Genomic DNA, 47,642 nt, shown 5'->3' with positions numbered 1-47,642 from the left:
TGATCGGCTCTGCGAAGCGGGCTTGGACCTTCGGTTCCGCCTTCACCGGCCGGTAATACACGGTGCGGCGCGGTACGTCGAACCACCGGCACAGCTTCGAGATCGAGATGGTAATGCCGTCAGCTTTCAGTCCCTGGCGGATCGTCTCGATCATTTGTCGTCCTCGCCCAGCATGGACTGCAATTTTTTTCTGGCGCGCAGCTCCAGCATGGCTTCGCCGTACGCTTCCTGCAGATCCTTGATCTGCCGCTCGTACTGCTCCCTCAGGTCCAGCGGGTTGGCTCGCAGTGCGTTCTCCATGCCGCGTTTGCCATCGTCCACCCAGCCCTCAACCTCGGAGGGCGACAGATCGTAGGCTAGGCTGGCCTCCGCTACCGTCGTCTTGCCCTGAATGATGTCCAGCACCAGCGCGCTCTTGCGCTTGGCCGTCCATCGCTTGATGTCTTCTTCCATCTTCGTGCTCATCGTCTTTTCTCCTATTGTGACGTGAGCAGGTTTTCACTGGGTCATTACATCAATGCGATGATTGAGGAGTCGCCGTCGTTCAGCTACCGGACGGTGGTGCATCTGCTGGGGTTCAACAAGAACACCGTGCAGCGCATCTTCCAACTGATGGGCTGGCAGGTTCGCAAACGCCCGGTCGGCTTCTGGCGGCGCGTTCAGGCCATGCCATCGGTGGCCACCGCACCGAACGAGCGCTGGTCAACCGATATGTGCCGCGTCTGGGCAGGACGAGACGGTTGGGCGACGCTGGCGCTGGTGATCGACTGCCACACGCGGGAGTTGCTCGGCTGGCATCTGTCGCGCAGCGGGAAGGCCACCACGGCGTCGAGCGCGTTGGAACATGCGTTGATCGCCCGGTTCGGTACGCTGGGCAACCGGTGCCGCCTCAGCAAGGTTCAGGTGCAGAACAAACAGAAGCAAAGGCACCGTGAGGATGGCGCCGCGTGCGCCGATCATCGCCAGGATGACGCTGACCACAGCGCCTAGTTCCGTTGACTCGCCCGTGGCGAACCTAGGCGCGCTGCATATCGGCTTTCGCCCGTTCGATAAGCTCAAACACGACCATGCCTGCGAGCATGGCGGCCACGAAGCCGGCAGCTTTAGGGTAGCCCGCGCCCAAGGCCACGAGCGCTGGGCCAGGGCAAAAGCCTGCCAAGCCCCAGCCAACGCCAAACGCGGCACTACCCAGCACCAGCCGCCATGTCACGACCGTGCTGGCGGGCAACTGCACAGGCAGGCCCAGGAACGAGCGCTTGCGACGTTTGGCAATGAGGAAAGCGAGCGAACCGACGGCAATCGCACCCGTCATCACGAAGGCCAGAGACGGATCCCAACGCCCAGCCAGGTCGAGAAAGCCCTGTACCTTGGCTGGATTGGCCATGCCGGAAATCATCAGGCCGATGCCAAAGAGTAAGCCAGCGAGCAATGCGGCAATCGCAGTCATTTCAGCCTCCAATCAGGTGGCGTTGCACGAAGACGGTCAAGAAGCCAGCCGCCATGAAGGTCAAGGTGGCAACCAGCGAGCGGATCGAGCCGCGCGAGATACCGCAGACCCCGTGGCCGCTCGTGCAGCCGCTGGCGTAGCGAGTGCCAAGGCCCACCAGGAAACCGGCGACCAGTATCTCGCCCCAGCCTGCCTGGATATCCGCGATCGCTGGTCTGCCGAGTAGGCTCGCAATGACAGGGGCGCCGACCAGACCGATTAGGAAGGTCACGCGCCAAGCCATGTCGTTGCGTGGCAGGCTCAGCAGCCCACCCAGGATGCCGCTGATGCCGGCAATGCGGCCATTGAACAGCACAAGAACGGCAGCTGCCGCACCGATAATGAGTCCACCTACTAGCGACAGGGCGGGCGTGAAGTGGGCGAGGTCGATCAGCATGTCGGCTCCTGGTCAGTGTTGGCACAAAACTGCTCGTACAGAACAGTCATGACGGCAAGCGCCTGCGTGCTCGCCACCGAATAGAAGATGCTTTTTCCTTCGCGGCGAGGCGTTACCAGGCCGTTGTCACGCAGAACGCCAAGCTGCTGCGACAGCGTAGGCTGCCGGATACCAAGCTGGTCCTCCAGTTCGCCGACGGGCAACTCGCCCTGGGAAAGGCGGCACATCAGCAGGAGGCGGTCCGGATTGGCAAGCACCTTGAGCAGGGCGCAGGCATTCGTCGCTGCGGCCTGCATGGTGGTGAGGTCGATGATGGCGTGCGGCTGGTCCATGGGCACCTACAATTTACATAAAGATAGTATATTGAAAAATATACTATTGTGAATAGAGTGAATCGCATACAAGGAGATGTGCATGCAACCGATCATCCAGCCGTTCTTCGACCCTGCAACCTGGACGGTGACCTACGTGGTGTACCAGCAGGGGCGTTCCGAGTGCGCAATCGTCGACTCCGTGCTCGACTACGACCCCAAGTCGGGGAGGACTTCGACCACAAGTGCGGACAAAGTCGTTGCGTTCGTGCGCGAGCATGAGCTGAGCGTTGAATGGATTCTCGAGACGCATGCGCACGCCGACCATCTTTCCGCCGCCGCCTATCTCAAGCGTCATCTGGGTGGCCGTATCGCCATCGGTCAGGACATCCGCCGCGTGCAGGGGGTGTTCAAGAAGCTGTTCAATCTCGAACCTGGGTTCCGGCTGGACGGGTCGCAGTTCGACTACCTGTTTGAAGACGGTGAGACGTTCGCCATCGGCGGCTTGACCGGCAAGGCGATTCACGTGCCAGGACACACGCCTGCCGACATGGCCTATCAGATTGGGGATGCCGTGTTCGTTGGAGACACGCTCTTCATGCCGGACGTCGGCACCGCGCGCTGCGATTTTCCGGGTGGCGATGCGCACGAGTTGTATCGCTCCATCCGCAAGCTGCTGGACTTGCCGAGCCAAACCCGGCTTTTCATGTGTCACGACTATCCGCCAGAAGGGCGCGGTCCGGCTTGGGAGGCGACCGTGGATGACCAGCGAACTCGGAACATCCACATACATGACGGTGTGACGGAGGAACAGTTTGTCGCCATGCGGCAGGCACGTGACGCGACCCTGGCGATGCCAACGCTGATTCTGCCATCGGTTCAGATCAACATCCGAGCTGGCGAGCTGCCGCCGCCCGAAGACAACGGTTTGCGCTATCTGAAAATCCCGCTCAACGCCGTCTAGGGCGACCGTCGCGCCATTTTCCGAATCGTCTGGAGGCGAGGAAGCGGTTGCGTCGCGAGTCACAGAGGGCAAAGATAAGCATGCAATTCGGCATCAGAGCGAATCTTGGTCAGTTCCTGCAGCAGTTGCTGCAGGTGCTGCTTGTCGGCCTGACCATTGGCATGATGCGCAACGTCGTGCCCGCCCTGGCGGAGTCCGAGTTCGGCGTGCCGCGTGGGTCGTTCATGCTGCTGGTGGCATTCGTCGTGGCATTCGGCTTTGTGAAGGGCGCGATGAACTTCATCGCAGGGCGCTTGGCCGAGCGGATGGGCCGTAAGCGCGTCCTGCTATTCGGATGGCTCATTGCCGCGCCCATTTCCCCTCTGGTCTACTTCGCGCACAACTGGTCGTGGGTTGTGTTCGCAACCATCCTGCTGGGTATCAACCAAGGGTTGACCTGGTCTATGACACAGACCGCGAAGCTCGACATCACGCGTGCGGACCAGCGCGGACTGGTCATTGGCCTGAATGAGTTCTCCGGCTACGTCGGTGTTGCCCTGGCGGGTGTGCTTACCGGGTATCTCGCTTCCATGCTGGGGCCGCGCCAAGGCTTGCTGTGGTTCGGTAGCGTGGTGATTGGGTTGGCTACGGTTCTCGCCTGGCTGTCCATCGCTGAAACCCTCCCTTGGGCTCACGATGAAGCGAGGCGTCACGCGACTCCAGGCGCGCCCGCGCTGCGCCCGAAATATCCCACGGCGGTGGGCCCCCAGCCGACCACCGCAGAGATGTTTGCGCTGATGACCTGGCGGGACCGGCGAATGGCGGCGCTTTGCCAAGCGGGAATGGTCGAGAAATTCGTCGATGCCTTGGTCTGGGCTTTTTGGCCTGTCTATCTGCATCAGCACGGGGTGAGCTTGCCAGGCATCGGCTGGATTGCGGGCGTCTACGGCTTCACGTGGGGCGCTGCGCAGTTCTTCACCGGCAGGTTGTCGGACCGACTGGGCCGTCACCGGCTCAACACACTTGGCATGTGGATTTGCGGTGGTGGTGTCGCGCTCATGCCGCTTGCCGCAGGCTCAACGTCTTGGAGTATCGCTGCGGCAATCGCTGGGCTCGGGATGGCGATGCTGTATCCGAACCTGAGCGCAGCCGTTGCGGACATTGCACATCCGAACTGGAGAGCCTCGGCCATTGGCATCTATCGCTTCTGGCGTGACCTGGGCTATGGCATTGGCGGACTTGGGCTAGGCATTGCTGCCGCGCTGGGCGGTAGTATTCAAAGCGCGTTCTGGTTCGTTGCCGGCGCCATGTTCTTGTCGGGGCTCTTGCTCTACGTGTGGGGCGAAGAGACGCATCCGCGTTTGAACCCGGCGGGCTGATGAAGCGTCGTTACCGGCCCTTTTGTTACCCATGACATCTACAGTCTGAGGACCAGAATGAAGAGTCTCAACCAGGTTTTCGTGGTGATCCTCCTCGCCACCTTCGCTTTAACAAGCGGAACGCATGCAGCGGATGCCCAGCGTCGGGCCGAAGTGGTCAATCGCAGCGCTGACGTCATGCCGTTCAACTTGAAGGACACCACGCACGTTTTCATCAAGACGCAAAGTGGTGGCATTCAGCGCGTTATTGCCAAGAATCCTGCCGACGCACGGCAGACTGCATTGGTGCGCGAGCATCTGCGTGCCATCCAAGCGCAGTTCGTCAAAGGCGATTTCTCAGGCCCCACGCATATCCATGGCTCAGCCATGCCCGGCTTGACCGAGCTAGAGGCTGCCAAGCCTGGGCAAATCGAAATTCAGTACAGGGAAGTCGATGCCGGAGCGGAATTGACCTACCGTACCGAACACAAGTCGCTCGTAGCTGCGCTGCACAGTTGGTTCGATGCTCAGATTTCAGACCACGGGGACGACGCCATGGCTGGCGAGGAGCATCGCCATCATCATGGCGCGCTCATGACGCAATAGGTCGGCGAGATGGACAAGTTGGGGCGAAGGCGAGGCTGACTGACGGCTCTCGTACCCGAGATTGATGGACATCAACATCGACGCTCCCACCTCGCCTAGAGTTTTTGCATAGGCGCTTGCGCCCCGTGTTCGTTTGTTCATGAAGCGGCGAGGCCGGTCATGCACGAAAGAGTCCTCATTTCCCATACTGACTTGGCGGCTTTGATGGAAACGAAGCCGGTGGTACTCATCGAGACAAATCTCGGTTCGTGGAACGAGTGGTCGCGGGATCCTTCCCTGCCTATCAAAGAGGGGTTGCCCTACTGACGCGCTGATGCCAGGGAAGTAAGCAAATCGTGCCCATGTTTCGCTTCAGGAGAGATGCGACGAGATAGGGATTGCTGCTGACCACAGTTGTCGGCTGTGGCTTCTTCCAGCGCGCCCACCATTGCTCAATGCGTCGCTCCGACATGCGCTTGCATTCTCTATGCGGATCGGTGTGTTGTGGAAACGGTCTTTACCATTCAAGCAGTCAGCAAGGTCTACCCAATGGGGAGCGTGAGCGTCTGCGCTCTGGATCGGGTCGACTTGGAACTCGCTTCCGGTGAGATCGTCGTGCTGCTGGGAGCCTCGGGCAGCGGCAAATCCACATTGCTCAACCTGATGGGCGGGCTCGACACACCAACGAGTGGTTCCATCGTGTATCGCGACCACGATCTTTCGGCGGCGGGGGAGCGAGGTCTCACCCGTTTCCGGCGCGAACACGTCGGATTCGTCTTTCAGTTCTACAACCTGATTCCCAGCCTGACCGCCCGCGAAAATATCGCGCTGGTGACAGACATAGCAGAGCGCCCGCTTGATCCCGACACCGCGCTGAGCATGGTCGGCATCGGGGCGTTGGGCGACCACTTTCCCTCGCAGATGTCCGGCGGGGAACAGCAGCGTGTTGCAATCGCCCGAGCCGTCGCCAAGCGGCCGGACGTCCTGCTGTGCGACGAGCCGACTGGTGCGCTGGATTTCCGGACCGGGCGACTAGTGCTCGAGGTATTGGAGCAGGTGAACCGCGAGTTTGGCACCCTGATTGTCGTCGTCACACACAACGCTGTGATCGCCGACATGGCGGATCGTGTCTTACGCATGAGCAGCGGAGCCATTGTCGAGCACCGCCACAATGCACAACGTGCCCGTGCGCAGGACCTGGCATGGTGAGCACGCTTGTCCGGCTGCTCTGGCGAGACCTCTGGCGCATGCGCGCGCAGGTCGTGGCAGCCGTATTGGTGGTCGGATGCGGTGTCGCCACGTTTGTCGCGATGCGCAGCACATACCTGGCGCTGCTCAATGCGCAGCAGGAATACTACGCGTCGTACCGGTTTGCCGACCTCTTCGTGCATTTGAAGCGCGCCCCATTGGAGGCCGCCTCGCGTATCGCCGCGCTACCGGGCGTGTCTCGTGTGGAGGCGCGAGTGGTGTCGGACGTCACGGTCGATATACCCGGCCTCGTTGAACCCGCCACGGGGCATATCGTTTCGATCCCCGAGCTCGGCTGGCCGACGCTCAATCTGCTTCATCTGCAAAGCGGCCGCTATGTTGCGCCGGGTCGAGACGACGAGGTTCTGGTCAGCGCGGCGTTTGCGGATGCCAACGGTCTGCTGCCGGGCAAACACTTCAGCGCCATTCTTAACGGGCGATGGAAGCGCCTGCACATTGTTGGCATCGCCATCTCGCCAGAATATGTGTATGAGGCAGGTGCAGGTTCCATCTTCCCGGACAATCGCCATTACGGCGTCCTTTGGATGGGAACCAACGCCGTGTCGGCGGCGTTCCGCATGGATGGCGCGTTCAATGATCTTGCGCTGTCTCTCGATGGCAGCGTGCCGGCGCCGCACGTGATCGCGCAGGTCGATCACGCGTTGCTGCCGTACGGCGGGCTCGGCGCAATCGGCCGGGAGAATCAGGTGTCAAACCGATTCATCTCCGACGAGATCGCACAGAACCGTGTGACGGCCACCTACGTGCCCGCCATCTTCTTTCTCGTTGCCATGTTTCTGCTACAGAACGTGCTGAGCCGGCTGATTGACATGCAACGCACACAGATCGGCTTGATGAAGGCATTCGGATATGGGGATATCTCGGTCGGCCTGCATTACCTGCAGCTTGCGTGCGTGGTTGCGGCGGCGGGCGCAGCCGTTGGCATTGGCGGCGGGATGGTGTTGGGGACGTACCTGACTGACCTCTATGCCAAATACTATCGTTTGGCTCACCTTGAGTTTCGAGCCGACGCTTCAATCATGGTCTGGGCGCTTCTGGTGAGCTTCGCGACTGCGGTTGTGGGTGCGCTGGCAAGCATGACAAAGGCAATCAGGCTGATGCCGGTTGACGCGCTTCGCGCCGCTGCGCCGCCGGCCTTTACGGTCGGCTGGGCAGAACGGATCGGGCTATATCGACGGTTGAGCGTGGTCTGGCGAATGATAGTGCGCAATATTGCCCGCCAGCCCGTCAAGTCACTCCTGGGCGCTCTGGCCATCGCATGCGCGAGCGCGATTCTTGTGGTCGGCGGCTTCTTCTTTGACGCAATCGACTACCTGTTCGACATTCAATTTCAGCAAATCGAACGCCAGGATGTGACGGTTGCGTTCTCTCAACCGCTATCGCATCGCGCCATCTACGCAATCGAGCGCTTGCCCGGCGTGTTGAAGGTCGAGGCATTTCGCGATGTTCCGGTCAGGCTTTCCGCGGGGTATCGGTCTCGCCAAGTCTCGCTGAGCGGAGTCGCTCAAGCGGCGAGTCTGCACCGGCTGGTCGATGACCAGGGAAGACCGTTGCGAGTGCCGCCAGATGGCCTGCTGGTTTCGGACCGACTTGCGGATGTTCTTGGCGTGCATCCAGGCGACAAGATCACGGTCGAGGTGTTGGAGGGAAAGCGTCAAATCAGACAGGTTACGTTGGTAGGGCGCTCCGGCGATCTGGTCGGCATCGCCGCCTACATGGACCAGAAAGCGCTGGCGAACCTCCTTGGAGAAAGTGGAAACTGGTCGGGAGCGAGGCTGTCTGTCGATGGGCATGCCCTTACACGCCTATATGCAACGCTCAAACGCCTGCCCGCTGTGAATGCGGTGGCAGTCCGCCAGTCTGTCATCGACAGTTTTCGCAAGATCATGGACGAGAGCGTTCGCCTCTCCACATCCATTAACTTCGCCTTTGCCTGTGTGATTGCGTTTGGCGTCGCGTTCAATGGCATGCGTATCGCTTACTCGGAACGCGTTCAGCAACTGGCATCCCTGCGCGTACTCGGCTTCACGCAAGGCGAGGTTGCCTGGATTCTGCTTGGAGAGCAGTTTGTACTCGCCGCCATTGCGTCTCCAGCAGGTCTCTTGCTGGGATACGGTGTGTGCGGCCTTCTCGCCACGCGGCTTGCAACCGACCTGTACCGTCTTCCGCTCGTGGTTCACGCATCGACGTTCGCATACGCCTTTGTCGTAGCAGCGGGCGCAGTCGCGTGTTCAGGGTTGCTCGTGGCGTTGAAGATTAGACGGCTGGATATCGTTGCCGTGCTCAAGGCAAGGGAATCATGAAGCGAGGCGCTCTCAGCAAGTCGCTTGCCGTTACCACCACCGTGCTTGCGCTGGCGGCGGTGCTCACGTACGCGTTCTGGCCAACGCCTGTGGACGTCGATACCGGGCTCGTCACGCGGGGGCCACTGCAGGTCACGATTGATGAAGACGGCGAAATCCGTGCGCACGACCGTTATGTGATCACCGCGCCAATCACTGGGCGACTTCTGCGCGTGGACCTGCATGAAGGCGATCGCATTCAGGCCGGACAGGTGATCGCCATTTTTGTGCCGGTGCCAATGACACCCGGAGAGAGTGCGGGGCAACGGGCGCGTGTTGACGCGGCAGAGGCAGTCTTTCGCGAGGCACAGGCACGCGCCGCTCACGCCCGGGCCGATTACGAGCAGGCACGACGAGACTTGGATCGGGGTGAGAAGCTGTTGAACAGTGGCGCCTTGTCAAGGCAGGAAGTGGAGCAGATGCGCACCACCGTGGCCTCTGGCGCCAGCGACTTTGCTGCCGCGCGCGCAAGAGAGACATCCGCGGCAGCGGACGTGCGCGTTGCGATGGCCAATCTAAAGGCGTTGGAAGCTGGGCAACCGGTCGAAGTTCGTGCTCCGACTGATACCGTGCTACTGCGCATCGAACAGCAGAGTGAGCGCGTGGTGCTTGCCGGCACCCCCGTCATGCTGCTGGCAGATCCGTCGCGCTATGAACTGGTCGTCGACGTATTGTCGACCGATGCCGTCAAGATCAGCCCCGGCATGCGTGTGTCGATGGTGGAATGGGGCGGGCCACTGGCGATGAATGCCACCGTGCGAACTGTTGGCCCAGGAGCGTTCACCAAGGTGTCCGCCCTCGGGGTCGAAGAGCAGCGGGTCCATGTTGTGGCAGACCTTGTCGACCCACCCGGAAAACTGAACGACGGATATCGCGTGCAAGGCAGAGTTGTCATCTGGGACCGGCCGGATGTGCTGCGATTGCCGATTGGCGCGTTGTTCCGGTGTGGTGAGCGTTGGTGCGCATTCGTTGTCGAAAATGGACGGGTTGTGCGCCGGAGCATTCAGATTGGGCAACGAAATTCCGAAGAGGCGCAGGTCTTGGACGGACTCCGCGATCACGAAACCGTGGTCCTGTATCCGCCAACGACACTGGGCGACAACATGAAAGTGCGTCCACGGAAGTAGCCGGGCAGCAGATGGAGACGTCGCTGCCACCACGGCATTCTTGCCGGAGCAGCAGTGGAACCACAGGGTCCTTGTCACGTCAGCCATCGACATTGGTGCCAGCTATAAGCCTGACCTGACGTAGATCAATACGCGGGAGGGCCAGACAACAAAGATAGAACTGTTCAACTGTTCTTCAGAGAATTCTCTGAGTGAGCAAATCCTTCTCTTTTTCGAGTCCATGCCATGAAAAAGCTCCTCCTCACCGTCGCGATTGGCCTGACTGCGGGAATGCAACTGTTGCCATTGGGTGTGTCTGCGCAGGCCGCACAGCCGACGAAGGCCGCCACGGCGCCGGCGCAAAACACTGCCGAGTTCGATAAGCAGCTTGCGCTGATCCAGGAACGGATGAAAACGATGCAGAGCCAGATGGACCAGATTCGCCAGACCCAGGATCCTCAGCAGCGACAGCAGCTTCTGCAGCAGCATTGGGTAACCATGCGCGACACCATGGCCGCAATGCATGCGCTCTGGGGGCCCGGCATGATGGGGTATGGCCGGATGGGACCCGGCATGATGGGGCCGGGAATGATGGGTGGCGGTGGCCCTGGCTGTTGTGGTGGGGGCTGGTCTCGCATGGGTGGCTATTACCGAAACCTCACGCCCGAGCAGCTTCGTCAGCGCCAGTACATGATGGATCAGTACGTGAACATGCAGCAGCAGATGATGAATAACATGATGTGGAACCAGCAGTATTGGAGGGAGCAACCCCCTGCGAAGTGAGTAGGCCATCCTCCATTGCGTGAAATTCATGCGCCCGTCGCCAAGCCGTCAACAATCGCCTGGAAGCCATCGGCCATGCCCTCCGCCGGTGAGCGAAGGCAAAGGCGTGCACCTGCCGCTTGCGTAATGGCATGAACGATCGCGAGACCAAGACCACTTCCTTTGGCAGTCGTGACACCTCGCTCGAACGGTTGAATCAATCTGGAAAGCGTGTCCGCCGGGACGACCGGACTGCGGTTGGTGACAGTCAACCTTCCTTCGGCGGAAAGCTCAACCTGAACCGCTTCGGCGCGGGTGCCATGCTTTAACGCATTTTCAAGCAAGTTGCGTACAAGAATTGAAAATGCGTCGGGGTCGATCTGCGAGAGCACTGGCTCTTGGGGTAATGCCAGTTGAACGACACTCGACCGCTCAGCACGATGGATATCGTCAACGACGATCTGGAGGATCGGTCGCAAATCCGCAGGCGTATCGGCAAGCACTCGGCCACCTTCCGCTCGTGCCAGTTGCATCAATTTCTCGCTCAGTCGAGCGAGTGTGTGCAATGAAGTCTCGACGTTTCTGGCACGCACCTCGATCGACGTGCCTTGGGATTCCGCAATCAAGCGCTGCGTTTGTGCGAGTGCCGCTGCAATGGGTGTACGAAGCTCGTGTGCGCTGCTTGCGGTGAAACTGCGCTCGGCGGTCAACGCGCGATCCAGGCGCTGCATCAGATCATTGACCGAGTCCGCAATGGGAATGATTTCCGTTGGCATGCCCGCATCCACCAAGGGGCTCAGATCGTCGCGACCTCTCGCGGCAATGTCGTCGCAAAATCGACGGATCGGACGCAACCCGAAGCGAACGATCAGCCACGCGCCTAGAAGGGCAAACGGAACCAGCAGCGCGAGCGGCCGTACCACGGAAAGCGCTGCCATGATGGTGGCGTCGCGGCGCGCCGCCAACGGCTCCGCGACGACAATGGACATGGTGCCCTGAAGTACCGTTTCTGAGTAGAGTCTGTGCGAGGCCGTCGACATAAACCCCGATGCCGGATTCGGTGGAAAGATCGCCGGGTTCGCATCGTGAGACTGCAGGATGGTCTTTCCTGTTTGATCCCGCACAATGTATGTGAGCAATTCGTGATGCGTGCGCACGGCCGGGATGCGTTGCTCGTTACGGCTTTGTTCATCCCGGGCAACAATCTCCATCACGGCGAGCGGTAGCAGGCGCTGCGCCGTTTCCTGTAATGCGCTGTCCGATATGCGGTCGATCTCTTCACGCAAGACGTGAAATGCCGCGAATGCGGCGACCAGTGAAAGTGCCGCCAGGCCAAGCGCCAGCATGACAGCAAGACGGGCTTGCAGGCTGCGCAACATCGCTAGTCCTGCCGGATTCGATAGCCGAGTCCGCGCACGGTCTCGATCAGATCCGAGCCCAGTTTCTTGCGCAGCCGGCTCATGTGGACTTCGATTGTATTGCTGCCAATTTCGGCATTGAACGAATACAAACGCTCTTCCAACTGTGCCTTTGAAACGATCATGTCTGGGTGCTGGATGAGCGCTTCAAGCAGGGCCCATTCGCTGGCCGTGAGCGGAACATGGCGTCCGCCTCGCTTAATGTTGTGACCGACCAGATCGATCTCTAGGTCGTGCAGCATCACGAGCGGATTGGGATTGCCGGCGTAGCGTCGTCCAACGGCGTTGACACGCGCAGACAGCTCGGAGAGGTCGAACGGTTTGACGAGATAGTCGTCAGCGCCGGCATTCAGCCCGGCGATGCGGTTTGCGACCTGATCGAGTGCTGTGAGGATGATCACGGGGACTTGCGAGCCGGTTGCGCGCAGTTCGCGCAGGAAATCGATTCCCTTGCCGTCGGGCAGCAGAAGGTCCAGCAGGATCAGATCGTAAGTTGCCGCCGCTACATAACGCCGAGCTTCTCCGAGCGTCGTGACGTAATCCGTCGAGTGCCCGTCTCGAATGATCTGCTCATATACCGCCTGTCCGAGCAAGGGGTCGTCCTCGATCAGCAGCACTCTCATGTTCGTTCCTGGTGACGTTTATGAAGACTTTGACATCCCAACCTTGCGCGAGGATGAAGAAAAATCTTCGTCTTCGCAAGGTTGGCTTCAGGTCGGGGCAGCATTGTGGAGCCTGTCAAAACGAACAGGAATGGAGACGATCCATGACCCGCCACCCACTTTTGAAAGGCTTTGCGATCACAGCTCTTGTCGGGGCTTGCGTGATAGGCGTTCGACCTGCACTGGCAGACGATGATGACTGCAACGTGCCGCTTGCCGATTGGAAACCGATCAAGGGGCTCGATGCGCTCGCCAAAGCGCAAGGCTGGACCGTCAGCAAAGTCAGGACCGATGACGGTTGCTACGAAATCCGTGGCGTCGATCGTGACGGTCGGCGCTTCAAGGCGAAGGTCAATCCTGCCACGTTCGCAATCACCCGGTTCAAGACCGATGGCAGCAGCCGCCATGAGGGACGCGATGAGCACGGAGATCGCGACAGCGAAGGCGGGAGCTCGATTGACGCCACCAAGCCGAGAGGCGCCACCGGCAACCAGCAGCGTGACCCGGTACCGGCTGGGGGCATTGTGAAGCCTGGGTCGAAGCCGCAGGTTCAGATCAACTAGACAGAGCGACCGGGCGTCGCTCGACGTCATCGCCATCACGTCAAACTCCGAGAGGACAGATCATGAAAGTGAAATACGCACTCCCCATTGCGGCGCTGGCCGGTGTTTTCGCGATGCCATCGATGGCGTCAGCACGTCCGGTCACGTTTGAGACGCAACTGAGCAACTACGGTGGTGATGGCGCTTATGTCGTGATGTACGTAACCGACCGTGCGGGCCGCTATCAGGGCACGCTCTGGATGGCTGGCGACAAGACCAAGTACTACAAGCATTTGCGTGATTGGTCTCGAATGGCAGGCAGCGGGGCAAGGCTCGATGGGATCACGGGAGCGAGCGTTGGCGCTGGCAGGACGCTGCGGGCAACGCTCGACGTCGCCGATACGCTCATCGACGCCGGCTACGAGATTCACATCGATACGGCTGTGGAGAAGATGAACGAGAACCCGTCCGAGGTTGTCGTTCCGCTCACAACATCCGGGGCTGCAAAGCCAGTCAAAGGCCGCGGCTATGTGAAGTCGTTTCGCTACACGCTCTGAGAATTGCCATGCTTCGCAAGCTTCATTCATTGCCTGGATTGATCGCCGCGATCGTGCTGACGATCATGGCGCTCTCGGGGGCGGTGCTGTCGGTCAAGCCCGCCATCGACCGCGCGGCCGCTGTCCAGCCGGCTTCCGGCACGCTTGACGTCGCAACACTCGCTTCCCGAGTCAAGGCGAATATCCCCGGCGTCGAAAAAATTGCACGCAAGCCGTCGGGCGACATCGTTGTCTATTACTCGGCGGCAGACGGGCTCGCTGCACAGCGCATCGATCCTTCGACGGGTGCAGCCATCGGGCCGTACGCGCCGTCGGCCGGTATGCGCTGGGTGACCAACCTGCATCGCAAGCTGCTGCTGGGCGATGCGGGCCGCGCAGTTGCTGGTGTGGGTGCGGCTTTCATGCTGCTGTTATGCGCTTCGGGCCTCGCGTTGCTGGCGAGACGCATGGGCGGTTGGACTCGCCTCTTGGGGCGCATCCGTGGAAGCGGCCTGCAGCGAATCCATAACGAGATCGCGCGTGTCGCGCTGGTCGGGCTGACGTTGTCGGCACTGACCGGAGTAGTGATGTCATTGACGACGTTCGGTGTGCTCCCGGAAGGGGGTGCGGCAGAGCTTGCGTACCCGGCGTCCGCGATTACGCCCGCACCGCTGCCTGTTAGCCGGCTTGCCACGCTCAAGAGCGTGGACGCGACCGCATTGCGCGAGCTGACATTTCCAGACCCGCAGAATCCGCGAGACCTCTATGCGCTGACAACGTCGGAGGGAGCGGGCTACGTCGATCCTTCCAGCGGAACATCCCTTGCCTGGCGAAATAACGACGCGTGGCAGCGATTTCACGAAACCGTGTACATGCTGCACACAGGAGAAGGAATGTGGTGGCTGGCGCTTCTGCTAGGTGTTGCGAGCGCGTCGGTTCCTGTGTTGGCTGTCAGTGGTGTGTGGCTGTGGGCATTGCGTCGCCGTGCCACGCCCAAGATCGTCGGCAACGCGACCACGCGCCAAGCGGACACCGTCGTTCTTGTCGGAAGCGAGGGAAACACAACGTGGGCGTTTGCCACGGCCCTGCATCAAGCGCTCACGCGAGCAAATTTTCGGGTGCACATGGCGTCGATGAATGATGTGTCGTCGAGCTACAAAAATGCAAAGCGCCTCATCGTGCTGACATCAACCTACGGGGATGGTGCCGCACCGTCAAACGCCGCGCATTTCCTGCGTAAGCTGGCTCGCATGGACGCTTCTGCGTCGATGGGATTTGCCGTTCTCGGCTTCGGCGATCGTCAATTCCCGCAGTTTTGCGGATTTGCACAGAAGGTGCACGAAGCGTTGAGCGAGAAGGGCATGCATGCGTTGGTGGACCTCGAAAGAGTCGATCGTCAATCCGAGAGCGCCTTCAGGAAGTGGACCGAGCAATTGAGCGCCGCACTCAACGCGGAACTCGACGTAGACTACCGGCCGTCACTACCGCGCACCTTCGGCCTTCGCCTTGTCGAGCGTAAAGACTATGGCACCGATTCCGGCGCCTTCACCTCGGTGTTGCGCTTCGTGCGCGTGCCGAAGGGCGATTCGTTCCGGCAACGCTTGCTTGGTTCGCACCTGCCGTCGTTCGAGCCGGGCGATCTGGTTGGTGTCGTGCCCCCTGGGGATACCGTGCCCCGATTCTATTCGCTCGCCAGCGCGTCGAAAGACGGCTTCATCGAGATTTGCGTGCGCAGGCATCCGCAAGGGCTGTGTTCCGGTTACCTGACAAACCTTGCACCTGGGGATGTCGTCGAGGCGTTCATCCGGACGAACCCGGCTTTCAGGCCGGCAACTGGCACGGCGCCGGTCATCCTCATTGGCGCTGGCACCGGCATCGGTCCGTTCGTGGGGTTCATCCGGCACAACGCAGCCGAGCGCCCGATGCATTTGTACTTTGGCGCACGGCGATCTGGCGACGCGTTCCTGTACGACGAGGAATTGGCGGAACTTGTCGGCAAGCAACGCCTGACCGCGCTGACGACCGCATTTTCGAGCCCAACCGAAAAAACCTACGTGCAAGAGCGACTTCTTGCGGATGCGGCAACGCTGCGCGAGCTCGTGGCGCGAGGCGCGCACGTCATGGTGTGTGGCGGGCGAGAGATGGCAAGAGGCGTTGCAAAGGCCTGGGAGCGCATTCTGGCGGGTTCTGGAGTGACCGTGAATGACCTGAAATTGAGGGGGGCATATGTCGAAGACGTCTATTGAATATTCGAACGCCCGCGATCTTCACCATTACACGTTTAACGGCGAAACGATGGGCACGCGCTATAGCGCGCAGTGCTATGCCGGCGCAGATGTTGATCGCGCCTTGCTTGCCGATGAACTTGATCGTGCGGTGCAGGCGGTCGATCGAGAGATGTCGAACTGGAAAGCCTGCTCGGATCTCTCCCGGCTGAATCTGGCTGAGCCTGGTGTTTGGGTTCCCATTTCGGCCAACCTCGCGGCGGTGCTTGCGCGCGCGATCGAAATTGGCCGTGAAAGCGGCAACGCATTCAACGTCGATATGGGCGATGTAGTCAGCCGGTGGGGGTTTGGTCCGCGCGACGCTGATATCTCGGATACGCCAAGCGCGTTGTCTGCAGGGCCTCGCCGGCCGGCAGACGAGTTGCTCGAAGTCGATGCCATACGATGTCGCGCCCGCAAACGTGCCTCTGTGGCGCTCGATTTGTGTGGGATTGCGAAGGGCTTTGGTGTCGACGAACTGGGTCGCGTCATGAACCGCCACGGCATTCAGTCGTGGCTTGTCGGAATCGATGGCGAGATGCGCGCACGAGGCACGAAGCCATCCGGCGCCTTCTGGGCGATCGCCATCGAGCGGCCGCAATATGAGCGCAGGGAGCCGCTGTGCGTCATTGAGATCACCGATATTGCAATTGCGACTTCGGGTGATTATCGCCATTGGTGTGAATACGATGGCCAGCGTGTTTCACACACGATGGACCCGCGCACAGGAGCGCCCTTAAGCAACGGCGTTGCGTCTGTCACTGTGCTCGCAAGCAATTGCATGGACGCCGATGCGTACGCAACTGCATTGATGGTACTGGGCGCTGAGGAAGGCTTGGAACTCGCTCGCCGCAAACAGTTGGATGCGCTTTTCCTCGTGCGAGAGCGCGAAGGCTTGAGGGCGGTTGGTATCGGCTGCTTCGCCGAGAGGTGACGGCCAGACTGGCTGGTGGCGCCTTGGGTGTAGCGCGTTGTGCAGCCAATCTCAGGTCGCGCAAGAATATCCCGTTTCAGCCTTTAAAGGGCCGCAATCACTCGTCGCCCCGACCATACACGCTGCGACTGGGCATGTGGGTATTGATATGACACACGGCGAGCGTAGCGCTTGAGCTTCGCACACCCCCAACCCAGTATGGCCGGCCGGCGTTGCGCTATCACGTCAGCAGTCGGTTGCGATGCCTACTGCCGTGTGAATAGGCTTTAGGTTGATCATCCGATTGCGGTGGTGTAGACCAGCGCCCGCGAGTGAGGGATGCGGGCGGTTTCGGCGGATAGTTCGCAATCCCAAACGTTGTCGTCAGCGATTACTAGAAATGAGGTAGTGACGAACTCGCCACCGCATCGCATAACGGCGCTTGCATACGGTCTTCGGCAACGGATGTGGCGATGCGCGACTGCTCAACATGGTTACATGTCGTTGCAATTTATGCAGAGTGCGATCATTTGACGGCGCTAAGCTGGCGGCGCCTTCACTACAAAGGAGACACGCTGTGAAACCATCTCTTAAAGGCTTGCTGCTGGCCGTTCCAGCTTCCTTGCTTACCGTCGCATGTGGGGGTGGCGATGGCACCAGCACCGGCACCGGCACTCTCCAAGTTTCGATGACCGACGCGCCGTCGTGTGGTTACGACCATGTCTATGTCACCGTCAACAAAGTGCGCGTCAACGCCAGTTCGACTGCGGCGGATACCGATGGCGGCTGGACGGACGTCACACTGCAGACGCCGCAGAAGATCGATCTCCTTTCCCTCACCAACGGTGTCCTGAGCGATCTGGGACGTGCGCCTCTGCCGGCTGGGCAGTACCAGCAGATTCGACTGGTGCTTGCCGCGAACCAGGGCAATACGCTGGCTAATTCGGTCGTGCCCACTGGCGGCACAGAGCAACCGCTGGCAACTCCCAGCGCCACGCAGAGCGGCTACAAGATCATCCAGCCATTCACCGTGCAGCCCAATACGCTGGTCGACCTGGTGCTCGATTTCAACGCCTGCAAGTCGATCGTCACCCAGGGCAACGGCAACTACCGGCTCAAACCAGTGGTCACAGCCACCACGACTGTGGTGAGCGGCGCAATCGCCGGCTTTGTGGCGCCTGCCCAGGCTGGTGCCACCGTTTATGCGGAGCAGAACGGCGTCGTGATCAAGGGCACCGTGGCGGATTCGACCGGGCAGTTCACCCTGTCGCCACTCGTGCAGAGTTCGACCAACGGCAACTACGACGTCGTGATCGTCGACAACAACCCGGCTGGCGGGCACGCTACCGGCGTCATCCGCGCGGTGCCCGTGACCGCAAGCGCGACCACCGCGGTTTCCACCTCGGCCCAGCCGATTACGCTGTCGGCATCGGTGACCCGCACTGCCTCCGGCACGACCACCGCCGCGGCACAGGCGTCGTTGGTCGCACTGCAGACGATCGGGTCGGCGTCGTACGAAATCACCTCGACCAATGCCGATCTCAACACAGGCGGATACAGCATGAATCTGCCCGCCGCCACCCCGGTGGCCGGAACCTATAGCACCACGTTGCCGATTGCACTGGCTTCAGCAGGCACCGCCGGTGCATACACGATTCAGGCCACCAGTTCGACGGGTGCCGTTCAAACTGCTCCGGCCAATGTTGCGTCCGGCAATCAGGCTGGCATCAATTTCAATTTCTGACCACCAACGCCACATCGGCATTTCCTGACCATGAAGAACCTTGTGTTGATCTTTTCCTTAGGCATGTCGCTACTGGGCGGGTGCGCGGTCTACGTCCCGGATGCGGGCGTGGTCGCCGTGCCGCAAGGTGGTCCTGGCAATGGCTTCTGCCCGCCGGGCCAGGCCAAGAAAGGCAACTGCTGACGGCGAGGCTACGCGCAGAAAGGAAAAGGGTCGGTCGCGAGGACCGGCCCTTTTTCGCAGCTATCCAGCCAGCAGTTACTTTGACTTGCCCGAATGCATGCGCGTCTGCGACTTCCCATGCTCGCGCGCGCGATCTGCCGCACGAGCGCGGCCCTTGTCCCGATCAGCCGAGTCAGAGCCATTGGAGTTGGTGATGCCCTGGCTGCTGATGTGTCCCGTCGATGCGCCACCGGCGCCACCGCCCTTGGCTAGCACGGGAACCGATGTCGAGCAAAGCGCGACCATGACACCTGTTACGAGCCGTTGGGTTTTGTTCATATACGCCTGCTCTGTTTGGTAATGGCAAGTCGATTCCATGGAGTGCATGTTACGCAAGCGAAGTGCCAGTGCGACAAAACATAACCTCGTCTCGCGCACGTACGTATGCGAGTGAGGAATGCGACTTCGACGTAGCGGCTGTCAAGTTTCCTTCGAAGGTGCCGAAATGAAGACTCTGGAAGTCCGCGTTTCTCAATGTCGATCATGAAGCACAAAAAACTCAGCCTTGCTGTACTGACCGCATGCACGTTGGTGGCCGTGTTGCACGCGCGGGCAGCGGATAAATCACAAGCCCTGGTGCAGCCGCAGTGGGTTTCCCAACTCATCGTGAAGGAGCGCGGGACGAGCGCGGCAGACACGCTGGACGTCGCAAGCGCCACGCAGCGCTGGGCCGCCACGGCGCAGTTGCCGCTGGGTTACAAGCGCCCGATGTCGACGGGTGCCCATGTCGTCATGTTGCCCAAAGCCATGTCGCTGAACGATGCGGCCACCGTCGCCAAGCGCATGGAGGCAAGCGGTCAATTTGACTATGTTTCGCCCGATCGGAAGATGAGCCCGGCCGCTACGATAACCGACCCGCTATTCAGCCAGCAGTGGAACCTCATGCCAACGAGCACGGCGGCCGGCGGGGCCAACATCACGAATGCCTGGGGCACCACCAAGGGCTCGGCCCTGGTGACGGTGGGCATTGTGGATACCGGACTGATCGCAACCCACGCGGATCTGTCGGGGGCCGCCATCCGTACCGGTTACGACTTTGTCAGCAGCAAGGCAATGACCGGTACTCCAGATCCGAAGACCGGCTTGTCCATTCCGCTCTATTTCGTGGAGAACGATGGAAGCGAGCAGGGCCGCGATGCTGATCCCTCAGACCCTGGCAGCTGGGTCAGTAGTTCCGACGCGGCAAACTACCCGACGTTTTGTGGCGCGGCGACGAACAGCGACTGGCATGGGACGCTTGTCACCGGCCTGATTGCGGCCCAGCAAAATACGATCGGCATCGCGGGCATTGCACCGGCAACCGGCGTGCTGATGGCGCGAGCGTTGGGTAAGTGCGGCGGCGTCAGCTCCGACATCATCGATGCAATGACGTGGGCAGCCGGCGGTGCCGTGCAGAACGTTCCAGTCAACACAATCCCTGCAAAGATCGTGAACATGAGTTTGGGCGGCTTCGGAAGCTGTACGTCCGCCGAACAGGCGGGGGTCAATGCGGTGCGGGCGCTGGGCGCAAGCGTGATCGTCGCCACGGGAAATGAGGCAGGGCTGGTGGACTCGCCGGCAAACTGTTCGGGCGTGATTGCTGTGACAGCACATACCATCGACGGCGACAGGGCCTCCTACGCAAACGTCGGCGCTCAGACGACACTGAGCGCCCCCGGCGGTGGTTACGGCATGGTGCTGCCGGGCAACGGTAGCCTGATCCCCTCGCTGTTCAATAACGGTACGCAAGGGCCGACCACCGACGCCTACGCGCAAGGCGCGGGCACCTCGTTCGCCACGCCGCATGTCTCGGGTGTGGCAGCCCTGATGCTGGCGCTCGTGCCGACGCTCACGCCCGATCAGGTAGCGACGTTGCTCAAACAGTCGTCCAGGCCATTCCCTGCCGGCACGTACTGTGCAACACATGCAGGCATGTGCGGCAGTGGCATGCTGGACGGCGTCTCTGCGCTGCTGCAAACACAAGGTAAGCCGACACTCCACGCCGCCAAACCAGCCGCGGGGGCGACCGCAAATGCCGCAGTGACGCTCTCTGCGGTCGGCGGCCCCGGCTTCGAAACCGGCGTTACAAGCGTGGTCTGGAATCAGACCGCAGGGACTGCAGTGACAGTGACATCGAGTGGCCCCGATGCCAATGGCGCCATCAGCGGCGTCTTCACGCCGCCGAGCCAAGGCACATACAGCTTCAATGTCACGCTTACCAACAGTGCTGGCGCGACAGCCACAGATAGCGTCACCTTGAGCGTTGCTGCGGCCGCACCCACGTCAACAGGAACGCCGTCAACAGGAACGTCGTCAACGGGCACCTCTGGCGGTACGACGACAAGCACGTCTTCTGGCAGCGGCGGAGGCGGCACGGTGAGTCTGCCGCTCTCAATGTTGCTTGTCGTGGCGGGGATGGCTGCGTTTGTGCCGCGTCGGCGGGGCGTCGCGAGAGCTTGATGGCTTGGCGCTGTAGGGGCGGCTGCGTGATGTGCTAATGCTTGGGAGCGGATGTACCTACCGCGAGAACGCAGGTTGCAGCTCTAAAGAACCGCGGGGTTCAACAAACGATCTTTGATCGGCGAGCTAGGATTGAATGCACATAGGCAAAAAGATCAAACCAGCCTGTTTCACGGTTGAATCCGTTTCGGCGTTTTTTTGAAGAAGCGCCACAGCCAAAGCTCTCAGGTGTAATGCGTTCGAGCCTTTAGCCGACTTGGTGCGATTTTTGCTCGGCTCTCCAAACTGTGCAGCTCGCATAGTTGCCCAGAAGGCCGCCATGACACGAGAAATTCCGGACTACCCTCATTTCTGTCATGGACACCGTTGTGACGGCCGCTTCCAACGCCTTCCAGGATTTCCAGAGCCTGGTGAGCGGCATTACTGGCTTGGGGTACCAGTGGGTGGATGCGAGCACGCTCAAATAGTGTACTTAGATGCAAACCGGCAAGGCGGCGGATACCACACCGCCGCCTGCAGGGGGTACGAAAAACAGTTGCCTTGTGCCAGCGGGCGGGGCAGGTTGGTTACCAAATCGGTATAGCCTGTCCGCAAGTTCCACAGAGGCAGCTCCTTGCTAGTACCAATAGATTCATAGATTCGATTGCGCCAAGTCTTCAGCAAGGCTCGCGTTCAAAGACGATGGTGCCGCGCTATCGCAACTCGCACCGCATGCACACCGCAGCCGTGTGCCAGGCATTCTGGAACGTTACCGATGCCTTCACCTCGGCTGGTGCCTTCTCTGCGGGGAATAGCGTGAAACCCCAGCGGGCGAAATAGGCCGGGGCATTGGTGGACAAGAGATAGGCCTCGCGCGCGCCTGTTCCACGTGCCCGTACTAGCAGCCTCTCGATCAACCTGCCGGCAATGCCACGATCACGATAGAAAGGATCGACAGCAGTCGAGCGGACAAGAACTGAGTTTCTTTTTTGTTCCAATGCAGCGCACCCAACGATGTGACCTTTGTCTAGCGCGACGTGAAAGGTGTCAATGGTCCGTGGAATATCGTCTGATGGTAGTCCGCAATTCTTGAGGAGTGCCGCAATCTCGTGCGAATCGGCTTGATCTGCCTGACGCAGTTGAACATCGTCGGTTTGCATGTTGACAGGTCTCCTGGAAGCGCTTTCGCTGTTGCAACAGGCCTGGGCGCTTCGGTATGTTTTGATGCGACTGCCACCGGCAACATCGTTAAATCCGGCGCTTACTCGTTGGAAGGAAGGATTCGACTGCACTCCACAGGCTTCAACCTGTTGCAAGGTTTGATCAGAATAGTGGTCTGGTCAGTTGGGCGTAAGGAGCCGTGGACGAATTGCATGTCGGACGTCAAATCTTGTTTGTCAGATTTACCTGACAGGGTACTCAGCGTTAGCAAGCGTCATGTTTGATGCTGCGGCGCGGTGTTGCGCCATTTAGCCTCTGGCCCGGCGATTTCCGTCTTGACGGTTACCGCACTTTAGCCAAACTATCTGAAGTGCTCACTAGCCCATCCACTTGCGATGGACGTCGCTACCCACCTTGGGGAGTGTGACCTTGAACGATTCAGCGAGCACGCCTCGCATCTTCCTATCGACGCTCCGTCCCCGGCCTGACCAAGACAGGCTAGCCACGATGGTGATCGTTGCCTCCGCAGCTATCTTTGCGGCAGTGCTGCCATTTGCACAAGTTCAGTTGGGAGCAGTCTGGGGATTCATTCCGGTGTACGAGTCGGCGGTCGTCATCAATGACCTCGTCACTGCGGCGCTGTTGATTGGCCAGTTCAGCATGCTGCGATCTTCTGCTCTTCTGGTTCTGTCATTCGGCTATTTCTTCACGGCATCCATGGCTGTGGCGCACATGCTCAGTTTTCCGGGCCTGTTCTCCACCACCGGGCTCCTCGGAGCAGGTCCGCAAACCACAGCATGGCTTTACATGTTCTGGCATGGGGGCTTTTCGCTTGCTGTTATCGGCTTCGCCGCTCTGCCTGAGAAGGGGCCAACGCCGTACCTTCAGAAGCCAAGGGTGGGCGGTCCCGCACTGGTGCTTGTGGGATTCGCGTTTCTTCTGGCTTGCGGATTGACGGCGTTGGCGTCGGCTGGGCACGACTTGCTGCCCGAGATCATGCAAGGGAACACATACACGAGCGGGATGCTGAAGACGGTAAGCATCGTGTGGGCGCTCAACCTGCTTGCCGTAGCAGTGCTTTGGCAGCATCGAAGGCGCTCGCTGCTGCATCTCCTGTGTATGGTTGTCTCCGTGGCGTGTGTGTTCGACATGGCGCTTTCAGCGGTCTTCAATCATGGCCGATTTGATGTCGGATTCTACGTTGGGCGAGCATATGGGCTGCTCGCTTCCGGGTTTGTCCTGGTCGTGCTGATTATTGAAAACGGCAAGCTCTATGCTCGGGTTGTGGAGGCCCTGGATGGCGAGCGTAGGGAGCGCCAGCACGTGCAGGACAAGACCAGACAGTTGAATGAAGCCAACGAGCGGCTGGAGCAGCGCGTTGTTGATCGCACCGCCCAACTCACGGCAACCAACAAAGAGCTTCGGCAAGAGATTGTGGACCGAAAGCGTGTCGAGCGGGCTCTCGAACGCGCGCGTGAGGAGCTCAGCGAGATGGCATCGGTCAGCGCAACAGCAAGGGAGGAAGAAAAACGTCGCATCGCGAGGGAACTGCATGACGAGCTCGCCCAGTCGCTGGCCGCGCTCAAGGTCGATATGCAGCTATTCGAACACCAGCTCGCTGGCGGCAGCAAGTCGCTCGCGCAGCGTGTGGCCCTGATGGAGCGGACGCTGGATGACGCGATTGCGGCAACGCGGCGCATTGCGTCGGATCTCCGGCCGCCCATGCTTGACGATCTCGGGCTCGTTCCTGCCTGCAGGTGGCTCATCCAGTCTTTCCAGAGGCGATACGGAATTCAATGTGAGTTGACTATCGTGCCCAGTCAATTCGAGTTGGCCGAACCCTACGCAACGACCGTATACCGGGCAATGCAGGAATGCCTTGCCAATGTCGCGCGCCATGCGCAAGCAAGCCTGGTACATGTGAGGCTCTCCTATTGCGCGCCTGAGTTGGTGCTATCCGTCAGGGATAACGGCGTGGGTTTCGACCAGGCGAGCGCGGGAAGGAGCGATTCGTTCGGGCTGATTGGCTTGCGCGAGCGCGCCTACCTTGTGCAGGGGCGGCTGCGCATCGAGTCATCGCCTGGCGCAGGCACGCTTGTTGAACTCACGATCCCGGAAACAACGGCATCCGGACAACGACACGCCCCGACGTCTCAGTTGGACGTGCGGGCGCATTCCGTGTGAGTGTCTGTTTAGAGCAGGTTATGCCGGACGGCATAGTGGATGAGCGCTGCCTCATTCGGAAGGCCCATACGTTCAAGGATGCGGGCCTTGTGGGTACTGACGGTCTTCTTGCTGATGTGGAGTTCGTCTGCGATGTGGGTAATCGTATTGCCTCTGGCCAGTCGCAGGAAGACGTCGAATTCGCGATCGGACAGCCGTAAATGGGGGAGCATCTCCGTTGAGCTGCCCAGATTTTGCACCAGCAACTCTGCCACCGTCGGAGTCATATATGTGCCGCCGGAAGCGATCTTCTTGATCGCGCTTTCCAGTTCCTTCGCAGCACCTTCTTTGGTCAGATAGCCCATCGCTCCGGAGCGGAACGCACGAATTGCGTACTGTTCTTCCGCATGCATCGTCAGTACGAGCACCTTGAGTGCTGGCATTTCGCGGCGGATTTGGGAAATCAGCTCAACGCCGCTGCGCCCGGGCATGTTCAAATCAAGGACCAAGACGTCGGCAGTTACGCAACGCACCAGCGCAATCGTCGATGTTGCATCCGTTGCTTCGCCAACCACTTGCATATCGCTGGCCTGTTCGAGGATGTGCTGCAAGCCTTCGCGAAACAACGTGTGGTCATCTGCGATCAGAACCTTGATCATTTGCCACCCCTGCATGAAAGATTCATTGTCATGCTAAGCAGCGTACGGTCAACGCTTGCCGTCCATGTGTTCTGATCCGCGTCAAGGGGCCAAATTCCGTTCTGCGCGAGCCGCAGCTTTGTGGATCGCGAACGTGCGGCGCTCCAAGTGCTCCAGCGCGGGTGCGACTTCTCGCTTGTCATTGCACGCCTAGCTCACGTGCCAGGCGGAATCTCTTGATTCGCATCAAACGCACGTCGGCTGGATGCACGACCATCAATACGCGTATGCGGATTTGAGAGGAGTTGCCATGCTTGAATTCATCCTGTTGACGCGGTTATCGCCGGAGAACCTGAAGTCTCCTTCCAGCCTCGAAGGGCTCGAACAGAAGACGGTCAAGGAGATCGAAAAGGCCTGCCCAGGCATCGAGTGGAAACACAGTTACGCATTGCTCGGCCCATACGACTACCTTGACGTGTTTTCCGCGCCCGATCTGGAGACTGCGTTCAAGGTCTCCACGATCATGCGCACGCTGGGGCGCTCGCACTCCGAAGTCTGGCCAGCGACGGACTGGAAGTCATTCAAGAGTGTGATTGCATCGATCGATTGATCTGGTGCGCTGGCAAGGTTGGCAAGGCTGGCCAGCGCACATCAAGCCGCCTGGGCAGACGGCATCACCCCTTGATGCAGACGATCGGCACGAGTCGCGCAACCTTTCGAGCGAGGCCGGCTGATTCGGCGGCGTTCACGACACTGCTGACATCCTTGTACGCGGCGGGCGATTCTTCCGCCACGCCGCGATCCGATGGGCTGCGGATCAGGATGCCGCGGCTCGCCAGTTCGTCAATCACGGCCCGTCCGCGCCAGCGTTTTGCCGCCTGCATGCGGCTCATGCTTCGGCCCGCGCCGTGGCACGCAGAGCTGAAGGCGCGCTCGGCCCCGCCGCTGCCGGTGCCCGCCAGGATGTATGAGGCCGTTCCCATGCTCCCACCGATCAGGACGGGCTGACCGACATCGCGAATCGCCGCCGGCAGGTCCGGATGCCCTGGGCCGAACGCACGCGTTGCGCCCTTGCGATGGACGAACAACTCCCGCTCCACGCCGTCCACCACGTGTTTCTCCAGCTTGCAGGTGTTGTGGGAGACGTCATAGAGCAACGTCAATTGCGCATGCGGCAGCACCTGTACAAACGCGTCGCGCGTCAGCTGCGTGAGGATCTGCCGATTCGCCAGCGCGCAATTGATCGCCGCGCGCATCGCGCCCAGATAGTGTTCCCCAAGCTCGGAGCGGATGGGCGCGCAGGCAAGCTCTCGATGCGGCAGCTCGATGCCATAGCTCCTGGCGCCGACGACCATCTCTTTCAGGAACTCTGAACCGATCTGGTGCCCGAGGCCGCGCGAGCCGCAGTGAATCGACACCACGATCTGCCCTTGCCACAGCCCGAAACGCTCGGCGATGGCCGGCGCGAAGACCTGCTCGACTTCCTGCACTTCGAGATAGTGATTGCCCGAGCCGAGCGTGCCCATCTCATCCCGCTGCCGTTTCTTCGCTTGCTCTGAGACCGCACCGGGCTTGGCGTGGAGCATCATGCCGCCTTCTTCGATGCGTTCGAGATCGGCACGGGTTCCATAGCCCTGCTTGACCGCCCACACCGCGCCGCCCGTCAGCATGTCGTGCATCTTCTCGCTCGACAGGTGCAGCAGCCCTGTACTGCCGACCCCGGCGGGGATGCGTGCGAAGAGCGTATCGGCCAAGCGCACCTTGACCGCCTCGACGTCTTCGCGCACGAGGTTGGTTTGCAGTGCCCGCACCCCGCACGAGATATCGAAGCCCACGCCGCCGGCCGAGACCACGCCGCCGGCCTCCGCATCGAAGGCAGCCACGCCGCCGATCGGAAAACCATACCCCCAATGTGCGTCGGGCATGGCGAAGGAGGCCGTCACGATGCCCGGCAGCATGGCTACGTTGCACACCTGCTCGTAGACCATGTGGTCCATGTCTTCGATCAGGTGCCGGTCTGCATAAAGGATGCCGGGCACCCGCATCTTGCCGGTGGCGGGAATGTGCCATTCGAAATCGCTGCGCTTCTGGAGAAGGGCCATGTCCACGGTGGGGCTCCCATTCACACGTCGATCACGCACTGGGCCACCCATGAACCGTCGCTCCGCTGGCGCACGAGCAGCTCGGTGTAGGTCGCCCCCTTGGGCTCTACCGCTGGCGCATGCCGGCTGCGGTCGAGCGCTTCGCCCGTGGCCCTGGCCGAGAGGCTAACTTCGGCCCGGGCCACATCGAAGCGGCAGAAGAGCATCTTGCGAACCGCCATCTCATAGATGACGGCGTTGAGCCACTCAACCAGCAGCAGCTCGCGATCCGGCGCGGTGCACGTGATATTCACCGTCCTGGCGGGCTGCACCTGCGAGAGGTCAGTGACGATGCCCGTCAGGGCAAGTGCAGCCTGCTCGAAAGCCGCCTCGGGTGTGTCGCCGATGCCGCGGACTCCGATATCGGCATCGTGCGAGAAATGTTCCCAATGCGCTGCCATGCGTGCGCTCCTTGCGCGCTGTTCGCGCTTCATGTGCGCCCGGTGGAAGTCGACGCTGGCAACGCCGACGTGTCGCTGAGTAGTGGCGCATTTGTCATTCGAAAGCACAGGGGGACGGCATCAAACGCACGTTCGATGCAAATGCAGGCTAGTCCCCAGGTGGGAGCGGGAGTTGACGCAACACAATCGTCGGCCAGATCCCAGCGGCGGGTGGCGATCGTCGGGCATCGGCGGTTGAATCATTGCCCGGGCCGTGACAGCCGGTGCGGCTTCGAAACCAGGCGACGCTGCGGGCCGCCCCCAGGCCGCAGCCCTGGCAGCGCTCGTGGGTTGAGCTCATTCACCCAGCCGGGAGGTGCAGTCGGAGCGTCGGGCTTGGTAACGCGCCTGACAGCGGAGTACCCTAGCAATCACCGGGAAGGGCAAGGGGTGATCCAATGACAACAATCACCGAACTCCGTCCAGAAGCGCTGTACACGGTGTGCGATCCGGCGAAGCTGGGCTTCTCGACAACCGAGGCGCTGGAGGATTTCGAACCCGCGTTGCTTCATCCGCGCGCAATGCGTGCCATGCAGCTCGGGCTCGGCATGCGCAAGCGCGGGTACAGCCTCTTTGTGCTCGGTGAATCGGGCAGCGGCCGCCACGCCATCGTCCGCCAGTTGCTGGAGCAGGCGTCCCACGAGGGGGCGGCCCCGGAAGACTGGTGCTACGTCAATGACTTCTCCATGCCGGGTCGCGCCCGGCTACTGCAACTGCCTTGCGGCCGGGGCAAGCAGTTGCGTAACGACATGCAGGATTTCGTTGGCGAACTCGGGCCCGCCATCGCTGCGGCCTTCGAAAGCGACCAGTACCGCGAGCGCATCGAAGCGCTACAGGAAGAAGAGAAGACGCGCGAAGAGAACGCCCTGCATCAGCTTGGTGATGCGTCACAGCAGGCGGGCCTCGTCCTGCTGCGCACCCCGCGCGGTTTCATCTTCGCACCGCTCAAGAACAACGAGGAGACGTACTCCGACGAAGAATTCGCCCAATTGCCCGAAGAGCGGCAACGCGAGTTTGGCGAGAAGGTGACCGAGCACTACGAGAAGTTCCAGCGGCTGATGAACGAGTTTCCGCGCTGGCGGCGGAACTTGCAGAAGACGATCAAGGAGGTCGGCAGCGAGGTGCTGATGCTGGCGGTGGGCCACCTGCTCGAAGACATCAAGCCGGCCTATGCGGATCTGCCGGTCGTCATGGAATATCTCGATGCGGTGCTGCGCGACATCATGGAAACTGGTGAATCGCTGCACGGCCTGACCAAGAGCGAGGACGAATCGGAGACCACGCTGTACTCCGGTGCCATTTCCGTGCAGCGCTACCTCGTCAATCTGCTGGTGGAGAACTCGCCAGGCTGCGGGCGGCCGGTCGTCATGGAAGACAACCCGACCTTGCCGAATCTGGTCGGGCGTATTGACCACCACGTGCACATGGGCACACTGGTCACCCATTTCACGTTGATCAAGGCCGGGGCGCTGCATCGCGCCAATGGCGGCTTCCTGGTCCTGGACGTGGTCAAGGTCCTGAGCCAGCCGTACGCCTGGGAGGGGCTCAAGCGCGCACTGCACGCCGGCGAGATCCGTATCGAATCGGTAGCCGATCTTTTGGGGATGGGCGGGCCGGCGCAACTGCAGCTGCAGCCGGTTCCACTCAACGTCAAGGTCGTCCTGATCGGCGAGCGGATCGTCTACTACCTGCTGGCCGAACTCGACCCGGATTTCGCCCCCCTGTTCAAGATCAACGCCGACCTCGAGAGCGAGATCCAGCGCACGCCCGATTCCAGTGGTCACTACGCAAGGTTGATCGCGACGATGGCCCGCCAGGATCAACTGCGCCCGCTGTCTGCAGGGGCCGTCGCCCGCCTGATCGAGCATGCCGCGCGGCTGGCAGGCGATGCCGAGAAGCTCAGCACGCGCACATTGCCGCTGTGCGACCTGCTGCAGGAGGCCGACCATCTGGCGGGGCAGGCCGATACACCGCTGATCGAGCGCACCCACGTGGAGGCTGCCTTAGAGGCGCATCGCGAGCGTCATCAGCGCGTTGAGGAGCGCTATCGGGAAGACATCCTGCGCGGGCTCTTGCTGATCGACACCAGCGGCACGCAAGTCGGGCAGACCAATGGCCTGGCCGTCATCATGCTGGGCGCCGGCACCTTTGCGCATCCTGTGCGTATCACGGCAACGGTCCGCATGGGAGAGGGCGAGATCATCGACATCGAACGGGAGGCGGAACTCGGCGGGCCGATCCACTCGAAGGGCGTCCTGATCCTTTCCTCCTTCCTGGCGGCACGGTTTGGCTGGGCGATGCCGCTGTCATTGTGTGCAACGCTGGTGTTTGAGCAGTCCTACGGCGGTGTCGAAGGCGATAGCGCCTCGCTGGCAGAGCTCGCCAGCCTGCTCTCGGCACTATCGGGCCTTCCGATCCGCCAGTCGGTGGCGGTCAGTGGGTCGGTCAACCAGTTTGGCGTCGTGCAGCCGGTGGGCGGCATCAACGAGAAGATCGAGGGCTTTTTCGACGTGTGCGCCGCGCGCGGGCTGACCGGGGAGCAGGGTGTTCTGATCCCGGCGGCCAACGTCTGCCATCTGATGCTGCGCGAGAACGTGGTGGCCGCTGTCCGGGAAGGGCACTTTCACATCTGGGCCGTGCGGACGATCGACGAGGCGATGGAGTGCCTGACTGGTGTGAGCGCTGGCGAGCCTGATGAGAAGGGCGAAATTCCGGCGGGTACGATCAATTTCGAGATCGCGGTGCACTTGGCCGAACTGGCGCAGATGCGGCAAAGCCTGCTCAAGTCGAGCGAACGTTCTCGCAAGAAGAAAACCAAGGCGGCAGCGCCCAAGCCGGACAAGCCATAGTGCAAAGCGGTGCCGAGCCGTCAATGCCGTTTCATCGTCATGAGCAGGGGCGTCAGGTTGCTCGGCAGTGCCCATGCGGTTGGCTACCGCTGCGTCTGGCGCTTGCCCGTGAACTTCACGATCGACCGCAACGGCCTGCCGGCCGACAACGGCTGGGAGGCCACCCAGCTAGGCCGCCGAGCGCCTCGAACAGCCGTCACGCTACTGTTGGGTTGACGCGCTCTGTTGAGGCCCGACAGATTTTGGAAGCCTCGACAGGCGGCGAGCATGCCCCGGACAATCCGGGCGAGGTTGATCGCCAAGTCCACGATCGAGGTGCCTGTCATGCCGGCGAATCGCCGGCGAGACTTGGTGGCGTTTGGCTGCCGGAGCGCTCGTCCGTAACCCGGGCCAGTTCAATCAACGCCGGCCGCACCAGTACCGGATAAGGGCCACTGGGTTCGAGCGTGCGCAGCGCGTCGGGAAGCGTCGTCAACTCATGTTCTGCATGTTTGCGGCTCGCCTGTAGGGAGGGTTCCTCCGGCAGGCGCCGGCCGGCTAGCATGACTGGCTTGAGCAACGGCATGCCTTCGCACGGGTCGCCCTCGATGGTGAGCGTGTCGCCGATCATGATGCCGGCGCCGTTGTACTGGCGGTACACCTGCTTGCGCCCGGGCCAGGTCGCCTTGCCTTCGGAGCGCTTGCGGCGGGGCTCGCCAGCGTACTCGGTCAGCTTGTAGGCGCAATCCATGTACGGCGCGTCGGCCGACGTGTTCATGCGTGTGCCGACGCCGAAGCCGTCGATGGGCGCACCCGATTGCAGCAGGTCACGCACGCGGTATTCGTCCAGGTTGCCGCTGGCGAAGATGCCGATCTCGGGGGCTCCACCCCTGTCCAGGATCGCGCGGACCTTCTTTGCGTGCGCGCCTAAGTCGCCGCTGTCCAAGCGCACGGCTTGGATCGTGATGCCGCTCTCGCGCAGTTTTCGGGCGAGCACCGCGACCTTGCCGGCGGCGGCTTCGGTGTCGTAGGTGTCGATCAGCAGCGTCGTGTTGGCCGGCTGTGAACGGGCAAACGCTTCGAATGCCTCGACCTCATCCTGATGTGCCTGGATGTAAGAGTGCGCCATGGTCCCGTAGACCGGGATGCCGTAGCGCACACCCGCGAGCAGCGTGGCCGTGCCCGAGAAGCCCGCAAGATAGCTGGCCCTGGCCGAGAGCATACCGGCCTCCGCGGCATGCGCTCGGCGTAGGCCGAAGTCGACCAGCAGCCGGCCTTGTGCCGCCAGCGCGACCCGTGCGGCTTTGCTGGCTGTCAGGGTTTCGTAGTGAAGCAGGTTCATCACGCGGCTCTCCACCAGTTGCGCCTCTCGGATGGGAGCAACGATGCGCAGGATCGGTTCGTCCGTGAAGAAGATCGTGCCTTCCGGCATGGCGACCACGTCGCCTGTGAAGCGCAGCCCTGACAGCGAGCGGAGAAAAGGCTCGCTGAAGCGCCCGAGTTCAGTCAGCACGTCGATGTCTGCCTGGCTGAAATGCAGTTCCGTCAGGTAGTCGAGCACTTGCTCCAGGCCGGCGGCCACGAGGAAATTCCGCCCTGGCGGCATCTTGCGCACGAAGAACTCGAAGCTCGCCGTGCCGCGCATGTCGCCATCCAGGTACGCCTGCATCATGGTGAGTTCGTACAGGTCGGTCAGCAGCGGGCTGTCCCATGTGGGGTGCGTCGCCATATCGGCTCCGGAGATGTGTCGGCAGGGCAATGGCGCCTGCCCATATTCATACTAGACGGCTCGCCAAGATGGCCTTCGCCTTCCGGCCGCTGGTGGGCGACCGATGCAACCGGGCCTAGTGGAAGACGATGGTCTTGGCGGCCATGGTTTTCTTTGTTCCGGCAATCATGAACGTTGTGCCGGACGGGCTTGGCGCGCTGCCTGGGCATGCGTCAGGGCCGTATGCGCAATCCGCCGGTGCGTTCACCTTAGTCGCTGTATGGCGTGGCGCGTTGACTTGGCGCAACGGGCTAGGCGTACAGCCGGCTTGGCACGGCATGAGCCCGGAACAGCGTGTCCAGGCAATTCACGCCTCGGCGTCGGGCACCTTGGCCAGATCGTCCAGCCAGGCGCGCGCTGGAGTCGCTTGGTGCCCGGTAGTCGCCGCGCGGGGAGAGCGAGCCGCCGGAGCCGACTTTGGGGGCGTTGGGGATGCAACTGCGCTTGTACTGCATGTCCTGAAAGAAGCGGTGCACAAAGACGCCGAGCCAGTGTTTGATCTCCACCTGGCTGTAGGCGCGGCGGTCGCGCTCGGGTATCTCCGGCCACGTTCCATGGGCGGCGTCATGCCAGGCCGACCAAGCAATGAAGGCAACCCGGCTCGGGCGAAAACCGTAGCGCAGCAGGTAATAGAGAAAGAAATCCTGCAGGGCGAAGGGGCCGATCGCATCCACGCTGCTTTGCAGCCCGTGGGCGCCGGGTTGCGCCGGCAACCGTTCCGGGCTGATGACGGTCTGCAGAATGTCCTGCAACGCTTCGGTCAGCTCGTGGTCTGCGAACGCCTTCTCCGCAACCCAGCGCGCCAGATATTGGATCAGCGTCTTGGGGATGCTCGCATTCACGGCGTAGTGGGGCATGTGGTCGCCCACGCCGTACGTGCACCAGCCGAGCGCGAGTTCGCTCAGATCGCCGGTGCCAACCACCATGGCGCCATACAGGTTCGCCAGACGGAACAGGCTGCTCGTGCGCTGGCCGGCCTGCACGTTCTCGAACGTGACGTCATAGACCGGTTGCCCCTGCGCGAAGGGGTGTCCGATGTCCCGCAGCATCTGCTCGCAGGCCGGGCGGATGTCGATCTCCAGCGCCCGGCATTGCAGGGCGCGGATCAGCTGGCGCGCCTGGTCGCGAGTCCGGTCACTGGTGGCGAAGCCGGGCATCACGCAGCCGAGGATGTTGTCGCGCGGCAATCCCAGCCTGTCCACCGCCTGGGCGCACACCAGCAAGGCCTGCGCGGACTCCAACCCGCCAGCGCGCCGAAGGAGGAGGGCGGGATCGGCCCCCAGAGGTCTTCGCAAATTTCGATATGGAGGATCAGCAGCGGCTGCGCCGGCACGTGCAAGAGCAGGTCGATACCAATGGGGATGCCGGTCTGCCCGAAACGATCCACATGGCCCCGCATCAGCATGTCGCCGGAAGCGAACTGCCGGCGCTCATAGAACTCCTGGTAGTTGGGCAGGTAGAGCTTGGGCGCCAAGCCCAGCACGCGACCCCGGTGGATGGCAGCCGCGCACTTGAAGAGCAGGCCGTCGATCTGCAGCGGCAGGCCCACGACAGCCAGCAGCTCCAGGTCGGCGGTGGCGGCCAGCAGCGTATGCATAGCCGCCTCGCAGGCGTCGAGCAAGGCGTGCTGTTGAAACAGGTCGTCGCACGTATAGGCCGAGAGTCCAAGCTCGGGGAACAGGACAACCAGCGCTTTCTGTTCGCCGGCTTGCCGCATCAGATCGATCGCCTGCTGCGCGTTGAATGCCGGATCGGCCACGCGGGCGAAGTCTTGCTTGTACAGGTTGAAGAATGCGTTGGGCGCTTGCATTGCCATCTGCCTGCGATGCGTGTTGGGGCGAGGATGCCTAGCGCAGCGGTCCGTTGATCGTGGCAGGCATCAAGCCGAAGCCCTGTCACGCCGACGACGCACGCAACGATTCCAATGTGCATCGACTGGCTCTTCTGTGTAGGCCATTGTCACTCTGGAACCAAGGAAGGCAGGAGCGTTGATGACAGTCACCACCATGTGCGGCCGCATGCCCAATCAGCGGTGCGCATTCCACCCCGGCTGTCAGCGCGGTCATGGTCGTTTGCGGCGAATTACCCAGCTTCGAACTGGTGCCGTATGTCGTTGCACAACGTATTGGCGTGGAACCCGGCGCGTGGCTGGCGCACGCCGTGTTCGACATGGGCATCCTGCAACTCTCCACGAATGTCCGCAGCAATGCGCCGAAGTAACGGTGCCTGCAGATGCTTCGTTTCCCAGTAGTACGGTTCTGTGATGGCAGTCGCACATGCTGCCGTGCCGTGGCGGCACACCGTCATTCGCGCGTCGCCATCTCCAATCCGAGCTTTACCAGCAACTCGTATGTGAGACGGATGTGCGCTTCGAGCGCCAATGCGGCGCGGGCTTCCTGTCGTGCCATGGCCGCCTCGAAGATCGCCGTGTGCTCTTCATGCACGTTGCGGCTGCTGGGTTGCGCACTACCCAGGCGGATGGCCACGTGCCGATAGCGTTCACCATGGCGGTAGAGCAGATCCAGCAGGTACTTGCTCCACGGTGAGTGGTGTGCAGCGATGAGTGTTTCGTGAAAATGCCGGTTGGCACGCTCCCAGTATTCAGGGTTGGCGGACGGGCCTTGGGCTTCTGCGTCGCTCAGGGCGCCAAAGGCGCTGCGCAGGCGGGCCTCCCATTGCGCATCACCGTGGCGGATGGATAAGCGCACGGCCTCAGTCTCCAGCATCACCCGCGTGTCGGTAAGGTCTTGCAGGTCAGCCAGCGAGATCTCCGTCACGCGATAGCCGCGCTGGCCTTCGACCGTAACGAGGGCATCAGAGACGAGCAGTGCAAGAGCTTCGCGCAGCGTGCCCGCCCCGACGTTATAGCGATCCTTGAGGTGCTCAACGCGTAGACGCTCGCCTGGAGTGAGGCGGCCTTGCACGATGTCCTGTCGCAGATCGAGGTAAGCGCGCTCGCACAGGGTACGGGGCACCTCGGGATCAGCAGCTGCCAACGTGGTCGCGCTGGTCACGTGCGTGCCGGATACGCCGGCTTGTTTGGTTCGTTTCATTCTTCGCTCCCTCTGTCTTGATGACGCTTGAGGCGATAGGCCAGTTGCGGGCGGGTCAGGCCAAGCTGCCGGGCGGCACCGGAAAGATTGCCCTTGGCGCGTTCGACCGCCAAGTCGAGCAGTTGCGTCTCTAGCGTCTCCAGGCTCAGGCCGCTGTCCAGAATGCGCGTGCACAGGGCTTGCTCGCTTTCCAGGCGTACCGGCGCCAGACGGCCTTGCGGGCTGAGCTGAGCCTGCACGCCCGAGGGCTGGTTAGGAAAGAGGTGTTCGATCTCGATGCTTCCGCCCTGAGGCGCCAGGATGACGCCGCGCTCCACCAGGTTCTCCAGTTCTCGCACGTTGCCCGGCCAGTCGTGGTGCAGGAGTGCCTGCATGGCGCGTTCTCCGAAGCCGGAGAGACGCTTCTGGTGCAAGGCCGTGAAGCGCGCCAGCAGATGGACGGCGAGCGGTTCGATATCGGTCATGCGTTCGCGTAGCGGTGGAATGCAGATGGGATAGACGTTCAGCCGGTACAGCAGGTCTCGTCGAAAACGCCCCTGAGCCACGGCTGCCTCAAGATCGACGTTGGTGGCCGCCACAAGACGCACGTTGACCTTGCGCGTGGTTTCCGCGCCCAAGCGTTCGATTTCGCCTTCTTGCAGCACGCGCAGCAGCTTGGCCTGTGCTGGCAGCGGCAGGTCGCCCACTTCATCAAGAAACAGGGTGCCGCCATCCGCCCGCTCGAAGCGGCCGCTGCGTGCCGCGTGCGCGCCGGTGTAGGCGCCGCGCTCGACGCCAAACAGCTCGGCCTCGATCAGGTCGGCCGGCAGCGCGGCGCAGTTGACTGCCACGAAGGGCCCCGCCGCGCGGGCAGAGCCCTGGTGCAGCGCACGCGCGAAGCGCTCCTTGCCCACGCCGGTCTCGCCAGTGAGCAGCACCGTAACCTGTGTGGCGGCAGCGCGGTTAAGCAATTCGTGTGCACGCTGGAACGCGGGCGAGCGGCCCACCAGCATGCCGGCGGCCACATCGGGCTCAAGTGTCGATTCGATCGTGGTCTTGAGTGCCTGAACCTGTTCGTTGAGTGCGGCAATGGTGTCGAGCAGGGACTCATCTTCAAAATACTGGCGCTGCTCAGCGCCGTCGGGCCATTCGTCAATCGGTTTGCCGACGATCTCGCAGTGATCGGCTCCGCAGGCAGCACAGCGGGTTTCCTTGAAGAGGATGAGGCGGCCCATGAACGCGCTGGTATAGCCACTGGCATAGCCGAGTTGGATCCAGCAGGCGGGCTCGTCTACAAGGCCAAAGGCCTGGCGGTGGGCGTGTGCTTCCCAGGAGTTGTCCCAGCGGAACTCACCATAGAAGCGCCCGCTAGCGGGGTCGAAATCCAGTTGTATCGGCGTGACGCGCACCGCCCCTTCGAGCATGTGCAACTGCGGGCCGACCATGAAGGCGGCATCGAGCGACAGCGCCCCGCGGGTCTTGCGAGCGAACTCGGCATCGCGCCGGCCCGAGGCATAGCCCATGCGGGTGAGCAGGCGGCGCGCATGTGCCGGACCCACCGAATTGATCAAGTCCTGCCGCAAACCGCTTAACGCGGCGGTATGCAGCAACAGCATGCGCCGCTCGCCCAGCCAGATGGCGCCGCTCTCGGGTTCGAAGCGCAGCAGGCGCCGAAGGTCGGCATCCGAAGGGTAGTTGAGCTTGGCTTCCACGGCGTGCGGCCTCCATCGGGGCGGGTTGGCCTGAATCTCGATATTCTCGGGGATAAGGCGAAAGACGGCAAGCCTGCGATGAGACGCAGTTTCCTGCTGGCGCGAAGGCTTCGATCAATTGATGAAGCGTATCAACGGATTGCACTGTGCCAAATGATCAAATCGCTTGGCGGGGTACTCAAGCTGGGCGCAGATAACAACACTCTCTATGCCCTGGGTTCTGATTCAAGACGGGTCGATCCTCGTGGTTTTCCCTAAAAATATCGAGATTTGTTGGCAGGCGCGTTGCAACTGGCATGGCTTCTGCACAACGACAGCCGCGACCGTGCTGCAACGCTGTGCCGGTCGCGATTCAGGCGGCTTGTCAGTGGGGCATGCTTTCGTCGCGCCGTGACAACGCCGTCGTCTTGTTATCCCAAATAGACAAATAGACAAGGAGACACTCGTGAAAGGCAACTACGTTCGCGCGGCCACGGCAATATGCGTTGCGGTCTGTGGAACACACGCCAAGGCGACAGACGTGTTCAATCTGGAAGGCTTTGGTCCGGTTTCCCGCGCAATGGGGGGAACGGGCGTGGCCTTCGATATTGGGCCGGCAGCCATGATGGAAAATCCCGCGACGCTTGGCTTGATGCGCGAGGGCAGGTACTTCAATCTCGGGCTCGATGTGGTCACCACCGACATCAAGGCAACGAATACGGCCACCGGTGAGACGGCAAGTTCGGGCAATCACGGCAATAACAACGGACCGTACTTCGCGCCGCAGACAGCGTTTGTTTATCGGCAGGGCAACTACGCTTTTGGCGCGGGCATTTTCGCGGAGGGTGGGCTGGGCACGCAGTACGGTGCAACCAGCTTTCTTTCCCGCACCTCCAATGGTGTGGACACCGGCCTGGACCAGTTCTCCAGGCTGCTAGTCTTGCGCGTTCCGTTTTCGGCGGCGTACCACGTCACCGATCAGTTGACCGTTGGCGCATCGCTTGATGCGGTCTGGACTTCGCTCAACCTTGGGACGCTGCTCGATGTATCCCAGATCGGGACGCTTGCCGGCCAGCGACGCGTGTCCGGGTCGCTTGTTCCCACCTTGTTGGGCGTGCCTGGCCTTTCCGGCGGCTACCTCAACTTCTCGCGCGATGCGCCGATCGGAGGCGGCGCGCAGGCCTGGGGCATCGGTGGCAGGTTGGGTCTGACCTATCAAGTCGCGCCCGATACCCGAATCGGCGTGGCCTATAACGCGAAGACACACGTTGGTGACCTGAGCGGCCACGCAACACTTGCTGCAGTCAGTTCGGTCGCAGGCAACATTCCGCTGAAGGGCGACGTGACGGTTCGAAACTTCCAGATGCCCGCTCAACTGACGGTTGGCATCAGTCATCAATTCAACGACCAGCTGTCGGTGTCTGCTGACTACCAGCGCGTGTTTTGGTCGAGCGTGATGAAGGACATAAACGTCGGGTTCGTGCAGTCGGGCACGGGTGCCAATCTTGATCTTTCGCTGCCGCAGAATTACCGCGATATCAGCGTTTTCGGGATTGGCGCCGAATATCGCTACAACGCAAAGTGGACGTTCCGTGGCGGGTTCCATTATGCGCAGGAGGCGATCCCGGGCAACATGCTGCTCGCCGTTGTTCCGGCCACGCCGACGACCAGCCTGACCGGTGGCGTGTCCTACGCAATCAGCGAGAACGACGTGATCGACTTTGCGCTGTCGGTGGCGCTGCGTAAGACGTTGGCGAACTCCAGCCAGCCGAATACGGCAGCGCCGATCAGCGTGACGCATTCGCAGATCAATGCCGTGATCGCGTATCAGAAGCGTTTCTAGGGGCAATGTCCTGGGCGACGGTACCTTGTCGCCCGGGCGGCAACGCATCAGCTCCCGTCATCAGCTCCCGTCGACTGGGATGTGATATTTGCGCAGCCTGTAAGCCAGCGTTGGGCGGCTGATGCCGAGCACCCGTGCCGCGCGCGACAGGTTGCCGTTGGCCTCGATCACGGCGGCGCGCAGCATGGCCACCTCGGTCTCGGCCAAGCCCGGCCGGGTGACGGCCGTGGTGGAAGAACCAATGTCTTCAGCAGACTCGTTGCTCTGGCCGATATTGCCGCTGCGTTTGAGGATGAACGAGGCCGTGTCGATTTCCTCACCGCTGGTGAACAGATGGCACAGGTCCAGTGCACCGCCGTCTTCGGCCAGGATCACTGCGCGTTCGATCATGTTCTCCAGTTCGCGCACGTTGCCTGGCCAATCGTAGGCGAACAGCGCATCGACGGCACGCTCGCGAAAGCCCGTGATGTGCTTGTCGTGCTTTTTGGCCATGCGCTGGAGGAACCAGTTCATCATCAGCGGGATGTCGTCTCGCCTCTCTCGCAGCGGCGGCACCTGGATTGGAAACACGTTGAGCCGGAAGAACAGGTCTTCGCGAAACTGGCCGGCCTTCGCGGCTTCGCGCAGGTTCACGTTCGTGGCGGCAATCACCCGCACGTTGACCTTGCGGGTGCGTATATCTCCAACACGTTCGATTTCTCCCTGCTGCAGGGCGCGCAAGAGCTTGCCCTGTGCCGTCAAGCTGAGCGTGCCGATTTCATCGAGGAAGAGTGTGCCGCCGTCGGCGCGCTCGAAGCGCCCTGGGCGGGACGTGGTTGCGCCGGTAAATCCACCGCGCTCCACGCCAAACAATTCCGATTCCATCAGGTGCTCCGGAATCGACGCGCAGTTGACGGCAACGAACGGCCCGTCGGCGCGTTTGCTCAGGCGATGCAGATTATTGGCGAAGACTTCCTTGCCGACACCGCTTTCACCCAGGAAGAGCACGGTCGCTTCGGTGGGCGCTACCTTGTTCACCATGTGGCAGACCGTGTTGAAGCCGGCAGAGATTCCAACCACGCCAAAGCTGTTTGCCGGCGCGCTCGCCAGACGCTCGGCAATGCGGCTCGTGGCCGGCAAAGGGGCCTCGGGTTTGGGCGCCCATTTGGCGAAATCACCAATTTGCAGGAAGCGCAGATCGTCTTCGGCGTCTTCCCATTCTTCAACGGGTTTGCCAACCACGCGGCATTTCGTATGCCCCATGCCACGACACTCGATTTCCCGCCAGAGGATGGGCCGGCCCATGAACGCGCTGGTATAGCCGCATGCATAACCGACCAACATCCAGCACACCGACTCGTTGCCGATGCCGTAGCTGGCGACGTGGGCTTCCGCCTCGGAGCTGTCGATCAGGTAGAAATCGCCGAAGTAGTGGCCGCGCTGGACGTCGATGTCGAGCGCGACCGGCTCGCAGTGCACCATGCCCTCGAGTGAAACCAGTTGCGGGCCGGCCAGAAAATCGTCATAGCTATTGAATCCGGCGCGAACCTTGCGTGCCATGGCGGCGTCGTGCGTGCCGGCCTGATAGCCGATGCGCGTGATCAGGCCTCGCGCCGTTTCCTTGCCCAGGCTCTCGATGAGCTCCTGTCTCAGCGCGCCTAGCGAGCTGATGTGCATGAGCATCATGCGTTGATCGTCGAGCCAGATCCGGCCCTGTTGCGGCGCAAAGCGCAGCCGCTTGGCAAGATCGTGGATGGCAGGAACACGAATCTCGCCGGGGCCTGGATGTTTCGGGTCTCGATCGGGACGCGTCTGTGTCGTTGGGTCGGGCTTGAATTTTCGCGGATGCCGTTTCGCCATGGTTTCCTCGATCGCGGCCGAATGGGTTGCTGCCGCACCTGTGCGCAGTTGGCTATCGCGCGGAACGGCTCGACGGTGATCGTCGGCCGGTGCGCGAATGCCATATAAGGTTCGATCGAGTGAGCTTATCCCCAGCTTCCAGATATGGCGATTGGTAAAAGTACGCGACATGGCGAATCCGTCAAATCCATCGGCGATGCTGTGCTGTGCGCGTCGCGTTGCCGCACTCGGGATTGCGTCAAACGGGTTCGGGCTTAGACGAAGCGGTCGAAATGAATCTGATCGAATGGCACCTGGTGTTCGTGCATCAGCAACTTCTGCATGGCTTCGATCATGGGCGGAGGGCCCGCAAAATAGAACTCGAAGCGATCCAACGGCGTTGCCAGCGTTCGCTCGACCTCGGTGTGCACGAAGCCGGTCGGACCCTGCCAGGCGACTGCAGCCTCGGGCGCCGACAGCACCACTGAGAGCGCGAGGCGGTTGTCCTGCGCGAGGTCTTCCAGCGCGGCCATGGCGCCGAGGTCAGCCTGTGAGCGCGCCCCGTAAAAGAAGTGGACGCGCCTGGCTCCATCCTGAGACAGCGCCCCGCGTGCGACCGACAGCATCGGTGCAAGTCCGGACCCGCCCGCGATGCAGACGATGTCGCGCGCACTTTCCTCGCGCAGGTGAGCGTGTCCATATGGACCGTCGAGGGTGATGCTTTGGCCGATCTCAACGTCATCGAACAGCGCGTTGCTGCCAGCACCGCCCGGAACGCGTCGAATCACGAACTTCCAGATGCCATCTTCATTGGGCAGGTTGGACATGGAGTACGCGCGCGCGCCGGACACATGCGGTGGATAAAGCAGTGCGTACTGGCCGGGGCGAAATTCTGCGGTGGCCGGAACCTGGAACGTGAATTCGCTCATGTCCGGGGTCAGCGCCCGCCTGGCCTGCAATTGGGCAGGCCAGCGGCCGGGTGGAACCACCGGGCGGTAAGCCGCGTCGCAGCGTACGCGTATCGTGCAATCACCCAACGGCCGCGACTGGCAAGCGAGGTGTCTGCCGCGCTTGCGGTCGCGCTCGGACAGCCCAGGCGCATCTGGCCAGATCGACTCTACGAGACCCGATAGCAGGTCGAAGCGACAGGCGCCGCAGCCGCCGACGCTGCATTCGTGCGGGAGGGCAATTCCGGCACGCAATGCGCCTCGCAATAAGGTGTCTTCGTCTGCAGCGACGGAAAATGCCGCACCGCCCTCGATGGTTATCTGGTGTTTCATAACCGGTTCCGATATGTCGTTGGCCATGGATTGGATTGACTGATGTCGCCTGGGCTGTCTTGCTTCACAGGCCGATGCTGTGCCGGAACTCGCGCACTGCTGCCGTTGCGCGCGCCTGTGCCGCGGGAGCATCAGGCAGGGCCGCGCAATACGCGGCGATTGCGTCGTCTGCCAAGGGCTCCCACTTGTCCAGCCAACCGGTCAGGACGTCGCGGTTACCCGGCTGCTCGAGGGCCATGCGAACGAGCGCGGCGGCCCAGCGCCGATGCCGTTGGGCGTCGGCTAGTTGGGCGTCGGTCAGCAGGCCCAGCAAGGTGTCGCCGTTGTGCCGTGCCGCTTCGCCAAGGCTGCGCAATACGGCTTCCTCCACGGCCGGCCGTACGACCAGGCTCAGAGCAACGAAGCTCTCTGCCCAGTCCCATGCCACCAGAGCGTGTTCGACCAGTTTGCGCCAGCCTTGCCATGCAGGGTCCTGCTCCCAGTATTGGCGCTCGTCGCTGCCGAAGCCGAGGTCGCTGAAGGTCTGCGACAACTCCTTGGTGCGGTACGCGGTGTGCGTCAGCCAACGCAACGAATCGGCGGTCTGGTATGCGGCGCAGTTGGAGATGGTCGAGGCCGGTGCCAACTGCGTCAGATAGGCCGAGCCCATCTGCAGCGCGTGGAACAGGTAGCGCGCAGGCGTGTACATGCGCGCCAGCGTGCCGGCCCAGGTGCGTTCGAGCATGGCATCGTGGCCCCGCTCCGAGAATTGATCGAGCAACCCGAACACATAGGTTTCCTGGCCGTCTTGCAGCATGTTGTAGGTGCGGTAGACCAGTTCGTCCGGATCGCGAAACGCGTTCCAGTCGGGGTGCGTCAGGGGAGACGCGTTGCGGTTCCGCTTGAACCACTGTGCCATTTCGAAGTTCGGGTCGAGTTCGAACGGCGCGTCGGGGTTGTCCGTGGTGTAGTGCAGGTTGGTCGAGACGATTTCGTACTCGCTTGGCTTGCGTCGGCGCGCGGCCAGGTGGCTCCAGGTCTTGAGCGGCTTCAGAGCTTCGGGTTGCGTGGTCATGCTTGTCTCCGATTACAGCGTTTTTTCGTAGTAGAAGCGGACGTAGTCATCCGTCGTTTCAATGCGGCCGGCAAACGAGCTGAGATTGACTTCAAGCTCGGACATCTTGAACGGCCGGCCCAGAGCGGCCTCCAGCGTGGCGCGGCGTAGAATCAGCTCGCCGTCGGTGTCGATGCGCACGTAGGCGAGCTTGTCGTCGATGCGGATGTTCTTGCCCGGGTTGTCTTCCTGCGCGGCCTCAATGACGCCGTCCGTGATGCTGCTCGCGCGCAGCACGGGGCCGACGCGGTTGTTGCGATACGCATCGGCGGTGTTGTCGATACTCATGGTGTGTTCCTGGGCGGTGTCAGCAATTGGTGAAGAGGGGCTCAACGCCTTCGACTGCGACGAAGATGTCGTCGCCCTCGACCTTCAAGGCGTATTCGGCCAGGCGGCAGCCGCCAGGGTTGATGCCCTTGCCGGTGTTCGCATCGAAAGTCCATTGATGCGCGCGGCACATCAGCACGCGACCGTCGAACTTGCCCTCCACAAGCGGAATGTCCTGGTGCGGGCAGATGCCCTGGAAGGCGCGCGGCTCGCCTCCTTCGGGGCGGACAAGCACGATCACGTGGCCGTCCACTTCGACCTCGGTCATGTCGCCTTCCCAAAGCTCGTCGAGCGTGCAGACTTTGTGGAAATTCATAGCTGCCTCATGCATCGCAAAAGATGAACTCAAGTGCTTCCATCGGTTTGATGTCGGTCTCCGCCAGCTTGGCGCCGCGCGGGTAGAACTGTTCGCCGCCCTGGCGCCTGACCCGGACGACCTTGCCGGGCTGTGGCGCCACGCGACGGCCGACCGAATGGTGTGCGGCAGCAGCGGCCACCTCGTCCATCGTGTTCTCGGTGTCGACGGCGACGAGTTGCAGCACGAAGTCGTACTGGAAATTGGAAATCACAGGAAAAAGTGCCATGTCATCCTCCGTTTGCTGACCGCCTCAAGCGGCCTTCTTCTGATAGCGCTGATTGCGGTAGGCCTCGACCCACGCGTATTGATGGGCGTCGTCGCCGGTCTCGCCAGGGGCGAGGTTCATGTACTTGAGCGCGCCCATCAGGTCGGGTGGTTGAATCTGTCCCGCGAGGAAGCGGTCGACCAGGGATAGGTGGTCGCGGTAGCGAACGGGGTCTTGCTGGAACACCCAGCGGTCGATTTCGGAATTGAAGTGGTACGTGCGGCCCTTGTAGTCGAGCGGGTAGTCCTTCACGTTCCAGCCGTTGCCTGGAACTGCACAGATGGGCAACTGGCTCATGTTGCAGACGATCGGCAATGTCTCGGGCACGGTCAGCTCAGGCTTGCCAGCAACCAGGTTGTCGATGATGACGTCCCACGCCTTGCCGAACGTGTCATTCCAGCCGGGGTACTTCTCTTCAAGCCAGTCGCGGCAATCGGGCGTCATGCCGGCGGCCGGATTCCACCAGATCGTCGGGCGCCAGAACCAGATGCCCATCTGGTAGGCATGGTGCTGGTAATCGAACTCATTGATCATCTGGTCCCAGTACCAGGGCAGATCCAGGCCAAGGTCGATCAATGTGCGTTCGAACTGGCCGACGATCCATTCCTTCATGAACTCCTTGAACGACTCCTTGCGATGGTGCAGCGGCGTCGCATAGTCCATGGAGGTTCCGGTGAGCAGTGAGAACAGCCGCCAAGCCCGTGCGATGGCGATGTCGACGAGCTTTTGCGCTTGTTCCTTGCGGCCGTTGGCGATCAGGATCTGCAGCGCCGGACCACCAATCTGGGCGTGTCGCGACTCGTCGGTCTGGATGCTCGAGATCAGGCTGGCAAAGGTGAAATCGCCCGCCTCTGCAGCGTCGGCGGCGAGGCCGAGGAACTGCATGTTCGTGAAGCCGGTTTCGAACGCGAACGTGAGCATGATCGCAATGTCGAGCGCGCTGCGCGACATGAACAGATCATCAAACGTGCTGCGTGCCGCAATCGCGCCCCACTCGTTGGTGTGATACGCCTTGTGCGCCCAATCGAACTGCCGGTCTTTGGGGCAGTAGTCGTGCGGGAAGTACAACTGCAGTTGGCCGTGCCGGTTTTCGTCGAGCATGCCGAACGTGGCCATGTTGCGCATACCCGGCGCCCGGCCGAATCGCGCCATGCGCGCCTCTGCGCTCATCGCGGCGTATTCGCCGAGTGCGATGGCGCCATAGTGCGCTTTCAGGATCGACAGCCAGCCCGGATCGGCGTCTTCGAACATGCGGCTGCGTTCGAGCGCGGCCTTGACCGAATACGCGCCGGCATCCTTTTCTCGCTGGATGCGGACGTATTCGGGGTACGACGTCTTGTATGGCTCGTCGTAGGTTTCCCAGGTCTGCATCGGTACGCCCCGCGCCCCGGTCATGACTTCGGGGAAGAGCTCAGACTCGGCTACGTAGCTCGGTGTCCAGTTGGTCGTGCGTGCAATGTCGTACCACGCAGCGCGTTCCAGTAACGCCATGGTGATGTCTCCTTGGTGGGGTCTCTCGTGCTTTTGCTTTGCGGCCTCCGTGCGGGGTTGCATCCACGCCGGGGCGCAACCTCAATTGCAAGCATGGTGCCAACCGGTGCGTTTCCAGCGGGTTGGTGCAGTGCAGAATCCCGAGATTTTCCGTAGCCACGGACTCCGCACGCCAGCTTTTGCGTTGCTTGGTTGCAGTGCAGAAGGGGCGCGGCGCGTTGCGATTTGAGTTTTTGATCAGATCAGGCGGCTTCTCTTTCGCTAGTCGGTTTCATCAATTGATAAGAATCTCGAGAATCGAGATTGCCGTGAGATAAGTCCTATCCACGAGTGAGGGAAAGGTACTGAGTGACGGTCTTCCACTGTGCCGAACTTGCAAGAGACACCATTCAATCTCGATGTAGATGGAATGGAGCGCTACCCGCGCCCTGGCTTTCCAGAGCCTGAGCGACTCGACGATTTGATCAAATCAACCCCACGCGGTCGCATCAAATCATCAATTAGGCTGCCTGATCAACAAGTGTCAGGGGCATTCAGCACCACTTTTGGCGTGCGTGGCACAGCATAAAGGCTACGTTGTGCTCGGGGTTTTCCCTGTAAATATCGAGATTTTTGGGCGAATGGTGGATGGCTGGCACAGCTTCTGCAAAGGATGAGCCGTCACCGCGCAACAGCTCTGCGCTGGTCGCAATCCTGATTCCAACAGCGGACACGCCCATGACCACTCAACTCACCACGCCTTCCGACGAGATGCCCATCGTCGACATCACGCGCAAATACGTGAATCGCATCGAGCGGCGCAGCGATGGGTTGGTGAGCTTCGAGTTCGCCATCGGCTGGCCCGAGTTGAGCGTGGACTTGCTGCTGCCGGAGCCAGCCTTCACAGCGTTCTGTGAGCGCCACCAGGTGACAAGGCTCGATTCCTGAGGCGGCGCAGACCGTCCACAGCCCCATCCAATAAAACACCCAGGAGACAACCCGCATGAATATCGACCTGCAGGCCCGCGAGATCACGCCGCTGCGGCAGACCTTCGCCCACGTTGCCCGACTCATCGGTGAGGGCAAGGCCGCCACGCGTTACCAGGAGGCGACTTACGGTGCGCAGTCCACGGCGAACTTTCACTATCGCCCGACGTGGGACCCGGCGCACGAGTTGTACGACGCGGGCCGCAGCCGCATCCGCCTCGCCGACTGGCAAGCCCTGAAGGACCCGCGCCAGTTCTATTACGCCACCTGGACCATGACCCGCGCCCGCCAGCAGGAGGCGGTGGAAGCCAACTTCCAGTTTGTCGAATCGCGCGGGCTGGCTTCTGCGATGGGCGACACGCTGCGCGACCGCGCGCTGCAGGTGCTGCTGCCACTGCGCCACGTGGCCTGGGGCGCCAACATGAACAACGCGTCGATCTGCGCGTATGGCTACGGCACGGTCTTCACCGCCCCCGCGATGTTCCATGCCATGGACGACCTCGGGATCGCGCAACTGATCACCCGCCTGGCGCTGGCGCTGGATGAGCCGGCGGTGCTCGATGCCGGCAAGCGCGCCTGGCTCGAAGACCCGCGCTGGCAAGGCCTGCGACGCTACGTGGAAGACAGCTTCGTGGTGCAGGACCCGGTCGAGCTGTTCGTGGCACAGAACCTCGTGCTGGACGGTCTGCTGTATCCGCTCATCTACGGCCACTTCGTCGACGACCACCTCGCGCTGCAAGGCGGTACGGCCGTGGCCATCCTGACCAGCTTCATGCCCGAGTGGCACGACGAAACCGCGCGCTGGATCGACGCTGTCATCAAGACCATGGCGAATGCGCCGGAGCCGGAAGCCGCCGGCAACCGCGCGTTGCTCTCGCAGTGGTTCGCACAGTGGGCAGACCACGCTCAGGCTGCGCTGGCACCGGTCGCCGAGATGGCATTGGGCGAGCACGGCGCCGCGGCACTGGGCGAAGTGCGCGCCGCGCTTGATGCGCGCGCGGCCAAGCTTGGCCTGTCGCTCTGAATTCTCCTTCTTCCGATTGCTTGCAGAGGAAACCCAT

45 protein-coding genes and 1 pseudogene (1 of these 46 only partly in view) are annotated in these 47,642 nt (G+C 61.6%); 24 read left to right on the top strand and 22 right to left on the bottom strand.

Annotated elements, in window-relative coordinates:
* Nucleotides 1-150: 150 nt before the first annotated feature.
* Complete coding sequence (locus tag B4F51_RS12250; protein ID WP_296225827.1) at nucleotides 151-465, bottom strand: DUF1153 domain-containing protein; 315 nt, start codon at nucleotides 463-465, stop codon at nucleotides 151-153.
* A 93-nt stretch (nucleotides 466-558) separates the two neighbouring features.
* On the opposite strand from B4F51_RS12250, the gene B4F51_RS12245 reads away from it, so the two are divergent.
* Entirely contained in the window at nucleotides 559-990 is a 432-nt protein-coding gene (locus B4F51_RS12245; protein WP_296225825.1) for a DDE-type integrase/transposase/recombinase, read from the top strand.
* 25 nt (nucleotides 991-1,015) lie between these two features.
* On the opposite strand, the gene B4F51_RS12240 is transcribed toward B4F51_RS12245, so the two are convergent.
* From B4F51_RS12240 to B4F51_RS12230, 3 genes are read right to left on the bottom strand one after another with little or no spacing between them, the layout of a single operon-like run.
* Nucleotides 1,016-1,447: a DUF6691 family protein gene (locus B4F51_RS12240; protein WP_296225823.1), complete on the bottom strand. Its 432-nt coding sequence runs from the start codon at nucleotides 1,445-1,447 to the stop codon at nucleotides 1,016-1,018.
* A gap of 1 nt (nucleotide 1,448) precedes the next feature.
* A complete protein-coding gene (locus tag B4F51_RS12235; RefSeq protein ID WP_296225821.1) occupies nucleotides 1,449-1,883 on the bottom strand; it encodes a YeeE/YedE family protein in 435 nt (144 codons plus the stop codon).
* Nucleotides 1,877-2,215: an ArsR/SmtB family transcription factor gene (locus B4F51_RS12230; protein WP_296225819.1), complete on the bottom strand. Its 339-nt coding sequence runs from the start codon at nucleotides 2,213-2,215 to the stop codon at nucleotides 1,877-1,879. The genes B4F51_RS12235 and B4F51_RS12230 overlap by 7 nt, the downstream gene beginning before the upstream one ends.
* Nucleotides 2,216-2,297: 82 nt before the next feature.
* Here B4F51_RS12230 and B4F51_RS12225 point away from each other — a divergent pair, with 82 nt between their 5' ends.
* From B4F51_RS12225 to B4F51_RS12195, 7 genes are all read left to right on the top strand, one after another.
* A complete protein-coding gene (locus B4F51_RS12225) occupies nucleotides 2,298-3,158 on the top strand; it encodes an MBL fold metallo-hydrolase (protein WP_296225818.1) in 861 nt (286 codons plus the stop codon).
* An 80-nt stretch (nucleotides 3,159-3,238) separates the two neighbouring features.
* Entirely contained in the window at nucleotides 3,239-4,516 is a 1,278-nt protein-coding gene (locus B4F51_RS12220) for an MFS transporter (protein WP_296225817.1), read from the top strand.
* A gap of 57 nt (nucleotides 4,517-4,573) precedes the next feature.
* Nucleotides 4,574-5,101: an aspartate carbamoyltransferase gene (locus tag B4F51_RS12215; RefSeq protein ID WP_296225816.1), complete on the top strand. Its 528-nt coding sequence runs from the start codon at nucleotides 4,574-4,576 to the stop codon at nucleotides 5,099-5,101.
* Nucleotides 5,102-5,584: 483 nt separating this feature from the next.
* Nucleotides 5,585-6,289: an ABC transporter ATP-binding protein gene (locus tag B4F51_RS12210; protein WP_296225814.1), complete on the top strand. Its 705-nt coding sequence runs from the start codon at nucleotides 5,585-5,587 to the stop codon at nucleotides 6,287-6,289.
* Nucleotides 6,283-8,652 carry an ABC transporter permease gene (locus B4F51_RS12205; RefSeq protein WP_296225812.1) on the top strand — a complete coding sequence of 790 codons (2,370 nt, stop codon included), beginning with the start codon at nucleotides 6,283-6,285 and terminating at the stop codon, nucleotides 8,650-8,652. Before B4F51_RS12210 ends, B4F51_RS12205 begins: the two co-directional genes overlap by 7 nt.
* Entirely contained in the window at nucleotides 8,649-9,818 is a 1,170-nt protein-coding gene (locus B4F51_RS12200; protein WP_296225811.1) for an efflux RND transporter periplasmic adaptor subunit, read from the top strand. Before B4F51_RS12205 ends, B4F51_RS12200 begins: the two co-directional genes overlap by 4 nt.
* A gap of 225 nt (nucleotides 9,819-10,043) precedes the next feature.
* Nucleotides 10,044-10,580, top strand: a complete 537-nt coding sequence (locus B4F51_RS12195; protein ID WP_296225809.1) for a hypothetical protein — start codon at nucleotides 10,044-10,046, stop codon at nucleotides 10,578-10,580.
* Nucleotides 10,581-10,606: 26 nt separating this feature from the next.
* On the opposite strand, the gene B4F51_RS12190 is transcribed toward B4F51_RS12195, so the two are convergent.
* The gene (locus B4F51_RS12190) at nucleotides 10,607-11,938 is read right to left on the bottom strand and encodes an ATP-binding protein (RefSeq protein WP_296225807.1); all 1,332 of its coding nucleotides are present in this window, start codon (nucleotides 11,936-11,938) and stop codon (nucleotides 10,607-10,609) included.
* Nucleotides 11,939-11,940: 2 nt separating this feature from the next.
* On the bottom strand, nucleotides 11,941-12,600 hold the full coding sequence (locus B4F51_RS12185) for a response regulator (RefSeq protein WP_296225806.1): 660 nt from the start codon (nucleotides 12,598-12,600) through the stop codon (nucleotides 11,941-11,943).
* Nucleotides 12,601-12,743: 143 nt separating this feature from the next.
* Here B4F51_RS12185 and B4F51_RS12180 point away from each other — a divergent pair, with 143 nt between their 5' ends.
* The 6 genes from B4F51_RS12180 (at nucleotide 12,744) to B4F51_RS12155 (ending at nucleotide 18,821) form a co-directional block, all read left to right on the top strand.
* Nucleotides 12,744-13,202 (top strand): PepSY domain-containing protein, encoded by a 459-nt coding sequence (locus B4F51_RS12180; RefSeq protein ID WP_296225804.1) that lies wholly within the window; start codon nucleotides 12,744-12,746, stop codon nucleotides 13,200-13,202.
* A gap of 68 nt (nucleotides 13,203-13,270) precedes the next feature.
* The gene (locus tag B4F51_RS12175) at nucleotides 13,271-13,738 is read left to right on the top strand and encodes a DUF2271 domain-containing protein (RefSeq protein ID WP_296225846.1); all 468 of its coding nucleotides are present in this window, start codon (nucleotides 13,271-13,273) and stop codon (nucleotides 13,736-13,738) included.
* A gap of 8 nt (nucleotides 13,739-13,746) precedes the next feature.
* Nucleotides 13,747-15,963: a PepSY domain-containing protein gene (locus tag B4F51_RS12170; protein WP_296225803.1), complete on the top strand. Its 2,217-nt coding sequence runs from the start codon at nucleotides 13,747-13,749 to the stop codon at nucleotides 15,961-15,963.
* A complete protein-coding gene (locus B4F51_RS12165; protein ID WP_296225801.1) occupies nucleotides 15,944-16,915 on the top strand; it encodes an FAD:protein FMN transferase in 972 nt (323 codons plus the stop codon). Before B4F51_RS12170 ends, B4F51_RS12165 begins: the two co-directional genes overlap by 20 nt.
* A 556-nt stretch (nucleotides 16,916-17,471) precedes the next feature.
* On the top strand, nucleotides 17,472-18,638 hold the full coding sequence (locus tag B4F51_RS12160; protein WP_296225799.1) for a DUF4382 domain-containing protein: 1,167 nt from the start codon (nucleotides 17,472-17,474) through the stop codon (nucleotides 18,636-18,638).
* A 30-nt stretch (nucleotides 18,639-18,668) separates the two neighbouring features.
* Nucleotides 18,669-18,821, top strand: coding sequence for a hypothetical protein (locus tag B4F51_RS12155; RefSeq protein ID WP_296225797.1), 153 nt, complete (start codon nucleotides 18,669-18,671; stop codon nucleotides 18,819-18,821).
* Between the two features lie 75 nt (nucleotides 18,822-18,896).
* Here B4F51_RS12155 and B4F51_RS12150 read toward each other — a convergent pair whose 3' ends face one another.
* Complete coding sequence (locus B4F51_RS12150) at nucleotides 18,897-19,139, bottom strand: hypothetical protein (protein ID WP_414706754.1); 243 nt, start codon at nucleotides 19,137-19,139, stop codon at nucleotides 18,897-18,899.
* Nucleotides 19,140-19,334: 195 nt separating this feature from the next.
* Here B4F51_RS12150 and B4F51_RS12145 point away from each other — a divergent pair, with 195 nt between their 5' ends.
* Nucleotides 19,335-21,299 carry a S8 family serine peptidase gene (locus B4F51_RS12145; RefSeq protein ID WP_296225795.1) on the top strand — a complete coding sequence of 655 codons (1,965 nt, stop codon included), beginning with the start codon at nucleotides 19,335-19,337 and terminating at the stop codon, nucleotides 21,297-21,299.
* 692 nt (nucleotides 21,300-21,991) lie between these two features.
* On the opposite strand, the gene B4F51_RS12140 is transcribed toward B4F51_RS12145, so the two are convergent.
* Nucleotides 21,992-22,438 (bottom strand): GNAT family N-acetyltransferase, encoded by a 447-nt coding sequence (locus B4F51_RS12140; RefSeq protein WP_296225793.1) that lies wholly within the window; start codon nucleotides 22,436-22,438, stop codon nucleotides 21,992-21,994.
* Between the two features lie 430 nt (nucleotides 22,439-22,868).
* Here B4F51_RS12140 and B4F51_RS12135 point away from each other — a divergent pair, with 430 nt between their 5' ends.
* Nucleotides 22,869-24,623, top strand: a complete 1,755-nt coding sequence (locus B4F51_RS12135) for an MASE4 domain-containing protein (protein WP_414706753.1) — start codon at nucleotides 22,869-22,871, stop codon at nucleotides 24,621-24,623.
* An 8-nt stretch (nucleotides 24,624-24,631) separates the two neighbouring features.
* Here B4F51_RS12135 and B4F51_RS12130 read toward each other — a convergent pair whose 3' ends face one another.
* Nucleotides 24,632-25,261 carry a response regulator gene (locus tag B4F51_RS12130; protein WP_296225789.1) on the bottom strand — a complete coding sequence of 210 codons (630 nt, stop codon included), beginning with the start codon at nucleotides 25,259-25,261 and terminating at the stop codon, nucleotides 24,632-24,634.
* 289 nt (nucleotides 25,262-25,550) lie between these two features.
* On the opposite strand from B4F51_RS12130, the gene B4F51_RS12125 reads away from it, so the two are divergent.
* Nucleotides 25,551-25,850 carry a GYD domain-containing protein gene (locus tag B4F51_RS12125; protein WP_296225787.1) on the top strand — a complete coding sequence of 100 codons (300 nt, stop codon included), beginning with the start codon at nucleotides 25,551-25,553 and terminating at the stop codon, nucleotides 25,848-25,850.
* A 64-nt stretch (nucleotides 25,851-25,914) separates the two neighbouring features.
* On the opposite strand, the gene B4F51_RS12120 is transcribed toward B4F51_RS12125, so the two are convergent.
* Nucleotides 25,915-27,342, bottom strand: a complete 1,428-nt coding sequence (locus B4F51_RS12120) for an RtcB family protein (RefSeq protein WP_296225785.1) — start codon at nucleotides 27,340-27,342, stop codon at nucleotides 25,915-25,917.
* Between the two features lie 20 nt (nucleotides 27,343-27,362).
* Nucleotides 27,363-27,782 (bottom strand): archease, encoded by a 420-nt coding sequence (locus B4F51_RS12115; protein ID WP_296225783.1) that lies wholly within the window; start codon nucleotides 27,780-27,782, stop codon nucleotides 27,363-27,365.
* 437 nt (nucleotides 27,783-28,219) lie between these two features.
* Here B4F51_RS12115 and B4F51_RS12110 point away from each other — a divergent pair, with 437 nt between their 5' ends.
* On the top strand, nucleotides 28,220-30,670 hold the full coding sequence (locus B4F51_RS12110) for a Lon protease family protein (protein ID WP_296225781.1): 2,451 nt from the start codon (nucleotides 28,220-28,222) through the stop codon (nucleotides 30,668-30,670).
* Between the two features lie 322 nt (nucleotides 30,671-30,992).
* Here the strand turns inward: B4F51_RS12110 and B4F51_RS12105 are convergent, their stop codons facing one another.
* The gene (locus tag B4F51_RS12105) at nucleotides 30,993-32,378 is read right to left on the bottom strand and encodes a nicotinate phosphoribosyltransferase (protein ID WP_296225779.1); all 1,386 of its coding nucleotides are present in this window, start codon (nucleotides 32,376-32,378) and stop codon (nucleotides 30,993-30,995) included.
* A gap of 346 nt (nucleotides 32,379-32,724) precedes the next feature.
* Nucleotides 32,725-34,227 (bottom strand): annotated as a pseudogene (locus B4F51_RS12100) (NAD(+) synthase).
* Between the two features lie 215 nt (nucleotides 34,228-34,442).
* Here B4F51_RS12100 and B4F51_RS12095 point away from each other — a divergent pair.
* Nucleotides 34,443-34,637: a hypothetical protein gene (locus tag B4F51_RS12095; protein ID WP_414706757.1), complete on the top strand. Its 195-nt coding sequence runs from the start codon at nucleotides 34,443-34,445 to the stop codon at nucleotides 34,635-34,637.
* 83 nt (nucleotides 34,638-34,720) lie between these two features.
* On the opposite strand, the gene B4F51_RS12090 is transcribed toward B4F51_RS12095, so the two are convergent.
* Both B4F51_RS12090 and B4F51_RS12085 read right to left on the bottom strand, forming a co-directional pair.
* Nucleotides 34,721-35,470: a GntR family transcriptional regulator gene (locus B4F51_RS12090; RefSeq protein WP_296225777.1), complete on the bottom strand. Its 750-nt coding sequence runs from the start codon at nucleotides 35,468-35,470 to the stop codon at nucleotides 34,721-34,723.
* Nucleotides 35,467-37,161: a sigma-54-dependent Fis family transcriptional regulator gene (locus tag B4F51_RS12085; RefSeq protein WP_296225776.1), complete on the bottom strand. Its 1,695-nt coding sequence runs from the start codon at nucleotides 37,159-37,161 to the stop codon at nucleotides 35,467-35,469. The genes B4F51_RS12090 and B4F51_RS12085 overlap by 4 nt, the downstream gene beginning before the upstream one ends.
* Before the next feature lie 445 nt (nucleotides 37,162-37,606).
* Here B4F51_RS12085 and B4F51_RS12080 point away from each other — a divergent pair, with 445 nt between their 5' ends.
* Entirely contained in the window at nucleotides 37,607-38,983 is a 1,377-nt protein-coding gene (locus tag B4F51_RS12080) for an OmpP1/FadL family transporter (protein WP_296225775.1), read from the top strand.
* 60 nt (nucleotides 38,984-39,043) lie between these two features.
* Here the strand turns inward: B4F51_RS12080 and B4F51_RS12075 are convergent, their stop codons facing one another.
* Nucleotides 39,044-40,669 carry a sigma-54-dependent Fis family transcriptional regulator gene (locus B4F51_RS12075; protein ID WP_296225842.1) on the bottom strand — a complete coding sequence of 542 codons (1,626 nt, stop codon included), beginning with the start codon at nucleotides 40,667-40,669 and terminating at the stop codon, nucleotides 39,044-39,046.
* On the opposite strand from B4F51_RS12075, the gene B4F51_RS12070 reads away from it, so the two are divergent.
* Nucleotides 40,652-40,930 (top strand): hypothetical protein, encoded by a 279-nt coding sequence (locus tag B4F51_RS12070; protein WP_296225849.1) that lies wholly within the window; start codon nucleotides 40,652-40,654, stop codon nucleotides 40,928-40,930. The two genes, B4F51_RS12075 and B4F51_RS12070, sit on opposite strands and share 18 nt — an antisense overlap.
* A 146-nt stretch (nucleotides 40,931-41,076) precedes the next feature.
* Here the strand turns inward: B4F51_RS12070 and B4F51_RS12065 are convergent, their stop codons facing one another.
* The 6 genes from B4F51_RS12065 to B4F51_RS12040 form a co-directional block, all read right to left on the bottom strand.
* A complete protein-coding gene (locus B4F51_RS12065) occupies nucleotides 41,077-42,081 on the bottom strand; it encodes a 2Fe-2S iron-sulfur cluster-binding protein (protein WP_296225774.1) in 1,005 nt (334 codons plus the stop codon).
* Between the two features lie 64 nt (nucleotides 42,082-42,145).
* Nucleotides 42,146-43,135, bottom strand: coding sequence for an aromatic/alkene monooxygenase hydroxylase subunit beta (locus tag B4F51_RS12060; RefSeq protein ID WP_296225772.1), 990 nt, complete (start codon nucleotides 43,133-43,135; stop codon nucleotides 42,146-42,148).
* A 12-nt stretch (nucleotides 43,136-43,147) separates the two neighbouring features.
* Entirely contained in the window at nucleotides 43,148-43,462 is a 315-nt protein-coding gene (locus B4F51_RS12055) for an MmoB/DmpM family protein (RefSeq protein ID WP_296225769.1), read from the bottom strand.
* 19 nt (nucleotides 43,463-43,481) lie between these two features.
* Entirely contained in the window at nucleotides 43,482-43,817 is a 336-nt protein-coding gene (locus B4F51_RS12050) for a Rieske 2Fe-2S domain-containing protein (protein WP_296225767.1), read from the bottom strand.
* A gap of 7 nt (nucleotides 43,818-43,824) precedes the next feature.
* Entirely contained in the window at nucleotides 43,825-44,085 is a 261-nt protein-coding gene (locus B4F51_RS12045; protein WP_296225765.1) for a toluene-4-monooxygenase system B family protein, read from the bottom strand.
* Nucleotides 44,086-44,109: 24 nt separating this feature from the next.
* On the bottom strand, nucleotides 44,110-45,615 hold the full coding sequence (locus tag B4F51_RS12040) for a toluene monooxygenase (RefSeq protein WP_296225763.1): 1,506 nt from the start codon (nucleotides 45,613-45,615) through the stop codon (nucleotides 44,110-44,112).
* 717 nt (nucleotides 45,616-46,332) lie between these two features.
* Between B4F51_RS12040 and B4F51_RS12035 the strand changes: the two genes are divergently transcribed.
* The 3 genes in view from B4F51_RS12035 to B4F51_RS12025 are tightly spaced (at most 55 nt apart) and all read left to right on the top strand, a layout consistent with a single transcriptional unit that may run on beyond the window.
* Nucleotides 46,333-46,542, top strand: coding sequence for a phenol hydroxylase subunit (locus tag B4F51_RS12035; RefSeq protein ID WP_296225761.1), 210 nt, complete (start codon nucleotides 46,333-46,335; stop codon nucleotides 46,540-46,542).
* A 55-nt stretch (nucleotides 46,543-46,597) separates the two neighbouring features.
* Entirely contained in the window at nucleotides 46,598-47,605 is a 1,008-nt protein-coding gene (locus B4F51_RS12030; RefSeq protein ID WP_296225759.1) for an aromatic/alkene monooxygenase hydroxylase subunit beta, read from the top strand.
* A gap of 35 nt (nucleotides 47,606-47,640) precedes the next feature.
* A protein-coding gene (locus B4F51_RS12025) for an MmoB/DmpM family protein (RefSeq protein WP_296225758.1) crosses the window boundary here: on the top strand, nucleotides 47,641-47,642 show a 2-nt sliver of it. Its footprint extends 268 nt past the window's final position; a 2-nt sliver of its 270-nt coding sequence is all that appears in the window; the start codon is cut by the window's right edge — 2 of its three bases fall inside, at nucleotides 47,641-47,642; its stop codon lies off the right edge, out of view.

This window comes from Ralstonia sp. UBA689 (assembly GCF_002298975.1).
Classification (GTDB): domain Bacteria; phylum Pseudomonadota; class Gammaproteobacteria; order Burkholderiales; family Burkholderiaceae; genus Ralstonia.
Note: the sequence above shows the minus strand (reverse complement) of the source record. Positions and strands in the feature narration are given on the sequence as shown.

Coding starts and splice junctions, on each gene's coding strand:
- B4F51_RS12195 (WP_296225809.1), top strand. CDS start 10,044: ATGAAAAAGCTCCTCCTCACCGTCGCGATTGGCCTGACTGCGGGAATG.
- B4F51_RS12150 (WP_414706754.1), bottom strand. CDS start 19,139: ATGAACAAAACCCAACGGCTCGTAACAGGTGTCATGGTCGCGCTTTGC.
- B4F51_RS12045 (WP_296225765.1), bottom strand. CDS start 44,085: ATGGCACTTTTTCCTGTGATTTCCAATTTCCAGTACGACTTCGTGCTG.
- B4F51_RS12165 (WP_296225801.1), top strand. CDS start 15,944: ATGTCGAAGACGTCTATTGAATATTCGAACGCCCGCGATCTTCACCAT.
- B4F51_RS12250 (WP_296225827.1), bottom strand. CDS start 465: ATGAGCACGAAGATGGAAGAAGACATCAAGCGATGGACGGCCAAGCGC.
- B4F51_RS12055 (WP_296225769.1), bottom strand. CDS start 43,462: ATGAGTATCGACAACACCGCCGATGCGTATCGCAACAACCGCGTCGGC.
- B4F51_RS12040 (WP_296225763.1), bottom strand. CDS start 45,615: ATGGCGTTACTGGAACGCGCTGCGTGGTACGACATTGCACGCACGACC.
- B4F51_RS12130 (WP_296225789.1), bottom strand. CDS start 25,261: ATGATCAAGGTTCTGATCGCAGATGACCACACGTTGTTTCGCGAAGGC.
- B4F51_RS12215 (WP_296225816.1), top strand. CDS start 4,574: ATGAAGAGTCTCAACCAGGTTTTCGTGGTGATCCTCCTCGCCACCTTC.
- B4F51_RS12180 (WP_296225804.1), top strand. CDS start 12,744: ATGACCCGCCACCCACTTTTGAAAGGCTTTGCGATCACAGCTCTTGTC.
- B4F51_RS12190 (WP_296225807.1), bottom strand. CDS start 11,938: ATGTTGCGCAGCCTGCAAGCCCGTCTTGCTGTCATGCTGGCGCTTGGC.
- B4F51_RS12035 (WP_296225761.1), top strand. CDS start 46,333: ATGACCACTCAACTCACCACGCCTTCCGACGAGATGCCCATCGTCGAC.
- B4F51_RS12030 (WP_296225759.1), top strand. CDS start 46,598: ATGAATATCGACCTGCAGGCCCGCGAGATCACGCCGCTGCGGCAGACC.
- B4F51_RS12240 (WP_296225823.1), bottom strand. CDS start 1,447: ATGACTGCGATTGCCGCATTGCTCGCTGGCTTACTCTTTGGCATCGGC.
- B4F51_RS12205 (WP_296225812.1), top strand. CDS start 6,283: ATGGTGAGCACGCTTGTCCGGCTGCTCTGGCGAGACCTCTGGCGCATG.
- B4F51_RS12225 (WP_296225818.1), top strand. CDS start 2,298: ATGCAACCGATCATCCAGCCGTTCTTCGACCCTGCAACCTGGACGGTG.
- B4F51_RS12230 (WP_296225819.1), bottom strand. CDS start 2,215: ATGGACCAGCCGCACGCCATCATCGACCTCACCACCATGCAGGCCGCA.
- B4F51_RS12065 (WP_296225774.1), bottom strand. CDS start 42,081: ATGAAACACCAGATAACCATCGAGGGCGGTGCGGCATTTTCCGTCGCT.
- B4F51_RS12200 (WP_296225811.1), top strand. CDS start 8,649: ATGAAGCGAGGCGCTCTCAGCAAGTCGCTTGCCGTTACCACCACCGTG.
- B4F51_RS12120 (WP_296225785.1), bottom strand. CDS start 27,342: ATGGCCCTTCTCCAGAAGCGCAGCGATTTCGAATGGCACATTCCCGCC.
- B4F51_RS12220 (WP_296225817.1), top strand. CDS start 3,239: ATGCAATTCGGCATCAGAGCGAATCTTGGTCAGTTCCTGCAGCAGTTG.
- B4F51_RS12090 (WP_296225777.1), bottom strand. CDS start 35,470: ATGAAACGAACCAAACAAGCCGGCGTATCCGGCACGCACGTGACCAGC.
- B4F51_RS12125 (WP_296225787.1), top strand. CDS start 25,551: ATGCTTGAATTCATCCTGTTGACGCGGTTATCGCCGGAGAACCTGAAG.
- B4F51_RS12170 (WP_296225803.1), top strand. CDS start 13,747: ATGCTTCGCAAGCTTCATTCATTGCCTGGATTGATCGCCGCGATCGTG.
- B4F51_RS12140 (WP_296225793.1), bottom strand. CDS start 22,438: ATGCAAACCGACGATGTTCAACTGCGTCAGGCAGATCAAGCCGATTCG.
- B4F51_RS12145 (WP_296225795.1), top strand. CDS start 19,335: ATGTCGATCATGAAGCACAAAAAACTCAGCCTTGCTGTACTGACCGCA.
- B4F51_RS12185 (WP_296225806.1), bottom strand. CDS start 12,600: ATGAGAGTGCTGCTGATCGAGGACGACCCCTTGCTCGGACAGGCGGTA.
- B4F51_RS12115 (WP_296225783.1), bottom strand. CDS start 27,782: ATGGCAGCGCATTGGGAACATTTCTCGCACGATGCCGATATCGGAGTC.
- B4F51_RS12105 (WP_296225779.1), bottom strand. CDS start 32,378: ATGGCGACGCACCCCACATGGGACAGCCCGCTGCTGACCGACCTGTAC.
- B4F51_RS12060 (WP_296225772.1), bottom strand. CDS start 43,135: ATGACCACGCAACCCGAAGCTCTGAAGCCGCTCAAGACCTGGAGCCAC.
- B4F51_RS12110 (WP_296225781.1), top strand. CDS start 28,220: ATGACAACAATCACCGAACTCCGTCCAGAAGCGCTGTACACGGTGTGC.
- B4F51_RS12155 (WP_296225797.1), top strand. CDS start 18,669: ATGAAGAACCTTGTGTTGATCTTTTCCTTAGGCATGTCGCTACTGGGC.
- B4F51_RS12050 (WP_296225767.1), bottom strand. CDS start 43,817: ATGAATTTCCACAAAGTCTGCACGCTCGACGAGCTTTGGGAAGGCGAC.
- B4F51_RS12235 (WP_296225821.1), bottom strand. CDS start 1,883: ATGCTGATCGACCTCGCCCACTTCACGCCCGCCCTGTCGCTAGTAGGT.